This window comes from Streptomyces sp. NPDC028289, assembly GCF_055565975.1.
In genome coordinates this window covers 1-47148 of the sequence record NZ_JBVHTI010000005.1, presented here as the reverse complement: position 1 = coordinate 47148, position 47148 = coordinate 1, and the positions used below count along the sequence as shown (strand labels likewise).

At 71.9% G+C, this 47148-nt stretch carries 31 protein-coding genes, 6 tRNA genes and 1 riboswitch; of the genes, 16 read left to right on the top strand and 21 right to left on the bottom strand.

Going from position 1 to position 47148, the window contains the following annotated elements:
* Window positions 1-105: 105 nt before the first annotated feature.
* The 5 genes from ACZ4UV_RS24920 to ACZ4UV_RS24900 form a co-directional block, all read right to left on the bottom strand.
* Window positions 106-180: transfer RNA gene (locus ACZ4UV_RS24920), tRNA-Asp, on the bottom strand.
* 94 nt (window positions 181-274) lie between these two features.
* A complete protein-coding gene (hrpA, locus tag ACZ4UV_RS24915; protein WP_467840794.1) occupies window positions 275-4219 on the bottom strand; it encodes an ATP-dependent RNA helicase HrpA in 3945 nt (1314 codons plus the stop codon).
* A 245-nt stretch (window positions 4220-4464) separates the two neighbouring features.
* The gene (locus ACZ4UV_RS24910; protein ID WP_451019356.1) at window positions 4465-4758 is read right to left on the bottom strand and encodes a hypothetical protein; all 294 of its coding nucleotides are present in this window, start codon (window positions 4756-4758) and stop codon (window positions 4465-4467) included.
* Window positions 4759-4826: 68 nt separating this feature from the next.
* Window positions 4827-5024 carry a DivIVA domain-containing protein gene (locus tag ACZ4UV_RS24905; RefSeq protein WP_451019357.1) on the bottom strand — a complete coding sequence of 66 codons (198 nt, stop codon included), beginning with the start codon at window positions 5022-5024 and terminating at the stop codon, window positions 4827-4829.
* 18 nt (window positions 5025-5042) lie between these two features.
* Window positions 5043-7925, bottom strand: coding sequence for a PKD domain-containing protein (locus ACZ4UV_RS24900; RefSeq protein WP_467840791.1), 2883 nt, complete (start codon window positions 7923-7925; stop codon window positions 5043-5045).
* Between the two features lie 184 nt (window positions 7926-8109).
* Between ACZ4UV_RS24900 and ACZ4UV_RS24895 the strand changes: the two genes are divergently transcribed.
* Window positions 8110-8592, top strand: coding sequence for a PH domain-containing protein (locus tag ACZ4UV_RS24895; RefSeq protein WP_451019359.1), 483 nt, complete (start codon window positions 8110-8112; stop codon window positions 8590-8592).
* A 38-nt stretch (window positions 8593-8630) separates the two neighbouring features.
* Here ACZ4UV_RS24895 and ACZ4UV_RS24890 read toward each other — a convergent pair.
* The 4 genes from ACZ4UV_RS24890 to ACZ4UV_RS24875 all read right to left on the bottom strand — a co-directional run bounded on the left by ACZ4UV_RS24890 (window position 8631) and on the right by ACZ4UV_RS24875 (window position 10671).
* A tRNA-Phe gene (locus tag ACZ4UV_RS24890) sits at window positions 8631-8704 on the bottom strand.
* Window positions 8705-8728: 24 nt separating this feature from the next.
* Window positions 8729-8803, bottom strand: a tRNA-Asp gene (locus tag ACZ4UV_RS24885).
* A gap of 37 nt (window positions 8804-8840) precedes the next feature.
* Window positions 8841-8913 (bottom strand) — tRNA-Glu (locus ACZ4UV_RS24880).
* A gap of 81 nt (window positions 8914-8994) precedes the next feature.
* A complete protein-coding gene (locus ACZ4UV_RS24875) occupies window positions 8995-10671 on the bottom strand; it encodes a metallophosphoesterase family protein (RefSeq protein WP_451019360.1) in 1677 nt (558 codons plus the stop codon).
* 105 nt (window positions 10672-10776) lie between these two features.
* Between ACZ4UV_RS24875 and ACZ4UV_RS24870 the strand changes: the two genes are divergently transcribed.
* The 6 genes from ACZ4UV_RS24870 (at window position 10777) to ACZ4UV_RS24845 (ending at window position 18595) form a co-directional block, all read left to right on the top strand.
* Complete coding sequence (locus ACZ4UV_RS24870) at window positions 10777-11130, top strand: metallopeptidase family protein (RefSeq protein WP_351485499.1); 354 nt, start codon at window positions 10777-10779, stop codon at window positions 11128-11130.
* Between the two features lie 85 nt (window positions 11131-11215).
* On the top strand, window positions 11216-11740 hold the full coding sequence (locus tag ACZ4UV_RS24865; RefSeq protein ID WP_451019361.1) for a hypothetical protein: 525 nt from the start codon (window positions 11216-11218) through the stop codon (window positions 11738-11740).
* Window positions 11741-12269: 529 nt separating this feature from the next.
* Window positions 12270-14465 (top strand): DEAD/DEAH box helicase, encoded by a 2196-nt coding sequence (locus ACZ4UV_RS24860; RefSeq protein ID WP_390043571.1) that lies wholly within the window; start codon window positions 12270-12272, stop codon window positions 14463-14465.
* A 184-nt stretch (window positions 14466-14649) separates the two neighbouring features.
* Window positions 14650-16773, top strand: a complete 2124-nt coding sequence (locus ACZ4UV_RS24855) for an FG-GAP repeat domain-containing protein (protein ID WP_451019362.1) — start codon at window positions 14650-14652, stop codon at window positions 16771-16773.
* Window positions 16774-16886: 113 nt separating this feature from the next.
* Window positions 16887-18413, top strand: coding sequence for an amino acid permease (locus ACZ4UV_RS24850; RefSeq protein ID WP_451019363.1), 1527 nt, complete (start codon window positions 16887-16889; stop codon window positions 18411-18413).
* Between the two features lie 109 nt (window positions 18414-18522).
* A tRNA-Lys gene (locus tag ACZ4UV_RS24845) sits at window positions 18523-18595 on the top strand.
* Window positions 18596-18678: 83 nt separating this feature from the next.
* On the opposite strand, the gene ACZ4UV_RS24840 is transcribed toward ACZ4UV_RS24845, so the two are convergent.
* The 5 genes from ACZ4UV_RS24840 to ACZ4UV_RS24820 form a co-directional block, all read right to left on the bottom strand.
* Window positions 18679-19242, bottom strand: a complete 564-nt coding sequence (locus tag ACZ4UV_RS24840; RefSeq protein ID WP_451019364.1) for a hypothetical protein — start codon at window positions 19240-19242, stop codon at window positions 18679-18681.
* Between the two features lie 600 nt (window positions 19243-19842).
* Window positions 19843-20190 (bottom strand): hypothetical protein, encoded by a 348-nt coding sequence (locus tag ACZ4UV_RS24835; protein WP_467840788.1) that lies wholly within the window; start codon window positions 20188-20190, stop codon window positions 19843-19845.
* 32 nt (window positions 20191-20222) lie between these two features.
* Complete coding sequence (locus ACZ4UV_RS24830) at window positions 20223-20570, bottom strand: O-methyltransferase (protein ID WP_451019366.1); 348 nt, start codon at window positions 20568-20570, stop codon at window positions 20223-20225.
* Between the two features lie 74 nt (window positions 20571-20644).
* Window positions 20645-21286 carry a GTP cyclohydrolase II gene (locus tag ACZ4UV_RS24825; RefSeq protein WP_390043523.1) on the bottom strand — a complete coding sequence of 214 codons (642 nt, stop codon included), beginning with the start codon at window positions 21284-21286 and terminating at the stop codon, window positions 20645-20647.
* A gap of 152 nt (window positions 21287-21438) precedes the next feature.
* Window positions 21439-21963, bottom strand: a complete 525-nt coding sequence (locus tag ACZ4UV_RS24820) for a MarR family winged helix-turn-helix transcriptional regulator (protein ID WP_390043521.1) — start codon at window positions 21961-21963, stop codon at window positions 21439-21441.
* A gap of 139 nt (window positions 21964-22102) precedes the next feature.
* Between ACZ4UV_RS24820 and ACZ4UV_RS24815 the strand changes: the two genes are divergently transcribed.
* The 4 genes from ACZ4UV_RS24815 (at window position 22103) to ACZ4UV_RS24800 (ending at window position 26110) form a co-directional block, all read left to right on the top strand.
* Window positions 22103-23233, top strand: a complete 1131-nt coding sequence (locus ACZ4UV_RS24815) for a dihydrofolate reductase family protein (RefSeq protein WP_467840784.1) — start codon at window positions 22103-22105, stop codon at window positions 23231-23233.
* 138 nt (window positions 23234-23371) lie between these two features.
* A tRNA-Met gene (locus tag ACZ4UV_RS24810) sits at window positions 23372-23445 on the top strand.
* A gap of 325 nt (window positions 23446-23770) precedes the next feature.
* Window positions 23771-23929: riboswitch (cyclic di-AMP (ydaO/yuaA leader) on the top strand.
* Window positions 23930-23938: 9 nt separating this feature from the next.
* Window positions 23939-24973, top strand: a complete 1035-nt coding sequence (locus ACZ4UV_RS24805) for a M23 family metallopeptidase (RefSeq protein ID WP_451023210.1) — start codon at window positions 23939-23941, stop codon at window positions 24971-24973.
* Window positions 24974-25147: 174 nt separating this feature from the next.
* Window positions 25148-26110 (top strand): aldo/keto reductase, encoded by a 963-nt coding sequence (locus ACZ4UV_RS24800; RefSeq protein ID WP_467840780.1) that lies wholly within the window; start codon window positions 25148-25150, stop codon window positions 26108-26110.
* A 295-nt stretch (window positions 26111-26405) separates the two neighbouring features.
* Here the strand turns inward: ACZ4UV_RS24800 and ACZ4UV_RS24795 are convergent, their stop codons facing one another.
* The 4 genes from ACZ4UV_RS24795 to ACZ4UV_RS24780 all read right to left on the bottom strand — a co-directional run bounded on the left by ACZ4UV_RS24795 (window position 26406) and on the right by ACZ4UV_RS24780 (window position 31523).
* A complete protein-coding gene (locus ACZ4UV_RS24795; RefSeq protein WP_467840777.1) occupies window positions 26406-27749 on the bottom strand; it encodes a PrsW family intramembrane metalloprotease in 1344 nt (447 codons plus the stop codon).
* Between the two features lie 10 nt (window positions 27750-27759).
* Window positions 27760-28656: a tRNA (guanosine(46)-N7)-methyltransferase TrmB gene (gene trmB, locus ACZ4UV_RS24790; protein WP_451023044.1), complete on the bottom strand. Its 897-nt coding sequence runs from the start codon at window positions 28654-28656 to the stop codon at window positions 27760-27762.
* 41 nt (window positions 28657-28697) lie between these two features.
* Window positions 28698-29918, bottom strand: a complete 1221-nt coding sequence (lhgO, locus tag ACZ4UV_RS24785) for an L-2-hydroxyglutarate oxidase (protein ID WP_390043973.1) — start codon at window positions 29916-29918, stop codon at window positions 28698-28700.
* A gap of 180 nt (window positions 29919-30098) precedes the next feature.
* The gene (locus ACZ4UV_RS24780) at window positions 30099-31523 is read right to left on the bottom strand and encodes an MFS transporter (RefSeq protein ID WP_467840774.1); all 1425 of its coding nucleotides are present in this window, start codon (window positions 31521-31523) and stop codon (window positions 30099-30101) included.
* Window positions 31524-32271: 748 nt separating this feature from the next.
* Between ACZ4UV_RS24780 and ACZ4UV_RS24775 the strand changes: the two genes are divergently transcribed.
* Complete coding sequence (locus ACZ4UV_RS24775; RefSeq protein WP_390043505.1) at window positions 32272-34350, top strand: asparagine synthase-related protein; 2079 nt, start codon at window positions 32272-32274, stop codon at window positions 34348-34350.
* 373 nt (window positions 34351-34723) lie between these two features.
* Window positions 34724-38026, top strand: coding sequence for an AfsR/SARP family transcriptional regulator (locus ACZ4UV_RS24770; protein WP_451022999.1), 3303 nt, complete (start codon window positions 34724-34726; stop codon window positions 38024-38026).
* Here the strand turns inward: ACZ4UV_RS24770 and ACZ4UV_RS24765 are convergent.
* The gene (locus ACZ4UV_RS24765) at window positions 38013-39878 is read right to left on the bottom strand and encodes a sigma-70 family RNA polymerase sigma factor (protein ID WP_467840769.1); all 1866 of its coding nucleotides are present in this window, start codon (window positions 39876-39878) and stop codon (window positions 38013-38015) included. The genes ACZ4UV_RS24770 and ACZ4UV_RS24765 overlap by 14 nt on opposite strands.
* A gap of 268 nt (window positions 39879-40146) precedes the next feature.
* Window positions 40147-40929, bottom strand: a complete 783-nt coding sequence (locus ACZ4UV_RS24760) for a TetR/AcrR family transcriptional regulator (protein ID WP_467840766.1) — start codon at window positions 40927-40929, stop codon at window positions 40147-40149.
* A gap of 403 nt (window positions 40930-41332) precedes the next feature.
* On the opposite strand from ACZ4UV_RS24760, the gene ACZ4UV_RS24755 reads away from it, so the two are divergent.
* Both ACZ4UV_RS24755 and ACZ4UV_RS24750 read left to right on the top strand, forming a co-directional pair.
* Complete coding sequence (locus ACZ4UV_RS24755) at window positions 41333-42712, top strand: NAD(P)/FAD-dependent oxidoreductase (RefSeq protein ID WP_467840763.1); 1380 nt, start codon at window positions 41333-41335, stop codon at window positions 42710-42712.
* Between the two features lie 192 nt (window positions 42713-42904).
* Complete coding sequence (locus tag ACZ4UV_RS24750) at window positions 42905-44548, top strand: ATP-binding SpoIIE family protein phosphatase (RefSeq protein WP_390043495.1); 1644 nt, start codon at window positions 42905-42907, stop codon at window positions 44546-44548.
* A gap of 188 nt (window positions 44549-44736) precedes the next feature.
* Here the strand turns inward: ACZ4UV_RS24750 and ACZ4UV_RS24745 are convergent, their stop codons facing one another.
* On the bottom strand, window positions 44737-46023 hold the full coding sequence (locus ACZ4UV_RS24745) for an MFS transporter (protein ID WP_467840759.1): 1287 nt from the start codon (window positions 46021-46023) through the stop codon (window positions 44737-44739).
* Between the two features lie 129 nt (window positions 46024-46152).
* Here ACZ4UV_RS24745 and ACZ4UV_RS24740 point away from each other — a divergent pair, with 129 nt between their 5' ends.
* On the top strand, window positions 46153-46701 hold the full coding sequence (locus tag ACZ4UV_RS24740; RefSeq protein ID WP_351485466.1) for a MarR family winged helix-turn-helix transcriptional regulator: 549 nt from the start codon (window positions 46153-46155) through the stop codon (window positions 46699-46701).
* Window positions 46702-47148 lie beyond the last annotated feature (447 nt).

The window sequence follows — 47148 nt, the reverse complement described above, 5'->3', positions numbered from 1 at the left end:
CCGCGGGCGCGGCCTCCACCTTGACGGGGCGGCGAGAGGTGCCGGTGGCGGTGATATGCGTGAGGCCCGCAACCCCTTGATGGGGATGCGGGCCTCAGCCTCGTGCGGTCCTGACGGGATTTGAACCCGCGGCCTCCACCTTGACAGGGTGGCGAGCACTCCAAACTGCTCCACAGGACCAGGTTTCGCGGCACTTTGTCTTGCGTTGTGCTGCGAGAAGGACTGTACAGGAGGGGGTGGGTCCTGGTCGAACTCACCCAGCGTGGCCGGTCGGTTACGGAGCTGCCGTGTCGATCGCCTTCACGATCCGCTTGTCCGAGACCGGGTACGCCGTGCCCAGCGCATGCGCGAAGTAGCTGACCCGCAGCTCCTCCAGCATCCAGCGGATGTCCAGGACCTGCTGCGGCACCGGCCGGCCCTTCGGGAGCTGCTCCAGGAGCCAGGCGTACTCGTCCTGCATCTCGTGGACCTTCTCCATGCGGGTGGTGTCCCGCTGGACGTTCGTCGGCATCTGCTGGAGGCGACGGTCCGCCGCCACCAGATAGCGCATCAGGTCGGGGAGCCTGCGTATCCCGGCCCACGTCACGAAGCCGGGTTTCACGAGGGCGTCCAGCTGCTTGCGGACGTCCGTCAGGTTCGCCAGCAGCGCGGGGCTGCGTACGCCCTTCAGGCGGCGCTCACAGGCCTGCCAGGCGGCAAGGACCTGCTGCACCTGCCCGACCGTCCGGACCGTCGTGTCGACGATCTCGGCGCGCACCTTGTCGTACAGCTTCCGGTACGACTCCTCGTCCCACGTCGGTCCCCCGAAGTCGGCGATCAGCTTGTCCGCCGCCGCCATCGCGCAGTCGTCGAACAGGGCCTGGATCGTGCCGTGCGGGTTCGCCGACAGCGCGAGCTTCTGGGCGTTGGTCAGCTTCTCCGACGCGAACTTCGCCGGGTTCACCGGGATGTTGCGGAGGATGAGCCGGCGCGTGCCCTTCCACATCGCCTCGGTCTGCTCCTCCTCGGTGTCGAAGAGGCGCACGGAGACCGTGTCGCCGTCGTCGACCAGGGCCGGGTAGGCCTTGACCGGCTGGCCCGCCCGGCGGGTCTCGAAGACGCGGGTGAGGGTGCCGATCGTCCAGTCCGTGAGGCCCTTGCGCTCCAGGGACTCGCCGCCCTGGCGCTCCGCGGTGGCCGCGGCGGCCTGGGAGAGGGCCTGGCGCGCCTTCGGCTTCAGCCGGAGCTTCAGCGTCTCCAGGTCCTTGTCCTCGGCCAGCTTCCGGCGCCGTTCGTCGACGATCCGGAAGGTGATCTTCAGGTGGTCCGGGACCTTCGCCCAGTCGAAGTCCTCGGCCTCGAAGGGCACGCCGACCATCCGCTTCAGCTCGCGCGTCATGGTCGTGGTGAGCGGCTCCTGAAGGGGGACCGCGGTGTCCAGGAAGCGCTTCGCGAAGTTCGGCGCGGGCACGTAGTTGCGGCGGATCGGCTTCGGGAGGGTACGGATCAGCTCCGTGACCACCTCTTCCCTGAGGCCCGGGATCTGCCAGTCGAAGCCCTCGTCCTTCACCTGGTTGAGGACCTGGAGCGGGATGTGGACGGTCACCCCGTCGGCGTCCGCGCCCGGCTCGAACTGGTACGTCACCCGGAACTTCAGCTGGCCCTGCCGCCAGGAATCCGGGTAGTCGGTCTTGGTGACCGCCCCCGCCGACTCCCGGATCAGCATCTCCCGCTCGAAGTCCAGGAACTCCGGCTGCTCGTGCCGCTTTCGCTTCCACCAGGAGTCGAAGTGGGCTCCGGAGACGACGTGCTCGGGCACCCGCTGGTCGTAGAAGTCGAAGAGCGTGTCGTCGTCGACGACGATGTCCCGGCGCCGGGCGCGGTGTTCGAGCTCCTCGACCTCGCTCAGCAGCCTGCGGTTGTCGGCGAAGAACTTGTGGTGGGTCCGCCAGTCGCCCTCGACCAGTGCGTTGCGGATGAAAAGCTCGCGGCTGACCTCGGGGTCGATCCGGCCGTAGTTCACCTTCCGGTCGGCGACGATCGGCACGCCGTAGAGCGTGACCTTCTCGAACGCCATCACGGCCGCCTGGTCCTTCTCCCAGTGCGGCTCGCTGTACGTCCGCTTCAGGAGGTGCCCGGCGAGCGGCTCGACCCACTCCGGCTCGATCTTCGCGTTGACCCGGGCCCAGAGTCTGCTGGTCTCCACCAGTTCGGCCGACATCACGAACCGAGGGGTCTTCTTGAACAGCGCGGAGCCCGGGAAGAGCGCGAACTTGGCGCTGCGCGCCCCCAGGTACTCGTTCTTCGCGCCGTCCTTCACGTCCTTCATGCCGATGTGCGAGAGCAGGCCGGCGAGGAGGGAGACGTGCACGCGGTCGCCGGGGGCGTCCTCCTCGTTGAGGTGGATGCCCATCTGCTTGGCGACCGTGCGCAGCTGCGTGTAGATGTCCTGCCACTCGCGGATGCGCAGGAAGTTGAGGTACTCCTGCTTGCACATGCGCCGGAAGGAGCTGGAGCCGCGCTCCTTCTGCTGCTCCCTGACGTACTTCCACAGGTTGAGGAAGGCGAGGAAGTCGCTGGTCTCGTCGCGGAACCGGGCGTGCTGCTGGTCGGCCTGGGTCTGCTTCTCGGCCGGGCGTTCGCGCGGGTCCTGGATCGAGAGCGCGGCGGCGATGACCATGACCTCGCGGACACAGCCGTTCTTGTCGGCCTCCAGGACCATCCGGGCGAGCCGCGGGTCGACGGGCAGCTGGGCGAGCTTGCGGCCGGTGTCGGTGAGTCGCCTGCGGGGATCCTTCTCGGCCGGGTCGATCGCGCCCAGCTCCTGGAGCAGCTGCACGCCGTCCCGGATGTTGCGGTGGTCCGGGGGGTCGATGAAGGGGAACTTCTCGATGTCGCCGAGGCCGGCCGCCGTCATCTGCAGGATGACGCTCGCCAGGTTCGTACGGAGGATCTCCGCGTCCGTGAACTCCGGCCGGGAGACGAAGTCGTCCTCGCTGTACAGCCGGATGCAGATGCCGTCGGACGTACGGCCGCAGCGGCCCTTGCGCTGGTTCGCGCTGGCCTGGCTGATCGCCTCGATCGGCAGCCGCTGCACCTTGGTGCGGTGGCTGTAGCGGGAGATCCGGGCGAAGCCGGGGTCGATGACGTACTTGATGCCCGGGACGGTGAGCGAGGTCTCGGCGACGTTGGTCGCCAGAACGATCCTGCGACCGGTGTGCGGCTGGAAGACCCGGTGCTGCTCGGCGTGCGAGAGCCGGGCGTAGAGGGGGAGGACCTCGGTGAACCGGTAGTTCTTCCTGGTGAGCGCGTCGGCGGTGTCCCGGATCTCCCGTTCGCCCGAGAGGAAGACGAGGATGTCCCCCTGCCCCTCGCCCTGAAGCTCCTCCACGGCGTCGCAGATGGCGGTGATCTGGTCCCGGTCGGCGTCCTCGGCGTCCTCCTCGAGGAGTGGCCGGTATCGCACCTCGACCGGGTACGTCCGGCCGCTCACCTCGATGATCGGGGCGTCGCCGAAGTGCCGGGAGAACCGCTCGGGGTCGATGGTGGCGGAGGTGATGACGACCTTGAGGTCGGGCCGGCGCGGCAGCAGCTGGGCGAGGTAGCCGAGCAGGAAGTCGATGTTGAGGGACCGCTCGTGGGCCTCGTCGATGATGATCGTGTCGTAGGCGCGCAGCTCGCGGTCGGTCTGGATCTCGGCGAGCAGGATGCCGTCCGTCATCAGCTTGACGAAGGTGGCGTCGGGGTTCACCTGGTCGGTGAAGCGGACCTTCCAGCCGACGGCCTCCCCGAGCGGCGTCCGCAGCTCCTCCGCCACCCGCTCGGCGACGGTACGGGCGGCGATCCGGCGGGGCTGGGTGTGCCCGATCATGCCGCGCACGCCGCGCCCGAGCTCCAGACAGATCTTGGGGATCTGGGTGGTCTTCCCGGAGCCGGTCTCGCCGGCGACGATCACGACCTGGTGATCGCGTATCGCCTCGGCGATCTCGGCCTTCTTCTGGCTGACGGGCAGCTGCTCGGGGTACGAGACGGCGGGCACGACGGCGCGCCGGCCGGCCATCCGTTCCTCGGCCCTGGCCACTTCTGCCTCGATCTCTGCGAGGACGGCGGCCCGGGCCTCCGGCTTACGGATCTTGCGCGCACCTTCCAGCCTGCGCCCGAGCCGGTGCGCGTCGCGCAGTGAGAGCTCGGTCAGGCGGGGGGCGAGGGGGCCGAGGGCGGGGGCGGGATGCGTAGACATACGCGGTCCAGGATCTCACCTCGGGGAAATTCATGGCGAACGCATTTGCCTCCGGCGGTTCGGCCGGGGCGTGGGGGCGGGCGTGGTGGTTCGGGTGCGGGCCGGATGGGGCTGGTCGCGCAGTTCCCCGCGCCCCTAAAGGGGCGCTCCAGTCGGCGTTCGTTTCCAGCCGCGGGCAGTCGTGCCGCTGGGGCGGCACGGGTGGGCGCGGGCGGCACCTTGCCGGCGCCGGTGAGTGAAGCCCCCTACGGGGTTCGCTGGGTGGGAGGGGTGGGGGTTTCGGCGGGGGGTGTGGAGGCGGCTGCTGCGAGGGACTTCGCCGTGTTCGATACGGCCTTGATCCCCAGGTACGCCGTGGTCATGCTGCTCACCGCAGTGAAGGCGGCGGTGAGGACGCCGATGATCACCGACTCGTTGCCGTTGAGCCGCCAGACGCCGAAGACCGCGACCGCGGCGATCGCGAGGTTGCTGACGACGACGGCGAGGAGGCCGTAGCGGGCACGGTCCTTCTCCAGCTGTATGTCCTGATCCCGGCTCATCTTCCCCACCCTGGTGACGTGTTGACCCGCCAGAACCTAGCGGCGGCGGGCCGCGCCGCCAAGGAGGTTCAGGTGTGTCCGCCGGCTGCCCTCAACTCGGCCAGCCGGGCATCGACCTGGGCCCGGTCGTAGCCGCGGCGCACGATGTCGAAGGCGGGCGGCGCGTCCGGGGCCGTGCCCGGGACCAGGAGTGCGAGGTAGGCGTCGACCTGGGCGCGGTCGTAGCCTCGCCGGACGATCTCGAAGCCGTGGACCTCGGGTGCCATCGTGTCCCCTCTCTCCGGTCAGCTCGCCGGGAAGACGTCGTAGTCGCCCAGCAGGTCCGCGTACACGTCCACCGAGGTGGTGCCGGCGTTGTAGAGGTCGATCTCGCCGTCGGTGCCGACCTTGACCAGCGCGCGGTCGGCCGCGGTGTGTCCCTTGGTGAAGCTCAGCGAGTAGACGCCGGGGCGCGAGGTGCCGTCGGGGTAGGCGACGAGGTAGCCGCTGCCGGACGGGGACGGCACCGTGAGGTTCAGGTCGGCGGCGGTGACCCCGGTCGCGGGGACGCCGTGGGCGCCGGTGACCTTGAGCTTGAGGGTGGCGTGGGCGGCGAGCCTGGCGACCTTGCCGGTGCCGGTGCCGGTGCGGGTGTTGAGGATGCGGGCGGGGGTGGCGGACAGGAACTCCGAGCCGCCCGTCGGGGCGCCGCCGTACCAGCCGGCGAGGTCGGCGACGAGCTGCGCCGACCCCTTGCCGGCGTTGTGCAGCACGACCTTGCCGTCCTTCAGGGGGAGCACGATCTGGGCGGTGGCGGTCTGCCCGGTGGTCCAGTACGGGCCGGTCACGCCGGAGCCGGTGGTGCCGTGCGTGGAGACGGTCAGGCTGCCGGACGACTTGGTGCTGGTCGCGGTGACGTTCAGGACCACCGCGTGCGCCCCCGCCGGGACACCGTGGGGGCCACCGACCGACAGCGTGATCGAGTGGTTGCCGGCGACCGGGCCGGTGATGTCCCCGGTGTGGTTGCGGGTGTCGAGCAGACGGACCGGGGAGGCCGGGTGGTAGGTGTCGGCGTACTGGGCATGCGCCTGGAGGCCGAGCGTGGCGACGTTGACCGTGACCGTGCCGGAGCTGCCGTTGTAGATGTCGACCGAACCGGTCGGGGTGACCTTGACCGTGGTCTCGTCGAGCGTGGTCCGGCCGGGCTCGAAGTCGATGGTGGAGGTGCCGGGGCGGGTGCTGCCGGCGGTGTAGAGGGTGAGCGCTCCGCTCGCCTTGGCGCCGGTGGTGACGATCTGGAGCTGGGCGGCGTCGACCCCGTCGGAGCCGGCGCGCAGGGTGGCGGCCGAGAGCTTCAGGACGCCGTGGGCGGCGATCGTCTTCTCGGTGTCGTACTGCGGGGTCATCGCAACGAAGGCGTCGGCAGCGTGGAAGGTCGTCTGCGCGGTGGTGGTGCGCCCGAACAGGTCGGTCTGCGTCAGGGTGGCGGTGTAGGTGCCGGGGGCGGAGTACTGGTGCCGGACCTGTTGTGTGCCGGTGGGCTGGGCGAGGCTCTCGTCGCTGCCGTCACCGAAAGCCAGGGTCAGGTCGTGAATCTCCCACGGAGCGGACGACTGCGGAACGGTGAACAGCGCGAGCCCCCCTTCGACCTGCCCGGAGGAGTCGCTGTCCGCGCCACTGGACAGCGATACGCTCGGTGCCGCGGCTGTCCCCGCCACGACCTGCGTGAACTGATGGGCCGAGGTGACCCCGTCGGAGTCCGTCACGGTGGTCCTTGCCTGGTACGAACCCGCGGCGGCGTAGACGTGGCTGATCGGGTCGCCTGCGGGGGCGGTGCCCGGGGCGGTGCCGTCGCCGAAGTCGACGGAGTACGTGAGTGGCTCGCCCCAGCGGCTGATGAAGTCATCGGTCCGCACCGAGGTGCTCAGCGGCGCCAGTCCCGTCCTCGGTGACAGGCCGCCGCCGTCGGTCGGAATGGCGATGGTGTCCTGGCGCTCGAAGGCGCCCCGGTCGCGGTGAGCCGCCGGGCCGGGACCCGCGTTGTCCACCAGCGGGTCGTCGACGCCTGGGGCGCCCGCGGCATCGGTGGTGAGTTCGCCGGGAGCTTCGGAGTCCGCCGAGTCGATGAGCGGGGAGCGCTCGGGTGGTGCCTCAAGCCTCGCGCCGAGACCGTCGATGTCGTGCGCGCCCTGTCCGGTCGCGTCGTGGAGCGCGGCGGCCGTGGCGAAGGAGGTGCCCGCCCAGAGGTATTCGGTACGCCGGGGGGTCGTGCCCCCCACGGTGTCCGCCGCCACGTTGTAGTCGTCGGTGACCTGTCCCGCCGAGTCGTCCGACACCGTGTACAGAGGGGTGGTGGGCGCCGGGCACGTGCTGCTCTGGAGCAGCTTCGGGGCGGCGACCACGTTGTTCTCCACCGCGCCGGAACTCCCGCCGGCCAGCGATATTCCGGGGGCGCACGGCGAAGTAAGCGAGTTGCTCGTGACAGTCATGCCGGCTGTTCCCGTCGCCGTGATCCCGCCCAGCCGCGGGTTGTCGATCACGTTGGTCGTCACGGTGACCCGGGCCGCGCCCTGCGCCGTCCGTACGCCGTACGCGTATCCGCTGCCGATCGAGTTCCGTTCCACGGTCACGTCGGAGGACGTGCCGTCCACGGTGATCGCGGTTCCCGTACCGCCGTCGCTCGCCGCGGACGAGCGTGCGAAGGTCAGCCTGTCGAGGGTGATGTGGTCGGATCCCGCCGACACCAGCGCATCGGTGGCGTCGTACCGGAAGAGCAGCGACTGGATCCGGACGTCGTGGACGCCCCTGAGGGTCAGCGTCGGCGCGGAGCCGGGTGTGGCGAGCTCTGCCCACGTGGTGCTTCCGCTGGGCGCCCCCATGAAGGTGATCGGCGCGTCGCTGGTCCCAGACCGCGTGAGAGTCACCGCTTCACTGTATGGGTGGGCGTCCGGCGACATGATCCGAACCATGTCTCCCGGCTCCGCCACGTCCGCTGCGGCCTGCACGGTGCAGAAGGGCAGGCTCTGCGTCCCCGTCCCCGTGTCGCTGCACGCGACGTCATGGTTCACGTACAGCGTTCCGTCGGGCCCGGGGGTCGCCGCCGCCGTGCCGCTCCCCCAGCCGCTCATCACCCCCGCCACGACGATCATGGCGAGTGACAGTCCGATGGCGGGACGGGATCTGTGCACGGGGTCTCCACGGAGCGTTCGCGGGTGCGGTCACGAGAACGCCGGTGGAAGCAGGTCGGCTCAGCGTTGTCATGCGGTCGTCATGATCGCAGTCCGACTCCAAAGGAACGCCATACTCCGCCCTGGTCTTGCTCAAAACGCGGCCCGGCGGAGTGGGTTGGCGGGCCACTGCCAGACTGCACGGATGAACGAGACGGTCTTTCGGTATACGCGCAGGCAGCGCTTGGCGATGTGGGCGTTCGCGTTGGGGATGGCGGTGTGGGCCGGGGCGGTGAGCGTGCGCGCCGCCAGGTACCTGGCCGACGGCCAGACCGGTTCTGCCGTGGGCCTGTGGCTCGTGCTGGGACTGATACCGACCGTGCTGTTCGTGCCGCTGGCGGGGATGCCGACGGGCTGGACGCGCATCGACGGGGAGGGCTTGCGCACCCGGGGGATGACCGGGCGCCGACGCGTGGCCTGGAGGGACATCGAGAGCATCCACGCGCTGGAGGGCCGTGGGCGCAACGGGAGCATCACCCAGATCGGAGTCACCCGGACCGGCGGCACGTCGTTTCTGCTGCCCATCCCCTTCTCCTCGGGAAGGATCGCCGAGGATCCCGATTTCTACGACAAGCTGGAGCTGATCCGCCGGGAGTGGAAGAAGCACACCGCAGCGGGCGCGGCATGAGAGCAGCCCCTCCGGAATCCCGGAGGGGCTGTCTGTTGTGGCTGGGGCCGGGGTCGAACCGGCGACCTATCGCTTTTCAGGCGATCGCTCGTACCAACTGAGCTACCCAGCCACGAGGTTTCACGTGAAACCTCAGCGGTCCTGACGGGATTTGAACCCGCGGCCTCCACCTTGACAGGGTGGCGAGCACTCCAAACTGCTCCACAGGACCAAGCTGTGTGTGCAACAGTGTCGCACACGATCTTGCGTGCCCCCAACGGGATTCGAACCCGTGCTACCGCCTTGAAAGGGCGGCGTCCTAGGCCGCTAGACGATGAGGGCTATCGGCCCGCCTGGGCGCTTCGTCAGCGCGTCGGGGACGTGAGAAGCATATGGGATGGCGGGGAGTATCGCCAAAACGGTTTACGGCGCCGAGGGCGAGGGTGTGCTGGTCGTGCCTCCTGAGGGTGACGGGCTCTGCGAGGGGGACGGGGCCGCGCCCGGTTGGTTGTCCTCCGGGAGGTGACGGCTGACCTCGGCCGTCGTCTCGCCCAGGCCGCCCAGCTTGATCTCGTCCCAGGCCTGGAGCCGGCGGCTGTCCCGGTCGAAGTAGAGGATCGAGGCCTCGATCGGATCCGGGTACTTGCCCTCGACGGCCCGTAGGCCGCTGCCGCCGGTGGAGCCCTCCACGCGGAGCCGGGTGCCGTGCGCGAGGAGCTCGGTCTGCTCGTGGTGGAGGTGGCCCGCCAGGACCAGGGGCACCTCGCCGTCCGTCATCCGGGCCGCCGACGGTTCGTGGGCGATCGCGACGTCCACCGGGGTGTCGGCCGCCCGCTGCTCCCGCAGGGCCGTGGCGAGGCGGTCGCCGGCCAGTTCCTCGGCCGCGTCGCCGCCGGGGACGGTGGAGCGGTCGGGGGTGAACTGGGGGTCGCCGATCCCGGCGAAGCGCAGCCCGGCGATCGTCTCGGCGCGGCCGTCGTCCAGGACGTGCACGTTCTTCATGCGGGAGAGGTAGCGCTGGGTGGTGCGGGAGTCGTGGTTGCCCCGGACCCAGACGTACGGCACGCCCAGGTCGGCGATGGGGTCCAGGAAGCCGTTCTCCGCCGCGGTGCCGTGGTCCATGGTGTCGCCGGAGTCGACGATCACGTTCACCTTGTACTGCTTCACCAGCGAGGCGATGATCTTCCAGCTCGCCGGGTTCAGGTGGATGTCGGAGACGTGCAGGACGCGCAGGGTGGCCGGGTCCGGGGAGTAGGCGGGGAGCGTGGACGTGACGTCGTACAACTTCGTCACGTTCGTCACCAGGCGGGCCAGTTCCTTCTGGTAGACGTCGAATTCGGTGACGATGCTGCGCGCGTTGCCGACCAGTGCCGGGGCGGAGGAGAGCAGGCCGGAGAACCTCGGCTCCAGGACCGACTCGGGGTTCCAGGTGGCGAACGCGGTCGCGCCGGACGAGGCGAGCAGGGCGAGGGCGAGGCCGCCGGCGGTCAGGGCGCGGCGCGGGCGGCGGTAGACCGCGAGGCCGAGGGCGGTGGCGCCGGCGACGACGGCCACGCCGGAGCGTAGGGCCAGGTCGAGGGTGCCGTGCTCGACGTCGTGGGCGACCTCGTCCTGGAGTCCGGAGAGGCGTTCGGGGTGGTCGACCAGTGCCTGGGCGCGGACCGGGTCGAGCTGGTCGACGTTGACGTCGAGGCGGACGGGACCGCTGTGGGTGTCCAGGTAGAGGGCGCCCAGCGGGGAGACGTTGATCTTCGTGCCGCCGGTGAGGGACGGGCGCAGCGTCATCGTCGTGTCCATCGGGCCGACCTGGGCACGGACGTTCCCGACGATCAGCAGGCCGAGCCAGGCGCCGACGAGGACGACGGCGGTCAGGCCGAGGACGCGGCTCCAGGCGGGCGGCCGGTGTGCCTCGGGGGCCAGTTCCAGGACGGGCAGCGGGGCCCGGGCTCCGGTCCGGCCCGTCCGGACTCCGGCCCGGCGTGCGGCCGCCCGGAGACGGGCTCGGGTGCCGGTGCGGGTTCCTGTGCGGTCTCTGGTTCGGGTCTCGGTCTGGGCTCGGGTTCGGGTCTGGGCTCGGGTTCGGGTGCGGACGCGGGCCATTGGTGCCGTATGCCCAGGCTTGGGGGCTCATATGCGGGGGCTCGTGGCTCGCATGTCCGGGGTTCACGACTCTCGTACGGCCGTTCCGTACCGGACAATGGGCCTGTGCTGGAGATGACGCGCGAGGAGTTCGAGGAACTGGTCGCCGAGGCGCTCGACCGGATCCCGCCGGAGCTGACCCGGCTGATGGACAACGTGGCGGTGTTCGTCGAGGACGAGCCCGACGATCCGTCGGACCCCGAGCTGCTCGGGCTCTACGAGGGGACTCCGCTCACCGACCGCGGGGAGTGGTACGCGGGTGTGCTGCCGGACCGGATCACCGTCTACCGCGGGCCGACGCTGCGGATGTGCGCGTCGCGCGAGGAGGTCGTCGCGGAGACCGAGGTGACGGTGGTGCACGAGATCGCCCACCACTTCGGCATCGACGACACGCGCCTGCACGCGCTGGGGTACGGCTGACGGGTGCCGTGCCGGTTGCGTGTCCTCTTGCGGGCGGCGGGAGTTGGGCAGGTTGACTCTTTCTCCGCCCCCGGAGGTGGCCGCCGTGCGCCCCTTGAACGTACCCGTCCGTCTGGCCGTCACGGTGATGGCGGTCGCGGCCGCCGCAGGCTGCGTGAACGTGGGCGACGACGCGGGCAAGGCCAGGCCGTCGCACTCCGCGGGGCACCGGGACGGTGACGTGACCGACGGCGGGTCCGGGGTGTCCGGCGAGGGCGGTGCGGGGTACGGCGGCGCGGTGGCCGACGGGAAGCGCGGGCACGGGGAGAAGGCGAAGCCGGGGGAGTCGTCGTCGGCGTCCGCCAAGCCGTCGAAGGGGGCGAGCGCGGCGCCTGCCGGACCGGCGAAGCCGGGCAGGAGTGTGGTGCCGGGGGTGCCGGCCGGACCGACGGGGGACCCGACGACACCCGCGCCGCCGGCGGCCTCGCCCACCCCGCCGCCGGACTCCCCCACCCCGCCGCCTCCGGCGACGGACCCGCCGTCGGCAGAGCCGTCCTCGTCGGCACACGAGGACACGGGGACCCAGCTGGTCCAGCGGGAGCCGGCACCGGTGGCGGGGACACCGGCGTAGGGGCGCGGGGTGGTTCCGGCACCGCCGGGACGCGCCGCGGGGGCTGAGCGCCGTTGCGGCGGAAAAAAATTTCGGGGGCGGACGCACGTCCCAGGCGACGGGCGAGTCCCGGGCGGGGGACCAGAGTCTCGGGCGGCGGGCCGGTTCAGGGTGGCTGGAGAAGGCGGTCTCGGGCGAGGGAAGAAGATGGGTGGGGTCGGGTGTTGGGGGGTCTGTAGGGCTGCGCGTCCGGTCTATCCGACCCGGTGTACGTGATCTGTGCGATCCGTGCGCCGAAGGATCGGCGTGAGCGTCGATGGGGTTGTGGTGAACCTGCTGTGAGCTGCGAGGTTGTGGCTCGGTTTGCCTTCGTGGGTGTTGGGTGCGTATGGTGGTAGATCGTTTGATCCCATTTGCCCGGCGCCACCGCAGAGCGCGCCGTGTGGCGCGTACTCTCCCTTGCCGTGGCGGACCGCATTGAGGCGGTCGTGAGCGAATCACGGAGTTGACGGGCGCGTGCCGACGAGACTCCGGAAGGTTTCGCATTCGCATGTCCGTGTCCAGTAATGATCAGATCGTCGTGCCCGAGAACGTCCAGGACGACGAGCTGGTGACCCAGGTCTCCGAGGAGACCGCTGACACCACCGACACCACCCCCCAGACCACCTTCGCCGACCTCGGCCTCCCCGAGGGCGTCGTGCGCAAGCTCGCGCAGAACGGCGTGACGACCCCCTTCCCGATCCAGGCCGCGACCATCCCGGACGCCCTGGTCGGCAAGGACATCCTCGGCCGTGGCCGCACCGGCTCCGGCAAGACCCTCTCCTTCGGTCTGCCCACCCTGGCCACGCTGGCCGGCGGCCGCACCGAGAAGAAGCGGCCGCGTGCCGTCATCCTCACCCCGACGCGCGAGCTGGCGATGCAGGTCGCCGACGCGCTCCAGCCCTACGGCGACGTCCTCGGCCTGAAGATGAAGGTCGTCTGCGGCGGTACGTCCATGGGCAACCAGATCTACGCCCTGGAGCGCGGCGTCGACATCCTCGTCGCCACCCCGGGCCGCCTGCGCGACATCATCAACCGCGGCGCCTGCTCCCTGGAGGACGTGCAGATCGCCGTCCTCGACGAGGCCGACCAGATGTCCGACCTGGGCTTCCTGCCCGAGGTCACCGAGCTGCTCGACCAGGTCCCGGCAGGCGGCCAGCGCATGCTCTTCTCCGCCACCATGGAGAACGAGATCCAGACCCTCGTCGAGCGCTACCTGAACAACCCCGTCTCCCACGAGGTGGACGCGGCCCAGGGCGCGGTCACGACCATGTCCCACCACATCCTCATCGTGAAGCCCAAGGACAAGGCGCCGGTCACCGCGGCCATCGCCTCCCGCAAGGGCCGCACGATCATCTTCGTCCGCACCCAGCTGGGCGCCGACCGCGTCGCCGAGCAGCTGCGCGACTCCGGGGTGAAGGCCGACGCGCTGCACGGCGGCATGACCCAGGGCGCCCGTACCCGGACCCTGGCGGACTTCAAGGACGGTTACGTCAACGTCCTCGTCGCCACCGACGTCGCCGCCCGCGGCATCCACGTCGACGGCATCGACCTGGTCCTCAACGTCGACCCGGCCGGCGACCACAAGGACTACCTGCACCGGGCCGGCCGTACCGCCCGCGCGGGCCGTACCGGCACGGTCGTCTCCCTCTCCCTCCCGCACCAGCGCCGCCAGATCTTCCGCCTCATGGAGGACGCGGGCGTCGACGCCGGGCGTCACATCATCAACTCCGGTACGGCCTTCGAGCCCGAGGTCGCCGAGATCACCGGCGCCCGTTCGATGACCGAGGTCCAGTCCGAGTCCGCGGCCAACGCGGCGCAGCAGGCCGAGCGCGAGGTCGCCCAGCTCACCAAGGAGCTGGAGCGGGCGCAGCGCCGGGCCGCCGAGCTGCGCGACGAGGCCGACCGCCTGGTCGCCCGGGTCGCCCGCGAGCGCGGCGAGGACCCGGAGGCGGCGGTGGCCGAGGCGCAGGCCCAGGCCGAGGCCGCGGTGGTCGAGGAGGCCGTCGTGGCGGCCGAGCCGACGGTTCCGGCGGCGCGCGAGACCGAGCGCCGGGACAACCGGGAGCGCGGCTTCGAGAAGCGTTCCTTCGACCGGGACCGCGACCGCGGCGACCGCCCGTTCAACCGGGACCGCGACCGTGGCTTCGAGCGTCGTGACGACCGCCGTGACGACCGTGGCGGCCGCCCCTTCGAGCGCCGCGAAAACCGCGAGCGCGGTTTCGAACGCCGTGAGGACCGTCGCCCCTTCGACCGCGACGACCGTGGCGACCGTGGTGGCCGTTCCTTCGACCGTGACCGCACCGACCGTCCGTTCAACCGCGACCGCCGCGACGACCGCCCAGGCTTCCGCCGCGACGAGCGTCGTGACGACCGGGGCGACCGCGGCGACCGTGGCGACCGCGGCGGGTTCCGCCGTGACGACCGCGGTGGCCGTTCCTTCGACCGGGACCGTGACGACCGTGGCGGCCGCTCCTTCGAGCGCCGTGACGACCGCGGTGGCTTCCGCCGTGACGACCGTCCGTCCGGTCACCGTGGCAGCGACCGTCCGTTCAACCGCGACCGCCGCGACGACCGCCCGGGCTTCCGCAGCGGCGGCCACAGCGGCCACGACCGCCCGTTCGGCCGTCGTGACGACCACCGGGGCTCGTCCTCCGGCTCCTTCGGCCGCCGCGACGACAAGCCGCGCTGGAAGCGCAACGGCTGACACCGAGTGAGCTGAGGAAGGGCCCGTACGACGACCTGTCGTACGGGCCCTTCCGCGTTCCCGGACCCGCCGCCGGCCCGCTGCCGATCCGGCAACGGGCCTCCGTTCACGGGCAATTCACTATCGATGTCTGTGTGCCGGTTGTTAACATCCTTTGACTTTTTTGAACTTCTTGGGGGGTTCCTTGAGCCGGCATGCCCGGATCGCACTCACTCTCGTCGGCCTGGCCGCCCTCGGCGCCGGTTCGCTGACCACCGCGGGCACGGCCGCCGCGGACACCACCCCGACGCCGATCACGACGGACGGCGTCTACGGCATCGATTACGCGGGTGGCTTCCTGACCACCGTGGAGAACGCGCCGAGCTTTGACCAGTGGGTGATCGGCAGACAGATCTCGGCCGACGGCTCCACGGTGCTGGAGAAGACGACCCGGGGATTCGCCGGTACGGACGCGGTCGGCAGCCATCTCCAGCGGGTGCCGTGCGACGAGGGTGCACAGGGCTGCGTGCCGATGCGTACCTTCGGCAACACCTACGTCGGCGACTTCATGGACGACGGCACCGGCAGGCAGATGGCCCAGATCTACCTGACCGAGGACTCGATGGACGGCGGGCCCGACCCGGTCGTCACCGGCGGCCGTTTCGTCGACGCCACCGGCCGCTTCTACATCTACCAGGCGTCCTCCACCGGCAAGCAGTACGTAGACGCGGTGCCCGCGTACCAAACCCAGAACGTCCGGCTGACCCGCTCCATCACCGCCGCCTCCGTGTGGGGTTCGACGCTGTGGACGCCGGGCGCCGGCAACGGCGTCGTCACCGGATACGACCTGAAGACGAGGAAGACGGTCGCGACCGTCTCCACCGGCGCGCCCTGCACGGTCAAGGAGCTCCAGGTCGTCGGCCGCTGGATCTACTGGAACTGCGGCCCGACGGGCGCCGCGGGCGTCTACGACCGTACGGCGAAGAAGAACATCAAGGTGCCCTCCGGCCCGGTGCTCGTCGGCGACGGCTACCTCGTCCAGCACGACCGGACCGCCGGCAAGCTGATGCTGACGGACTTCCACAGCGGTACCGCGGCCGCGGCGCGCGCGATCGCCGACCTGCCCGCCGGGCAGACCGCCGACCAGCGGCGGCTGACCTGGTCCGTGGACAAGTTCGGCGGCGACATCGCGTACGTCGGCCCGGACGACGTGATCCGGATCGTGGCGAGCGGGGTGCCGACGCAGCCCCTGGCGGGGATCGAGTCGGAGGTGGCCGACTGGGACGAGGACGCCCGGGAAGGCGCCACCGGCAACACCATCTGGGGCAGCGTCTGGCAGCTCAGCAAGCCCGCGAACTGGACCTTCACGGTGAAGGACACCCACGGGCACGCCGACCGCACCATCAAGGGCAGCGGTACGTCGGTCAACATCGGCTGGGACGGGACGAACGACGCGGGCGGCTATCCGCTCAACGGCCCGAAGACCTGGACGCTGACCGCCACCGCCGTCGAGGGTTCCGGCACGTACACGACGAGCGGGAAGTTCGGCTACACCGGCGGCACGCAGGGCTTCCACGACCAGAGCGGGTACTACTACGGCGACCTGGCCACCCTCAGCTCCTCCGGCGGCCTCACGCTGCACTCCACCACGGGCAACGGCAGGTTCAGCGGGAAGTGGGCGGCCTTCGGCTGGGCGGCGGGCACGGTCGCCGTGCCCTTCGGGGACATGACCGGCGACCGGTGCGCCGAGATGCTGGTGCGGATGCCGAACGGGGAGCTGCGCCGATACACCGGCAAGTGCGGGGGCTCGTACCAGCCGTCCGACAAGCACATCTCCCTCGGGACCGGCTGGAACGCGTACAACGTCCTCACCGCCCCCGGCGACCTCACCGGTGACGGCCGTACCGACCTGCTGGCCCGCAAAGCCTCCACCGGGGACGTCTACCTGTTCGCCGACGCCGGCAACGGCAAGCTCAAGGCCGGCGTCAAGATCCGCACCTGGTCGGCGTACACGAAGATCGTCGGCGCCGGTGACCTGAACGGCGACGGCTTCGGGGACGTGCTGGCGGTCGACAAGGCCGGGACGCTGTGGCGCTACGACGGCACCGGGGCGGGCCAGGTCAAGGAGCGGGTGAAGGTCGCCGCGCACTGGAACGCCTCGTACAACGCGGTCGTGGGCGTCGGCGACATCACCGGGGACGGCAGGAACGACCTGGTGATGCGGGACACCGCGGGCAACCTGTACCGGCAGACGGGCACCGGCAAGGGGGCGTTCGCGGCCCGCGTGAAGATCGCGACGGGCTGGCAGGGCTACAAGGCGCTCTTCTAAGGCCTGTTCAGGCTCCTGTCCGGGCTTCTGGGGTCTGTTTCATGGCCGTTCCAGACTGTTTTCGGCCAAGCTGTGACGCATGTCACGCCCCCGGTGAGGGAATCGCTGGGGGCATGACAGATGACGCGACAGCCAAGTCGCCCTCGGGCGCCCTCTCCGACGAGGAACGGCTGGCACAGCTCGGCTACACCCAGGTCCTGGCCCGCCGTATGTCGGCCTTCTCGAACTACGCGGTCTCCTTCACGATCATCTCGGTCCTCTCCGGCTGTCTCACCCTCTACCTCTTCGGCATGATCACCGGCGGTCCGGCCGTGATCACCTGGGGCTGGGTGGCCGTGGGCCTGATGACCCTCTTCGTAGGCCTCTCGATGGCCGAGATCTGTTCGGCCTACCCCACCTCCGCCGGCCTCTACTTCTGGGCCCACCGGCTGGCCCCGCCCCGCAGCGCGGCGGCCTGGGCGTGGTTCACCGGCTGGTTCAACGTGCTGGGCCAGGTGGCGGTGACCGCGGGCATCGACTTCGGCGCCGCGTCCTTCCTCGGCGCGTACCTGAACCTGCAGTTCGACTTCAAGGTCACGCCGGGCCGGACGATCCTCCTCTTCGCGGGCATCCTCGTCCTGCACGGCCTCCTCAACACCTTCGGCGTCCGCATGGTCGCGATCCTCAACAGCGTCAGCGTGTGGTGGCACGTGCTGGGTGTCGCGGTCATCGTCGGCGCGCTGACCTTCGTCCCCGACCACCACCAGTCGGCCTCCTTCGTCTTCACGAAGTTCGTGAACGAGACCGGCTGGAGCAGCGGCCCGTACGTCGTCCTCCTGGGCCTGCTGATGGCGCAGTACACCTTCACCGGGTACGACGCCTCGGCGCACATGACCGAGGAGACGCACGACGCGGCGACGGCGGGCCCGAAGGGCATCGTCCGCTCCATCTGGACGTCGTGGATAGCGGGCTTCGTCCTCCTCCTCGGCTTCACGTTCGCGATCCAGTCGTACGACAAGGAGCTGACGTCCCCGACCGGCGCACCCCCGGCCCAGATCCTCCTGGACGCGCTCGGCGCCACCACCGGCAAGCTCCTGCTCCTCGTCGTCATCGGTGCCCAGCTCTTCTGCGGCATGGCGTCGGTCACCGCCAACAGCCGCATGATCTACGCCTTCTCCCGCGACGGCGCCCTGCCGTTCTCCCGCGTCTGGCACACGGTCAGCCCGCGCACCCGCACCCCGGTGGCGGCGGTCTGGCTCGCCGCGCTCTCCGCTCTCGCCCTGGGCCTCCCCTACCTGATCAACTACACGGCCTACGCCGCCGTGACCTCGATCGCGGTGATCGGCCTGTACGTGGCGTACGTGATCCCGACGCTGCTGCGGGTGCGCAAGGGAGACGCGTTCGAGCGAGGCCCCTGGCACCTGGGCCGCTGGTCGCTGGTCATCGGCGTGATCTCGGTGACGTGGGTCGTCGTCATCACCGTCCTGTTCATGCTCCCGCAGGTCTCCCCGGTCACCTGGAAGTCCTTCAACTACGCCCCGGTCGCCGTCCTGGCCGTCCTCGGCTTCGCCGCGATCTGGTGGCAGGCCTCCGCCCGCCACTGGTTCCTCAACCCGGACAGAGCGCGTTCGGAGGACTCCGCCAAACTGGTCGATCTCTGACCCACCGGACCACGCCCGTCCCACTTCTGCCACACGACGCGGCCACGACCCCGATACCCGATCGGCCAGACGCCTCCGTCCGGCTATGCTCGGGTAGGCAACATCGCCTGGGCCGTTAGCTCAATTGGCAGAGCAGTGGACTTTTAATCCATTGGTTGTGGGTTCGAGTCCCACACGGCCTACGGACGCGGGGGAGGGCAAACCCCTTCTGACCTGCATCGCAGCGCTCGGGTTGGCTTCGGCCGGCTCGGGCGCTGCGGCGTTGTCACCGCCAGCCGCCGGTGAAGTCGCTGCTCAGTTGGGAGTGGCAGACGGTGTAGCCGCCCGAGGCGTGCGCGTTCTTCGTCTTCCCGTCGACGGTGACCGAGCATGTGATGTCCCCGGACCCCTGAAGCTGTGCCATCACGCTGACGTACAGGGCGTCCTTCTTCAGCGGCAGCGTCGCCTCGAACCTGCCGTTCTTGAAGGTGCCCTTGCGGGTGTCGGTGTCGGAGCCGTACGTGATGTCGAGGCCGCCGAGGACGCCGGCCGGGGCGGAGCCCCACACCTTGAAGACGACGGTCTCCGCGACCGCGTCGTCCTTCGGGTCGCCGTCGGCCTTCTCGGCGCTGCTCCTGCCCGCGGCGGCGGTGCCGGTCTTCGTGGCCGACGGCGTCGCAGCGGCCTTGACGCCTCCGGAGCCGCCGACCGCCGCGCCGACCGCGGCGATCACCACGAACAGGCCGATCAGGCCGAGACAGCCCAGGCCCACGATCTTGCCTGGGCCGGGCTTCTTCTTCGGCGGCTGCCACTGGAACGGCGGGGTGCCGTAGGGCTGCTGGTCGTTCATGGGTCCCCCTGGGTGTCTTGTCACTGGATGCGAGGTGTGTGACTTGTGGGGGGTGCTGTGCGGTTGCCGTCACGCGGTGGGATTCACCAGAACGTGGGTACGGGGCCGAGCGTCGGCCGTGCGCCGACCCCGGCGGAACGGTCAATGCCCGGTGATGCGGCGGTCTGTGCGGCCCTCGCATTGATCAAAGCCGGTGCAAACGTTCGGCGCGTCCGCGGACCGGCGCCGTCCCGTCGGTGCCCGCCCTTCCCAACCTGGCCTGATCTCCCCTCAGTTCCAGCGAACACATGACTGGATCTCACGGGTCGGACGCGTCGAACGCCGGCGCCTTCAGTGGCCGGGGGGAGAAAACGCGTTCATGGGACGCAGACATCCGCTGGTGGCGTCCGCAGGTCTGGCGGTGCTGCTCGTCGGCTGCCTGGGGTCGGGGGCCGCGCACGCGGGCCCCGACGCCGGTGCGGCGCTGTACGCCGACGACGCGGCCGCCGGCTGCAGCGACACCGGTCCCGGTTCGGCGGCGGAGCCCTTCTGCCAGATCCAGCCGGCCGCGGACGCCGCGGCTCCCGGGGACACGGTCCGGATCGCCGGGAACGACGCGGCCTACGCGCCGGTGACCATCCGGTCCAAGGGCACCGCGGACGCGCCCGTCAGGTTCGTCGCCGCGGCCGGCGACGGCTCGCCCACGTCACCGTCCGGGGCAAGGGCGTCGCGGCGGTCACGTTCGACGGTGCCCAGTACGTCGACATGGCCGCGGTCCGGGTCGGAGGGGCCAGGACGACCGCCCTGGCCGTCACGGGCTCGCAGCACATCACCTACCGCGACGCCTACAACGGGGAGCACCTCCACCCCGGTCAGCACCCCGTCGCCCACCTCGTGCAGGTCGACGGCGAACTCCGCTGCCGAGGAGAGCAGTTCGCGGCACTCGGCCACCTGGTCCCGGTGGCTCACCGCGTTGTCGACGGCGAGGATGCCGTACGGCTTCAGGACGCGTCGGGGGTGTCGGCGAGGATCTCGGCGCCGTCGCCGTGGCGGACGTCCGCGTACTCCCGGACTCCCGCCCGCTCCAGGTTGGCCGGCGCCGCGGTGGCGCGGTCGGCGTCGACGTCCACGGTCGTCAGGCGGCCGCCGGTGTCGCGGAGGGCGTCGGCGAACCAGATCGCCGAGTAGCCGCTGGAGGTGCCGATCTCCAGGACGGACGTGGCGCGCCGGGACCGGATCAGCGTCGAGGTCAGCCGGGCCGCGTCCGGGGCATGTTGCGGAGCCTCGGCAGCCGGTCGGCCGGCGGGCCGACGTGTGCCGCCCTTCCTGGTGGAGGCCGTCGAGTACACGCGCCGGCTGGTCGTCCATGGAGGCTCCCCTCGTCGGTGTGCCCGTAGTTGCCGGCACACCGCGTCCGCGGCGCTCAGCCCGCGTTGAGCTCCGTCAGCTCGGCCAGGGGCAGCGTGTGCTGGGTGTGCAGGACCTTCGCGCGCAGGTAGCGGACGTTGTGGGCGGTGCTGAAGACGCCGGTCGGGACGCGGTCGCGGACGGTGACGCCGAGGCCGCGCAACTGCTCCGCCTTGTCGGGGTTGTTGGAGAGCAGGTCCAGGTCGGTGATGCCGAGGGCGGCCAGCATCTGGGCGGCGGCGGTGTAGTCGCGGGCGTCCTCGGGCAGGCCGAGGGCGGCGTTCGCCTCGTAGGTGTCGAGGCCCTGGTCCTGGAGGGCGTAGGCGTCGAGCTTGTTGTAGAGCCCGATGCCGCGGCCCTCCTGGCGCAGGTAGAGCAGGACGCCGCCGCGCTCGGCGATGCGCTCGACGGCCTCGCGCAGCTGGGGCCCGCAGTCGCAGCGGGCCGAGCCGAAGACGTCGCCCGTCAGGCACTCGGAGTGCAGGCGCACCAGCGGGAGGGTGCCGGGGGCGGGCTCGCCCAGGACGACGGCGACGTGCTCCTGGCCGTCGGTCAGGCCATGGAACGTGACGAGTTCGGCGTTGACGCTGTAGCCGTCGTTGAAGCGCAGCGGGACCCGGACGCGGGCGCGCTGGGTGGCGGCGGGGAAGTCGGTCATCGGGCTCTCCAGTGTCCGGGTGCAGGACGGCGGTCCCGGTACGGGACGTCGCGGGCGTCTGCTTCAGATTTGAAGCAGATCCACGGCTGGAACCCTACCTCATGCTTTAAATTTGAAGCAACAGATTTCCGTACGGTTTCGGGAAATCGAGTTCACGATCCGGAACAGGGGGACGACCGCCGCCGCCACGGCAGCTCGTCCGGCGTCGGCCGCGGGGTCGACTCGTCGCCCTCCAGCGCCCGCGCGATCACGGAGCTGATCTCCTCCAGCTGCTCCACCTGCTCGGCGGAGAGGTGGTCGAAGACCGCCGCCCGTACCGTCTCCACGTGGCCCGGCGCCGTGCGCTCCAGCACCGCCATGCCCTCGTCCGTCAGGATGGCGAAGCTGCTCCGCTTGTCCCACTGGCAGTCCTCGCGGCGGATCAGCCCGTCCTTCTCCAGCCGGGTCACGGCGTACGTCAGCCGGCTCCGCGTGATCTTCGACTTCTCGGCGAGATCGGTCATGCGCAGCTTGCGCTCCGGCGCCTCGGAGAGGTTGGCCAGGATGCCGTAGTACAGGTGCGGCATGCCGGCGTCCTGCTGGAGCTGCCGGTCGATCGCGTCCTCCAGGAGGTGCGTCGCCGCCATGTAGGCGCGCCAGGCGCGCTGCTCCTTCGGAGTGAGCCAGCGAGTCGTCATGCGACCAGTGTAGGTTTGTTTCAAACTTTAACCAAGCGTCCGTGTCAGAGCGGTCGGTCCGATCCCGGTCAGCCGGTTCGCCGCCCGACCGGTCAGGCAGCCAGTCAGCCAGCCCGCCCGCCGAGAGTGAGCGCGTCCGATGCCGTACCCCTACGTCCTGCTGTCCGCCGCCGTCTCCCTCGACGGCTTCCTCGACGACACCGGCCCCGACCGGCTCCTGCTCTCCTCCCCCGCCGACTTCGACCGCGTCGACGAGGTACGGGCCTCCGTCGACGCCATCCTGATCGGCGCCGGCACCATCCGCGCGGACAACCCGCGGCTTCTGGTCAACTCCCCGGAGCGGCGCGCGGCCCGGACCGCCGCCGGCCGGCCCGAGTACCCCCTCAAGGTCACGGTCACGGCGACCGGCGACCTCGACCCGGACGCGAAGTTCTGGCACACCGGCGGCGAGAAGATCGTCTACACGACGGACGAGGGGGTACGGCGGGCCCGTGCCCTCGGGATCGCCGCCGACGTCGTCTCCCTCGGCGCCGACCTCGACTGGCGGCTGCTCCTGGAGCACCTGCACGACGTACGGGGCGTACGGCGCCTGATGGTCGAAGGCGGCGGCACCGTCCACACCCAGCTCCTCCAGCAGGGCCTGGCCGACGAGCTCCAGCTGGTCCTGGCCCCCCTCTTCGTCGGCGACCCGAAGGCGCCGCGGTTGTTCGGTCCCGGCGGGTACCAGGCCGGGCGGCTGCGGCTCCTGGAGACCCGCCGGATCGAGGACGTCGTCCTCATGCGCTACGAGCCCACGGCCCCCGGCACGGGCGGGTCGGTGTCCGCCGCGGACCGGCACTGGCTGCGGCTCGCCTGCGAACTGGCGGCCGAGTGCCCGCCCTCCCGGACCGCGTTCAGTGTGGGCGCGGTCGTCGTCGCGGCCGACGGCACGGAGCTGGCCCGCGGCCACTCCCGGGAGGCCGGCGACCCCGTGGTCCACGCGGAGGAGGCGGCCCTGGCGAAGATCCCCGCGGACGACCCCCGGCTGGCCGCGGCCACGGTCTACACCAGCCTCGAACCCTGCACCCACCGCGCCTCCCGCCCGCACCCCTGCGCCGAGCTGATCCTCCGGGCCGGGGTACGACGGGTGGTGACGGCGTGGCGCGAACCGGACACGTTCGTGGCGGCGGCCGACGGGACGGGGGCGCTGCGGGAGGCGGGGGTGGAGGTGCTGGTGCTCGGGGAGTACGAGGGGGAGGCGAAGGCGCCCAACGCGCATCTGCTCGGCTGAGCGGGTTGGGGCGCGGTTTGCGGGTGCGGGTGCGTGGGGGTTGCCCGCGGTCAGGGACCTCCCCGCAGCCCCGTCGGCCTCGTGAGACTTAACCCGTGTGACTTCCCCTCTTCGGATGGCGTATGCTGGTGTCACCGACGCGGGGTGGAGCAGCTCGGTAGCTCGCTGGGCTCATAACCCAGAGGTCGCAGGTTCAAATCCTGTCCCCGCTACTGAAACCCAGGGCCGGAATCCGAGATTCAAGGATTCCGGCCCTGAGTCGTATCCAGATCCTGAGACGGCCCTGAGCGGGGCGCGGTCACGTTCGGTGTCCGGACGACCGCCCTGTGCATAACAACTGAGTCACCATCAAAACCTGTGTGACTCCTGAGCTGAGCGGCGCGCACCGTCGACTCGACCGTTTTTGACCGGTCGTGGCAGGTAAGTCCAAGCTTTGAAAGCTTAATGATCAAGGCGAACAGCTTGGAATCTGATAGCCGGGTCTATTAACGTTCGATAACGCAGCGCGGTCGTCCCAGCCGTCACCCGAGACGGCTCCGTGCGCACGCGCCGAATCCCGCAAGGGAACCGGGGAACCACCACCTTGGGGTGAATCGCACGGCTACCGCCGGGTACGAAACGGCCGGTATACGCGCGTAGGAGACCTTCCCGCTCCGAACCCGTCAGCTAACCCGGTAGGCGGCGGAAGGAAAGGAGTGCGCCCGCGTGGCGTCCAACCCGCCTGCTCCGACAGCCCCGTTCGTGCCCAGCCAGCGTCAGCCCGACACCTTCGGCTACGGCGGCTACCGCATCGACGAGGGCCCCTTCGAGGAGTGGAACCCCACCGAGGAGTCCCTCTCCGCGGTACGCGGCCGGCACCGGGTCGCCAAGCAGAAGGGCGGCGGGCTCGCCCGCAGCTCCACGGTTCTCGGCGTCGGCGTCATAGCCGCCGTCGGCGCGGGCGGCATGGCCAGCGCCAACACCGGCAAGCCGCCGGTCTCCATCTCGCTGCCCGACCTCCCGTCCTCCGTCAGCTCGCTGCTCGGCGAGGACGGCGGCCACCAGGCCACCCGGACCGCGCTCAGCAGCGTCACGACGACCGCCACCGACGCGGACTCCTCCTCGTCCGACGCCGGTGAGGCGCTGCGCAGCCGGATCATCGCCCAGGCCGCGCAGCAGCAGAACCAGCTCGACACCAAGGCCAGCGCCAAGGCCGTCGCCGCCGCCGACCAGGCGGTCGCCGCAGCCGAGGCCAAGGCGGAGAAGGCGGCCGCCGCCAAGGCCGCCGACGCCAAGGAGAAGGCCGAGGCCTCCGCGAAGGAGAAGGCCGAGCAGGCCCGCCTCGCCGCGCTGGCCAAGCAGTACACGCTGCCCGTCGTCTCGTACACGATCACCGGCACCTTCGGCCAGGCCGGCTCCATGTGGTCCTCCGGCTACCACACCGGCCTCGACTTCGCCGCGCCCACCGGCACGCTGATCAAGGCCGTGCACAGCGGCACGGTCACCGAGGCGGGCTGGGCCGGCTCCTACGGCTACCGGACGATCATCACCCTCGACGACGGCACCGAGCTGTGGTTCTGCCACCAGTCCTCGATCGGCGTCAAGGTCGGCCAGAAGGTCGCCACCGGCGACGTCATCGGCCGCGTGGGCGCCACCGGAAACGTCACCGGCCCGCACCTCCACCTGGAGGTCCACCCGAACGGCCAGGCCACCGCCATCGACCCGATGACCTGGCTGCGGGGCAAGGGCCTCAACCCCTGAACCTGGCTCCGGCCAGAACCCGGACCTCACCGACCGGCCCCCGGCGGCCCTGACGACAACCCCCGGCGTCAGGGCCGCCGGGCTGCCCGCCACGCCTCGCGGAGGCGGTCGCCTTTACAAGAACTTCGTGTTGCGTCGGCATGGGGTGCCCGGCGACGCGTGTTGAAGTCAGGCATGAGTGCTTCTTCCGCTTCCCCCTCCCTCCGCAAGCTCGGCGCCTCCGACCTGGAGGTCTTCCCGCTCGCCCTCGGCGGCAACGTCTTCGGCTGGACCGCCGACGAGGCCACCTCCTTCGCCGTCCTCGACGCGTACGCCGCCGCGGGCGGCAACTTCGTCGACACCGCCGACTCGTACACGGCGTGGATCGAGGGCAACAAGGGCGGCGAGTCCGAGACGATCATCGGCAAGTGGGTCAAGGCGCGCGGCAACCGCGACGACGTCGTCATCGCGACGAAGGTCAGCCAGCACCCCGAGTACCCGGGCCTGTCCGCCGCCAACATCAAGGCCGCCGCCGACGCGTCCCTGCGCCGTCTCGGCACCGACCACATCGATCTGTACTACACGCACTTCGACAAGCCCGAGATCCCGGTCGAGGAGATCATCGGCGCGCTGGACGAGCTGGTGCGGGCGGGCAAGGTCCGGCACATCGCCGCGTCCAACATCACGCCGGAGCGGCTCCAGGAGTCCCTGGACTTCTCCGACCGCGAGGGCCTCGCCCGGTACGTCGCCCTCCAGCCCCACTACAACCTGGTCTCCCGCGACACCTACGAGGGCCCCCTCCAGGACCTGGCCTCCCGCACCGGCCTCGCGGCCGTCCCCTACTTCTCGCTGGCCGCCGGCTTCCTCACCGGCAAGTACCGCCCCGGTACGACGGTCGACAGCGCGCGAGCCGGCCGAGCCGCCCAGTACGCCGAGTCGGAGCGCGGCCAGAAGGTCCTGGCGGCCCTGGACGAGATCGCAGCGGCCCACGAGGCCCCGATCCCCACGGTCGCCCTGGCCTGGCTGGCTGCCCAGCCCACCATCACGGCCCCGATCGCCTCGGCCCGCACACTGGAGCAACTCCCGCCCCTGCTGGCCGTGGCGGACCTGAACCTGACGGACGAGGAACTGACGAAGCTGACAACGGCTTCCGCCTGACGGCCGCCTGCCCCCGGCTCCTCCGGTCCACCCTTCCGCCGCAACGGTGCTCGGCCACGACGGTCGAAGTCGGCGGGGCCGGGCAGGCCGGTACCCGCCGTCGGAACGCCGGCCCGTCGCGGAGCACAGCGCCGTCGTGGGCCGGTCGCGCAGTTCCTCCCCCCAGCCTTCGGCCGGGGGTACCCCCAGCGCCCCCCAGGGGGTTGCAGTCCGGTTCGTATGCGTGTCCGCCGCAACGGCGCTCAGCCGGCACGGCGCATCCCGGCGGTGCCGAGCCGGCCGCGACCCCGAAGCGCTAACTCCGGTACGGGTTGTAGGCGGGATACGGCATCGCCGCCCCGTAGGCCGACGGCACGTAACCGGTGTACCCCGGCCATGCGCCCGGCGCGGCCGTCCGCGCCGCGTACTCCAGGGCCGGCCGCACCAGCTCCCGTCGGCTCCACAGCTCCGTGAGGAGCTCCCGCTCCCGCGCCATGAAGTCGGCCCCGGCCCGACCCCGCTGCCCCCGGCGCCGCAGCAGCGCCAGCGCCGTCGCGTACCCCTCGTACTCGGTGACCGCCCGCCCCGCCGCCTTCCCGAAGTGGTACGCGGCGTACTCCCGGGCCATCTGCCGCGCCCGCATCGACCCGAGCACGAACGGCTCCGCCGCCCCCAGCCACCCCGCGTAGACGTACGCCGGCAGCTCCTCCCGTACCGTTCGCAGCTCACGCTGCCGCGTCCAGACGGCCAGCCAGGTCAGCAGCCCGAACGCCGGCACCATGAACATGCCGTACACGGCGAAGAACCCGTACTGCCCGAACGTCGAGGACCCGTTCCAGAACGCGTGCATGGTCATCGCGAGCAGCAGCCCGGCCACCGGCACCAGCACGCGCCGCGCCCGCTGCCGCTCCCCGGAGAGCGCGGCGATGCCGAAGCCGATGCCGGTGAGGACGGTGAAGAGCGGATGCGCGAACGGGGACAGCACGACGCGCACGAAGAACGTCGCGGCGGTGACGGAGGCGATCCCGCTGTCCCCGGTCAGCTGGTCGGTCCCGAAGGCCGTACCGAGGTAGAGGATGTTCTCGGTGAACGCGAACCCGGTGGCGGTGACCCCGGCTATCACCACCCCGTCGACGATCCCGGTGAAGTCCCGTCGGCGGAAGAGGAACACGAGGAGCACGGCCGCCGCCTTCGCCGACTCCTCGACGACCGGCGCTATCACGGTCGCCCCGAGCGTGTCCGCGCCGCTCGGGTCCGCGGTCGCCGTCGCGATCCATCTCGTCGCGAAACTGTTGGCGACGATGGCTATCAGCGCGGCCGCGCAGGCGCCCCAGGCGAAGGCGAACAGCACGTTCCGCCAGGGGCCGGGCTGCACCCGGTCCAGCCACCGGAACGCGCCCACGAGCAGCGGTACGGGCAGCACGGCGAGCCCCAGACCCACCAGGAACCCCTCCGTCCCCGTCTGCTCCCGCACCAGCGCGAGGATCACCAGGCCGGAGAGGGCGAGCAGCGTGCCCAGCGCCCCGTACCGCACCCAGCGCCGCTGCCACCAGCGGGGATGCCGCAGGCCGCCGCCGACGGCGTCCGGCGGATACGACGGCTGCGGTGGCTGTGACGGGTACTGCGGGTACGGCGAGTACGGCGGCGGAGAGGTGGCCACGGCATCGACCCTAACGAGGTGACTCCTGACGGTGCTGCTCGCTCTGCGGCACCCGGTGCTGTACGCGACGGAAGAGCAGATCGTTCACCACATGTCCCTTGTCCAGTCCCTGACCCTCGAAACGGGTCAGCGGCCGGTGCGCCGGACGTGGCGCGAAACCGCCGTCGTCCTGCGTGTTCTCGAACTCCGGGTGGGCGTCGAGCACTTCGAGCATCTGCTCGGCGTACGGCTCCCAGTCGGTCGCGCAGTGCACGATCGCCCCGGGCCGCAGCCGGGTCGCGGCGAGATCCAGGAACTCCGGCTGGATCAGCCGCCGCTTGTGGTGCCGCTTCTTCGGCCACGGGTCCGGGAAGTACACACGCAGCCCGTCCAGCGAGTCCGGCGTCAGCATCTCCCGGAGCAGGATGATCGCGTCGCCGTTCCCGACGCGGACGTTGGACAGCCCGTTCTGGTCGGCGAGGTTGAGCAGGTTCCCCTGGCCAGGTGTGTGCACGTCGACGGCGAGGATGTTGACGCCGGGCTCCTCGGCGGCCATCTGCGCGGTCGCCTCGCCCATCCCGAACCCGATCTCCAGCACCACCGGGGCGTCGTTGCCGAACAGCTCGCCGAGGTCGATGACCCGCTGCCCGTCGATGTCCAGGCCCCACTTGGGCCAGAGCCGCTGCAGCGCGTCGGCCTGCCCGGCGGTGACCCGGCTGCGGCGCGGCTGGAAGCTGCGGATCCGCCGCTCGAAGTGCGACCCGGCCGGATCGGCCTTGGGCCCGTCCGGGAACCGCGGCTCCCCCTTGGCCCGGGTGTGCCGGACGGACATCCCCGGGGCGTGGTCGGGGTGCGCACCGGGGACGTGCTCGGCGGGGCCGGTCTCGGCGGGCCGGGGGGCTTCGGGGGCATTGCGGGAGTCAGACACAGTGCGTCGATTTTACGGCCCCCGCCAGGCGGCCGACGGGGTCACACCGAGCCCAGCGTCTCCAGCGCCCTGCGGGCCACCTCCCGCCCGATCGGCAGCGAGGCGGTCGCCGCGGGCGAGGGTGCGTTCAGCACGTGGACCGCGCGCGGCCCCTCCTTGATCAGGAAGTCGTCGACGAGCGTCCCGTCCCGCAGCACGGCCTGCGCCCGCACCCCCGCGGCCGCCCGCACCAGGTCCCCCTCCTCCGCGGCGGGCAGCAGCCGCCGTACGGCCTTCGTGAACGCCTTCTTCGACACCGACCGGAGCAGCTCCCCGCCCCCGTACCGCCAGTGCCGCCGCGCCAGCGCCCAGGCCCCCGGCCAGGCCAGCGTCCCGGCGATCTCCCGCGGCCGTACGACGTCCCACCCGTACCCCTCCCGGGCCAGCGCCGGCACCGCGTTGGGCCCGATGTGCACGCCTCCGTCGATCCCGCGGGTGAGATGCACCCCGAGGAACGGGAACGCCGGGTCCGGCACCGGGTACACCAGCCCGCGCACCAGCTCCGGCCGCGCCAGCTCGTAGTACTCCCCGCGGAACGGCACGATCCGCATCCCCGGCTCGTCCCCGGTCAGCCGGGCGACCTCGTCGCAGTACAGCCCCGCGCAGTTGACCAGCACGCGCGCGCGTACGACGTCCCCGCGCGAGGTGAGCACGGCCACGCCCCGCTCCGGGCGCCGGTCCACGCGGACCACCCGGGCGCCGTACCGGATCTCCGCCCCCGAGGCCTCTCCGAGCTGCCGGGCGACGCCCACGAAGTCGGCCACCCCGGTCGTCCCGACGTGTATGGCGGCGAGCCCCCGCACCTCGGGCTCGTACTCCCCGATCTGCGCGGCCCCGAGCTCCCGCACCGGTATGCCGTTCTCCCGGCCGCGCTGCACGAGCGCGTGCAGCCGGGGCAGCTCCGCCCGCTCGGTGGCGACGATCAGCTTGCCGGTGACGGCGTGCGCGATGCCGTACTCCGCGCAGAACTTGACCATCTCCGCGCCGCCCTTGACGGCGTACCGCGCCTTCAGCGACCCGGGCCGGTAGTAGACCCCGCTGTGGATGACCCCGCTGTTCCGCCCCGTCTGGTGCCTCGCCGGCCCGGCCTCCTTCTCCAGCACGGTGACCCGGGTCCCGGGCGCGGCACGGGTGACCGCATACGCGGTCGACAGCCCGACGATCCCACCCCCGACCACGAGCACGTCACAGTCGTAAGCAATCCCGGCCCGCACCTGCACCACCTCCCACGCTCGATAGTGCACTGCGCCACTGACATCACTTTGAAACGTGCCCGAGGAGAGCGCCCCGAAAGGGGCGCTGGGGGTACCCCCGGCCGAAGGCTGGGGGAGGAACTGCGTGAGCAACCACAGTCCACCCGCACCCGCCCTGTGGCATGAACCCGGCAGACGCCTAGGCGACTCTCACGCCGGCGCCATGAGTAGCGGCCGTGCCCGCTCCCGCAGCTCCACCACCCTCGGCTCGTCCCCGTACGGCTCCAGCCGGTGCAGCAGATCCTTCACGTACTCCGTCGTCCGCGCGGACGATATCCGCCCGGCCACCTCCACGGCCCGCACCCCCTGCTCGCAGGCCGCGTCGAGGTTGCCCGACTCCAGTTCGGCGACGGCCGAGACCACCAGCCGCAGTCCGTGCGACCGCACGAACTCCTCGGTCGGCTTGGAAAGGGCCTGTTCCGTGAAGCGCCGCACCTGGCGCGGGGCCTTCAGGTCCCGGTAGCACTCGGCCGCGTCCGCGGCGAACCGGTCGTAGCCGTAGAAACCGAGCCAGGAGGGATCGTTGTCCCCCTCCCGCGCCCGCTCCAGCCAGCCCTCCGCCGCCTTCAGCGCGGCCCCCGCCGCCTGCGCGTCACCGGCACGCGCGTGTGCCCGTGCCTCGACCAGCCGGAAGAAGCTCATGGTCCGCGCGGTCGCCAGCCCACGGTTGCGCTCCACGGCGGCCTGCGCGAGGTCGACGCCCTCGTCGCCGAAGCCCCGGTACGTCGCCTGCAGGGACATCGATGCCAGGACATACCCGCCGAGCGGTACGTCGGCCGCCGCGCGGGCGAGCCGCAGCGCCTGGATGTAGTACCGCTGCGCCGCCTCCTGCTGTCCGGTGTCGAAGGCCATCCACCCGGCCAGCCGCGTCAGTTCGGCACTCGCCCCGAACAGCGCCCGCCCGACTTCGTCGGAGTACGCGCCGAGCAGCAGCGGTGCCGCCTCCACCCGTAAACACTCCGGCACCATCGACGACCGCCAGTCGCCCCCGCCGTACTTGGAGTCCCAGCGCCTGGCGTCCTCGGCGGCCTCCCGCAGCTTCTGCACGTCGCTGTGGCCGACTTTGAGCGGTGCGCCCGAACCGTCCGCGGTGTTCGCCTCGCGCGCGACCGAACTGTCGGCGGGGGTTATCAGCCAACGCGAGGCGGGCGTTGCGTATGCGCTCACTGCGAACGAACCGGCCAGCGACTGCCAGATGCCGCCGGAACCGGCCCGGCGGCCGGCGAGGTCGAGGCGGTACAGCTCGGTCGCCGACCGCACCGCCTGTCCGACGTCCCTGGGGAAGGCGAGGCCCACTTCGGGGGCGGGATCCGCGTCTGCCAGGCCGATCTCGTGGAGCGGCACCGGGCGGCCGAGCTTCTGGCCTATCGCGGCGGCGATGAGGTGTGGCGCGGCGCCCTGCGGCACCATGCCCTTCGACACCCAGCGCGCCACCGACGTCTTGTCGTAGCGAAGAGTCAACCCGCGTTGAGCGCCAAGATCGTTGACGCGTCGCGCGAGTCCTGCGTTGCTGATTCCCGCGAGGGCGAGAACGGCGCCGAGCTTTTCGTTCGGCCCGCGTTGCTCCCTGGACATGCGCCACCCCTCGACACAGACGGCTGCCGCGCTGGCATAACCACGCGGCATTCGTAAACCCAGCGTAGTTCGCCGCATCCCAAGCGTTAAGGGGCATTGTTCCGGATGGCGGGATTGTGGTCCGTACGCGAGTGCGGCCCATATACGCACCGTGCACGACCTGTCGCGACGTGCCCCCGCCGTGTGGCCGTGCGCCCGTCCGTGCGCTCTTCTCCGGCCAACTGGGGAGCGGTTCCATGGCTGATGCGTGGGTCGGCCCGCTGTACTGGATCCAGTGGGCTGGGGGACACCGCCACCTTCATCCCCGCGGGTGGCGGACCGGTCCGGGAGGCGATGCCCGCCTCCCGGACTGTGCGCGTTCGGGCACGCACGCGTGCGATGCGCAAAGCATGTACGGAGCGTGCGCAAGTCCGGGCGGCCATCACCGATTTGGCCGAAAATCGACCCCACCTTTTTCGGCGACTCAACGCTCCTACCATGGCAATTGAGGGCGCGAAGGGCGTTTTTGGGGAGCGTACAGGGGGCGCATTCACGTCGCAGTCGCCCGGTGCCGTACGGCGGTCGGCTCCCGCCGCGCCCCTCCCACGGCACGCGCGCGTGCCCCGTCCTGCGGCAACTCCGCGGCAACCACGTGAAATCTTCCAGGGATCAAAGGCGGCCCCACCGCCCCTCCGGACCGCGTCCTTCATGGCAGCATGGGGACCCGGTTCGTACCGTGCATGGTTGTCCACAGCCTGTGGAGGCGTCGATGCGGTGGTTGGTGGGATGGAGCAGCACCATCTCCGGTGCCGCCACGATCGGCTCCGCCGGCGCCATGGGCTACGACGGCGAGACCGTCCACCCCGTCGGCTCCCAGCTCCTGTGGGGTGACCCCGACCCGCTCTGGGCGGTCGGCGACTGGCGCCCCGACGAGGTCCGCGTCATCAAGGCCGACGCACAGAACCGCATCGCCGTCCTCGGCACCTGCGGCGCCACCGACGAGGAACTGCGCCTCGGCCTCTTCACGGCGCGCGGGGGCGCACTCCGGCATCTGACCGCCTGGCCCGGCAGCTACACCGCCGTCGTCCAGGTCGGCCGCCGGGTCACCGTCTGCGGCGACCTCGCGGGCGCCCGCCCGGTCTTCTACAGCCCCTGGGCAGGGGGTACGGCCTACGCCACGGCCGCGCTCCCGCTTGCCGACCTCATCGAGGCCAACCTCGACTACGGCCACCTCGCGGCCCTCCTCGCCGCTCCCGACGTACCGGCCGCCCTGCACGACTCGACCCCGTACGAGGGCGTGCGGCGCATTCCGCCGGGGCATGCGCTGATCCTGCGCACCGGGGCGCGCGAGGTCGCCGGGTACGAGCAGGTCGCCTCGCTCGCGGTCGCGGCACCCTCCGCCGACCCCGACCGTGCGGTGGACGCCGTACGGGACGCGCTCGTAGAGGCGGTACGCGCGCGGCTGTCGGCACCCCGGCACGTCCCGGACATCGACCCTGGTCCGGTACCCGGCATGGGCCCCGCCGAGCGTCGCGCGGCGCGCGGGATGCCGGTCCCGGGCATCGGCGCCGACCTCTCCGGCGGCCCGGCGTCGGGGACGCTGGCCCTGCTGGCCGCGGGCCTGCCCGGCATGCCCGGCACGGTCCTCGGCCACGGCACGGGCGCCGGCGAACGCCTCCTCGCCGTCACCTTCAACGACCTGGCCGTGGGCGGCCGCGAGGCCGAACTGGAACGCGCGGGCACCCTCGCCGCCAACCCGCGCCTGCACCACGTGGTGGTCACCGGCGGCGAGGAGGTGCTGCCGTACGCCGACCTCGACGGTCCCCTCACCGACGAACCGGGCCCGTCCCTGATCTCCGCGGCCCGGCACCGCGCCCGGCTCGCCGCCGGCAGCGCCGACCACTTCACCGGCTACGGTGCCCGCCAGGTCCTCGACGCCCACCCCGCGCGCCTCGCCGACCTGCTGATGGACCGCAAGCGCCGCCACCTCGTCCGCCCGGTCGCCGCGCTCGCCAAGGCCGACGGCTCGGTGATGGTCCCCGCGCGGGTGTACAGCGCGGCCCGCCGCCTGGCGCGTACGCCGTACCGCGCGGGCGTCGAGTCGCTCGCCGAGCGCCTGCTGCGGCGCCGGTTCGACGACCCCGGAGGCGCGGTGGGCGCGTCCCTCGCGGCGCTCACCTGGGCGAGACCGGGTCCGGCGGCGCGCTGGCTGACCGGTGAGGCGCTGGCTGAAGTATCGGTTCTGCTCCAGGGTTCGGCGAACCGCTCCGGCGTCGGCCCCGGGCAGCGCCCCGGAGACTACCGCGCGCGTGCGGTGCTGGCCCGCCACGCGGCCGACATCCGCGTCCTGGAACAGGCGGCCGAGATCCGCTCCCAGCGCCTCCACACGCCCTTCCTCGACAACCAGGTGGTCCGCGCCTGCCGTGACCTCCCCGAAGCGCTGCGCGTCCAGCCGGGCGCCCGGGCCGCGATCCTCCGCACGGTCCTGGAGGGCGCCGGCGTCGCCGACCTCCCGCCGGGCTGGGGCGCCCCCTCCCACGCGTCCTCGGCGGCCGCCACCCGCACGGGGCTGCGCGTGGCGGCCGACGACCTGATCTCCCTCTTCTCGACGCCGCTGCTGGCGCAGGCGGGCCTGGTGGAGGCACGGGTGGTCCGCAAGGCGCTGCGCTCGGCGGCCGCGGGGGAGCCGTTGCCGCTGGACGGCCTGGCCGACCTGGTCTCCCTGGAACTGTGGCTGCGCCGGCTCCTCTCCCGCCGGGGCACGTGCTGGACGGGGACGCCGGCCCGGGCGCGGGCGGTGCCCGCGGGGATCCGGCCGATGCGGGGGGCGTTGGCCTCGGGGGCGTGACCCTCCGGGGGCGGGGGCCGCCGTATCCGGGGGCTGCCGCCCCCAGACCCCCACATCAGGGGGTGCCGCCCTTGTGCTTCGGCTGCGGGCCGGTGGGGGCTGATCGCGCAGTTCCTCCCCCAGCCTTCGGCCGGGGTACCCCCAGCGCCCCTTACGGGGCGCTGCCCAGCCGCGTCCTGCCCAGCCGCACGCGCCCGTGTCAGCCACTCAGCTGCGGGCAGTCGTGCCGCTGGGCGGCACGGGTGGGCGCAGCGGCACCCTGCCAGCGCCGGTAAGCGACACCCCCCGCCCCCAGCACCCACCCCGGGCACCATGAAACTCCCGGCGCTGAAACCCCGTGCCGCTCCCCCCCGGCCCCGGCGACAATGACCCGGTGCGGTACCGAATCCTGGGCGTGACCCAGGCCAGCGACGACCAGGGCGCCCCCATACCCGTCGGCGGCCCCCGCCTCCGCGCGCTGCTCACCGTCCTCGCCCTCCACCCTGCCCGCACCCTCACCCCCGAGACCCTCATCGAGGAGATCTGGGCGACGGACGACGACCCGCCCCAGGACGCCCCGGCCGCCCTTCAGGCCCTCGTCGGCCGCCTTCGCAGGGCCCTCGGCAGGGACAGCATCGCCTCGACCCCCGGCGGCTACCGCCTCGCGGCGGCCGAGGCCGACATCGACCTGTACGTCTTCGAGCGGCAGGTGCGCGAGGGCACCGAGGCCCTGGCCGCCGGCGACCCGGCGACGGGCCACCGGCTCCTCACCGACGCCCTCGCCCTCTGGCGCGGCCCCGCCCTCGCCGACCTCCCCGACCGCACCGCTGCCGCCGCCCGCCCGGAGGCGCTCCGGCTGGAAGCCACCCGCGCCCGCGCCGACGCCGCCCTCCGCCTCGGTCGCGCCGCCGACGCCGTACCGGAGCTGACCGAGCTCACCACGGTCCACCCGTACGACGAGCCGCTGCACGCCCTGCTGATCCGCGCCCTGCGCGACACCGGCCGCCCGGCGGATGCCCTCGCCGCCTACGAGACCGCCCGCCGCACCCTCGCCGAAGGCCTCGGTACCGACCCCGGCCCGGAACTCCAGGCCCTGCACGCGTCGTTGCTCACGCAGGAAGCGACCCCGCTTCAGGCGCCCCCGCCCCGCACCGGCAACCTCCGTCCGCGGCTTACCTCTTTCGTGGGGCGGGAACCCGAGCTTGAAGCCGTTCGTTCCGAATTGCACAGGGCCCGTCTCGTCACCCTCACCGGACCGGGCGGCTCCGGAAAGACCCGTCTCGCCGAGGAGGCCGCCGCCGGGCTCCCGCAGGCGTGGCTCGTCGAGCTCGCCCCGCTCGACCGGCCCGAGGCGGTGCCAGGCGCGGTGGTCAGCGCACTCGGTCTGCGCGAGACCGTGCTCATGACCAACGAGCTGGCGACCGTGCAGACCGACCCCACGGCCCTGCTCGTCGAGTACTGCGCCCCGCGCAGCCAACTCCTGATCCTTGACAACTGCGAACATGTCATCGAAGCGGCGGCCGCCCTCGCCGAGACCCTGCTCACCCACTGCCCGGGCCTCACGGTCCTCGCCACCAGCCGTGAACCCCTGGGCGTCCCAGGCGAGTCGGTGCGCCCGGTCGAACCCCTCGCCCCCGAACAGGCACACCGGCTCTTCGAGGAGCGTGCCGCCGCCGTCCGCCCCGGGACGGGGACGGGGACCGGTGCCGCGCCGAGCGACTCGGCGGCGGTCGACGAGATCTGCCGGCGCCTGGACGGACTGCCCCTCGCGATCGAGCTCGCGGCGGCCCGGCTCCGGCTGCTGACACCCCGCCAGATCGCCGACCGGCTCGACGACCGCTTCCGCCTGCTCACCGCCGGCAGCCGCACGGTCCTGCCCCGACAGCAGACCCTGCGCGCGGTCGTCGACTGGTCCTGGGACCTGCTCGACGAGCGGGAGCGGACGATGCTGCGCGAGGTGTCCGTCTTCGCCGGCGGCTGGGACCTCACGGCTGCGGAGGCCGTCTGCACCGGACCGGCCGCCGACGTCGTCGGCGCGCTCGTCGACAAGTCCCTGGTCGTCGCCACCCCGGACGGCGCGGACGGCACCGGCGGTATGCGCTACCGCATGCTGGAGACCATCCACGAGTACGCCGTCGAGCGCGCCGCCGAGGTCCCCGGGCTGCGCGCGGCGGCCGAGCGGCGGCACGGCGCGTGGGTGTGCGCGCTGGTGGAGGAGGCGGAGCCGAGACTGCGCTCCGGGGAGCAGCTCCCCTGGATCCGCCGCCTGGAGACCGACCTCGACAACATCCGCGCCGCCCTCGACCGGGCGGTCCGCGCGGGCGACGAGGTGCGCGCGGGCCGGATCGCCCTCGCCGTCGGCTGGTTCTGGTGGCTGCGCAACTACCGCCAGGAGGCCACGGCCTCGGTCCGCGCGGTCCTGCGCCTCGGCGTCGCCCGGGACGCCCTGCCCGAGGACGCGGACCCGGACGAACTGCGCGCGCTCGCCGACGCGGCGGACCACGTGGGCGCGCTCCTGGCCGATCCCGGCGCCCAGGCCGGGCACCCGCTGTACGAGCTGCGCATGGACCTCAGGCTGCTCGAGCTGTTCCTGGCGTCCGAGTCCGGCCAGCCGGACCTGGCGGCGGACGAGCGGACTCCGCGGTACGTCGCGCTCGTCCGGGGCGCCTTCGAGGCGGGCGGTCCCCGGGCCGCCCGGATGCCGGGCCTCATCTGGCCGCTCACCGCGTGGACCCTGGGCGGCTCCGCCGTGGACATCACCCCGGACATGTCCGCGGTGGTCGACAACTGCCGGGCGTGCGGCGGTGACTGGGAGGTCGGCGTCAGCCTGATGTACCGCACCCACATCATGGTCGACTCACCCGGCAACCTGCGGGGCGTCGACGAGGACCTGGCCGAGCTGCGCGTCCTCAGCCGGCGGGTGGGGGACCGCTGGATGCGGGCCCAGGTGTGCAGCGCGGCCGGCGAGGCGGACATGGCGCGCGGCCGGTTCGTGGCGGCGGAGGGCGAGTACCGGGAGGCGCTGCGGCTCGCCCAGGAGGTCGGCGCGCACGCGGAGACGCCGTTCCTGCTCGCGCGGCTCGCCGAGATCGCCTTCCGCTCCGGCGACCGGGCGGCCGCCCGGTCCACCCTGGATCAGGCGGGCGAGGCCTCCGACCGGTACGGGGTGGCGGAGTCGAAGGCGTACGTGGCCCTGCTGCGGGCGATCCTGGCCCACTACGACGGGGACCTGGCCCGGGCGCGGGAGTGCTACGAGGCCGCTCGTGCCACGACGGTGGCCGGCGCCGCGCCACCGCAGTTCACGGCCGCGATCCGCTCCGTCGAGGCCATGCTCACGGCCATGGAGCACGGACCCGCGCGGGCCCTGCCGATCGTGGCCGAAGGGCTGCGCGAGGCGGTGGCGTACCGGTGCGCCGAGGTGATCACGGCGGCGCTGGTGGACATCGGCGCCGATCTGCTGGCCCGGCTCGGCGATCTGGCGGGGGCGGTACGGCTGTACGCCGCCGCCGAGCACTGGCGCGCCGAGTGCGTCCGTCCCGAGCCGGAGCGCACCCGCGCCGAGGAGGTCGACGCGGCCGCCCGCGCGTCGCTGACCCCGCAGCGCTACGCCGCCGAGCGCTCGCGCGGCGCCTCCCTCACCGAGGAGGACGCCCTGCGCGAACTGGGCAGAACGCCGACGGCCGCTACCGGCAGGTGAACTTCGACTCGGCCCAGTCGGCGAGCGCCACCGTGTCGAAGGGGTCCTGCGGTTCGACCACCAGGCGCACGTTCCGGTGCCCGGTCAGGTCCACGTGGACGGGCACGGCGGCCTGTCCGCCCTCGACGACCCCGGACCGCCACAGCCGCACCCCGTCCGCGTAGACGGCGAAGGCGACCTCGCCGAGGCCCAGGGTCATGTCGTCGACGCCGGCCATCGCGTCGTAGGCGGTGCACTGCCGGTTGAGGTCGATGGTGACGGAGGACCGGCCGTGCACGGTGACACCGTGCGCGTACTCCTTGCCGGCGACCGTCACGCCGTACCGCTGCCAGACCCAACTGCTGTCGCCGAGCCGCATCTCGGGACGGGTGCCGTCGCCGATGACGTCGAAGCGCAGCTCGCTCCACTGGTAGACGACCGGGGCGGGCGGTGGAGTGGGCGTCGGCGTGGGGGTGGGGGTCGGACCCGGCGGGGTAGGCGTGGGCGGCGGGGTGGGGGTCGGCTTCGGGCTCGGGGCGGGCGTGGGAGCAGGGGGCGGAGTCGGGGTGGGTGTCGGGGTCGGTTCCGGGGCGAGGACGACCGGTTCGGGTGCCGGCTTCCTCTTCGACGGGGTGGGGGTCGGTGCCTCGGGCTGCACGGCCGGCGCGGACGGGGTGGGTCCGGCGGCCTCCTTGACCGGGTGGCCGTCGTTCGTCAGGGCGAGGGCCACCACGGCGATCGCCGCCGCGACCACTCCCGCGGCGATCCCGGCCTTCACCGGCCCCGCGAGCCCCTCCGAGGCGGCGGCACCCCCGGCCCCGCCGCCCGCCCCGCCGGACGAGCCGCTCGCCGCGGCGGCCGCACCCGCGGCCCCCACACCGGCACCCCCGGCGACGATCCCGAGCGCCTTGGCGTACCCGGCGGCCCCGAACCAGCCGATGACCGCGACCGGTACGACGGCCGGGATACCGCTCGCGACCTCTTCGATCTGGGCGGCGGCCAGCCGGCACCTGGCGCACTCCTCCAGGTGCTTGCGCAGCCCCCGCTCGGCCCGGACCCGCAGTTTGCGGCGGGCGTAGCCGCCGAGCTGGTCGGCGTAGCGGGCGCACTCCTCGTCGTCGGTGAGGGAGGCGCTCACATGGGCCTGGAGGTAGGCCTGCTTGAGGCCCTCACGGGCCCGGCTGGCAAGGACCCGGGTGCCGTTGGCGTCCAGCCCGAAGAGGACGGCCACCTCGCTCGGCGACTCGTCCTCGACCTCGGTGTGCCACAGCACGGCCTGCCAGCGCTCCGGCAGCGAGCGGAAGGCCTGCATCGCCATCGACTGCTCGGCCTCGTGCATCGCGCGCACATCCGCGCCGAGGTCCAGGCTGTCGTCGTCGGACACCTCGGAGCCGCGCGCGGACTGCGCCGCGAACAGCGCGAAGTCGTCGACGAGTTGCTCACGCCGGGCGGACTTGGTCCACTGCGCGGCGACCCGCCGTACCGAGGTGAGCAGGTAGGCGCGCACGGCGTACTCGGGCCCGGACCCGCCGCGCACCGCCTGCAGCATGCGGGCGAACACCTCGGCGGTCAGGTCGTCGGCGGTGTGCCCGTCCCGGCAGCAGGTCCGCGCGTAGCGCCGAACCGCGTCCGCGTGCCTGCGGTACAGCTCCGCGTACGCCGAGTCGTCGCCGGTCCGCATCCGCTCGATCAACTGGCTGTCGGGATGCGGGAGTTCCCGGGGCGGCGGCAGGACGCTCCCGTCACGCTGTGCCGGAACGTTCCCCTCCGGCGGTTCACCGGCCGGCGGCACCGCGGCCCGCCCGCCCTGGCTGGGCACCTGCGGCGAGGTCGTCCCCTCACCGACGGACTCGTCCCACCCGTCAACGCCCATCGCGGAACGCCCCCGATGCCTGCCCAACCGACCGAATCACCGGCTCAGACTGCCACACCGCCTTTGCCCAGGCGCGCCACCGACGAGACGGTCACCCGGAAGGGGAAACACCGGGACGACAGCGCCCCGTAAGGGGCGCGGGGCTGTGTCTGATCTGCGGCTGCCGCCGCGTGGGCGCGACCAGCCACAGTCAACCCGCACTCGCCCATGGCCCTCGCACGGCACATGCTCCTGCGCAGACCCCCCGCCCGACCGAGCAAGGCCACCGTCAGGCCCGAGACCGCAACCCCTCCAGCAAGATGTCCAGCAACCGAGCCGAAGCCGCCGCCTGCTGCGCAGCATCCGGCAGGGACGGCGCCGCGGTGGCGATCACCAGCAGGACGTCGGAGACGGAGACGTCCGGCCGCAACTCACCCGCCGCCCGCGCCCGCTCCACCAGCCGCCCCACGACGTCGAGCAGCGCGGCCGCTCCCGCGTCGTCGGCGGCGGCGCCCACCGGCTCACGCCCCTCCGGTACCAGCCGCAACTCCGCGGCCCCCAGCTGCGTCCGCTGCGCCGGCACCCTGGCCTCCTCGGCCCCGGAGCCGGTCACGGCACCGCCGCCGACCTCCTCCGGCACCCCGACCCGCAGCACCTGCGGCGGCAGCAACCGCCCCGCCCCCGACGCCACCGACGTCCGCAGGAAGCGCGCCAGCGCCGACCATGGCTCGTCCTCCTGCCCGAGCGCGGCCCGCGCCTGGTCGGTCAGCCGGGAGGTCTCCTCCTCGGCTATCCGCCGTACCAGCACGTCCTTGCTCGGGAAGCGCCGGTAGACCGTGCCGACCCCGACCCGCGCACGCCGCGCCACGTCCTCCATCGGCGCGCCGTACCCCAGCTCGCCGAAGACCTCGCGCGCCGCACGCAGCACGTGCTCCAGATTGCGCTGTGCGTCCACCCGCAACGGCGTCGTACGCGGCCCGTCACCGCGTCCGTTGCCCGCCGTCGCGCTCACCGTTCCGCCACCGGCCGCAAGAGCGGATGCCGATGACCAATGCGTGTCCTGAATATGCATCTGTGTTCCCCCGGTTAACGACGTCTCCCCCCGGAGACTCTCCCCGTCACTGAAAGCCGGAGCGAGCGGAACTGCGGCCGACCCATGGCCGATCCATGGACCGCGGGCCGGGCGGACCGCCCGTCGCGACCCGTTCGACCACATCCTCTGCACCCCGTCGACACACGAACATAGTTGAGAGGCTGTCAATTCAGAAGGGGGACGTTCCGCACGGTGCGCCCCCCGATCGGAGTACGGGTCGTTTACCTCCCGATTCGGCGCCTTCGCGCTCCCCTGCCCGCCCCCGCTGACCTGGCCCCTTTCGTCCCACCCGGGGCGCACGCCCGGCGCCCCGGAAAGCCGGCCGCCGGTCACACAAATTGCCGGGGCTGTGGACAAACAAGAGTCACGGGTGCGTCATGGGATGGTGAAGGAACGTGCGCGCATTCTCGTTGTCGGCGGCGGCTACGTCGGGATGTACACGGCCCTGCGGCTGCAGCGGAGACTGAAGCGGGAGCTCAGCCGGGGTGACGTCGACATCACTGTCGTCACCCCCGATCCCTACATGACGTACCAGCCGTTCCTTCCCGAAGCGGCCGCGGGTTCGATTTCCCCTCGTCACGTCGTCGTACCCCTGCGGCGCGTTCTGGACCGGTGCCATGTCGTCATCGGCGAGGTGACGGCCGTCGAACACGCCAAGCGCACCGCCGAAGTAGCCACCCTCGCCACCGCCGAGGAGCGAAAAGGCGCCACTTTCCTGGAGTACGACGAACTGGTCCTCGCCCCCGGCTCGGTCGCGCGCACGCTGCCCATCCCCGGTCTCGCCGAGCACGGCATCGGCTTCAAGACCGTCGAGGAGGCCATCGGCCTGCGCAACCATGTCATCGAGCAGATGGACATCGCCTCCTCCACCCGCGACCCGGCGATCCGCGACGCGGCCCTCACCTTCGTCTTCGTGGGCGGCGGCTACGCGGGCGTGGAAGCCCTCGGCGAGCTGGAGGACATGGCCCGCTACGCCGCGCGGTACTACCACAACGTCCAGCCCGAGGACATGAAATGGATCCTCGTCGAGGCCACCGACCGGATCCTCCCCGAGGTCGGCCCCGAACTGGGCCGCTACACCGTCACCGAACTGCGCCGCCGCAACATCCAGGTGCTGCTGGAGACCCGCCTGGAGTCCTGCGCGGACCGCGTCGCCGTCCTCAGCGACGGCCAGCGCTTCCCCACCCGCACCCTCGTCTGGACGGCCGGGGTCAAACCGCACCCCCTGGTCGCCGCCACCGACCTGCCGCGCACCCCGCGCGGGCGGCTGAAATGCACCGCCGCGCTGACCATCGACGGCGTCGACCACGCATGGGCCGCGGGCGACGCCGCCGCCGTCCCCGACGTCACCGCCGCCGAACCCGGCACCGACACCGCCCCCAACGCCCAGCACGCGGTCCGCCAGGCCCGGGTCCTCGGCGACAACATCGTGCACGTACTCCGGGGCGAGCCCCTCGACACGTACGCCCACACATACGCCGGCTCAGTCGCCTCCCTCGGTTTCCACAAGGGCGTCGCCCAGGTCTACGGGCGCAGGCTGAAGGGCTACCCTGCCTGGTTCATGCACCGCGTCTACCACCTGAGCAGGGTGCCCACCGTCAACCGCAAGGCCCGCGTCCTCGCCGAATGGACCCTCTCCGGGCTCTTCAAACGGGAGATCGTCTCGCTCGGATCACTCGAACATCCCCGAGCGGAGTTCGAACTCGCGGCCGGTGGAAAGCCTCCTCACAGTCCCTCCGACGACTCGAACGGGTCGTCTTGACGGAACTCAGGAACTCCACGGACCGCCCCGGCGTCTGACGGATGTCGTCGCCGACGGCCACCCTGCCAGACTGCCCCCCGACCGAGCACAAGGCTCCTCCCCAGCTCCTCCCCAGAACTGCACCGGGGGACTTCCCCCGGCCCCCGGCCGCTCCCCGAGCCGGCCGGAGACGACGACACGAGGCAAGGTTTCGTGAACTTCACGCGCTGGAGCGCCCGGCTCCCCGGAACGCAGCGCCGCGCCGCAGCGCGGACCGAGCACGCGGTCTCCCCGGACCGGCGGGGGGACTCCGTACCCGCGGCCCGCGCCGAACAACTGACCGATAACTCGCCCTGCGTGCCCGCGGTCGACGAACTGCCCGCCCGTGGCGTCCTCGACCACGTCCCGGCCCTGGTCGCCCTCGTCCACGGCCCCGACCACCACATCGCGTACGTCAACGACGCCTATACGACGGCCTTCGGCGTACGACCCCCGGGCGCCCCCGCCCGAGAGGCCCTGCCCGAACTCGCCGAACTCGGCCTCCTCCCCCTCCTCGACCAGGTCCTGCGCAGCGGGAAGCCCCGCACGCTCAAGTCCCGCAAGGCACTCGACGGCCGCACCTACACGTTCACCTGCACCCCGGTCGCCGAGAACGGGGACCGCGACGGCGGCGTTCTCCTCTTCGCCACCGACGTCACCGACCACGCGGAGGCGGCGGAGCGGCTGCGCGCCAGCGAACGCCGCCAGCGCGAGACGGCGGTGACCCTCCAGCGCTCGCTGCTCCCGCAGGAACTCGAACAGCCGGACGACCTCCGTATCGCCGCCACCTACCAGCCCGGCGGCACCGAGGCCGCGGTCGGCGGCGACTGGTACGACGTCATCACCCTCGGCGGCGGCCGCACCGCCCTCGTCATCGGCGACGTCATGGGCCGCGGCGTCCGCGCGGCGGCCGTCATGGGCCAGCTCCGTACGGCGGTCCGCGCCTACGCCCGCCTGGACCTTCCCCCGCACGAGGTCCTCCAGCTCCTCGACGGCCTCGCCACCGAGATCGACCCCAACCAGATCGCCACCTGCGTCTACGCCGTCCACGACCCCAACGAGGGCCGCCTGGTGTACGCCTCCGCCGGCCACCTCCCGATCCTGGTCCGCGACGAGCAGGGCAGCGTGCTGCGCACCGAGGAACCGACCGGACCGCCGCTCGGCACCGGCGGCTGGGTCCACGCGTCCGCCTCGGTACCGCTGGGCCCCGGCTCGACGGCAGTCCTCTATACGGACGGCCTGGTCGAACGCCGTGACGAGGACCTGGACGAGGGCATCGCGGCGCTGGAGCGCGCGCTGGCGGGCGCCACCGGCACCCCCCAGGTCATCTGCGACCGCCTGGTCCGCTCGGCCGGCGTCACGGCCGACCACGACGACGACGTGGCCGTCCTCGTCCTCCAGCATCCGGCCCGTACGGGCCCCGACGGCGACCTGTTCCGCAACGCCGCGCTGGAACTCCTCGGCGGCATCGAGGCGGCGCCGCGCGCCCGTGCGTTCGCCTCCGGCGTGCTGACCAGCTGGCGCTTCCCTGCCGACCTCCACGATCTGGGCGTCCTCGCCACGAGCGAGCTGGTCGCCAACTCGCTCCAGCACGGCACCCCGCCCATGCGGCTGCGGCTCCGCCGCACCGACCGCCGACTGATCATCGAGGTCACGGACGGCGACGACCACCTCCCGCGCCGGAGGCGCGCGGAACCGGGCGACGAGTCGGGCAGAGGCATCGCCATCGTGGCGACGATCGCTTCGGGGTGGGGATCGCGGAGGACGCCCGGGGGCGGGAAGGCGGTGTGGTGCGAGTTCGTACTGCCGAAGGGGTAGAGGGGTCCGGCCGTCGGGCGGGTGCGGGCCGGTGGGGGCTGGTCGCGCAGCTCCTCCCCCAGCCTTCGGCCCCAGCCTTCGGCCGGGGGTACCCCCAGCGCCCCTTACGGGGCGCTCCTGAGCCGTTTCTCTCAAGCGCGCGGGCGGCACCCGGCCAGCGCCGGTAAGCGTCCCCACCCCCGCCCCCACTACGCGGACACGGACTCCGCAGTAGCGCCACCCCGGGCGACGACCCTGCTCCTCGCAGCCAGCCAAGGCCGGTCCTGGACATCCGTCAGCCGCTTTCCGAGCCGTACCGCCAGGACACTGATCCCCAGCGAGAACAGCAGGAACGTGACGACGTACGGCGCGGGCAGCGAGGCCCCCAGCGGCCCGCCCACCGCCGGCCCCACGGCCAGCGCAAGCTGCTTGACCAGTGCGAACGCCGAGTTGTACTGCCCGGCCATCCCCTCCGGCGCCAGGTCGGCCACCAGCGGAGCCACCGTCGGCGACAGCATCGCCTCACCCAGCCCGAACAGCGCGTACGTCGACACGAACGCGGCCGTCGCCATCTCCTGGCTGCCGTGCCCCAGCCCCGCATACCCGGCCGCGACCCACGCGGCGGCCCAGATCAGCCCGACCCCGGCGATCACCCGCGACCGCCTCCGACGCTCGACGAACCTGAGCACGGCGAACTGCGCGACGACGATCATCAGCGTGTTCGCGGCCAGCGCGGTGCCCAGCGCGGACGTGGATATCCCCGCCGCCTCCACGCCGTACGCGCTCAGCCCGGACTCGAACTGCCCGTAGCAGGCGAAGAACAGCACGAAGCCGAGGACGGACAGCTGCACCATCGCCCGGTTCCCGAGCAACTGCTTCCAGCTGCCCTTCGCCGACGACGTGGCCGGCGCGTCCGCGATCCGCGGCGAGTGCGGCAGCCGGACCGTCGACATCACAACGGCCAGCAGCAGGAACATCGCCGCCTCGATCGCGAAGAGCAGGGTGAAGGAGGAGACCCGGGTCGTATCGACGAGGTGGCCGCCTATGAGGCCACCCACGCCCAGGCCCAGGTTCTGCAGGAAGAACTGCGTCGCGAAGGCCCGGGACCGGGTCTCCGCCGTCGAGCAGTCCACGATCATCGTCGCCAGCGCGGGCTGCATCACGGCCTGCCCGGCCCCCAGCAGCGCCGCCGCGGCCAGCACTGCCGGACCGCTCCCCGCCAGCCCCAGGCTCAGCGCACCGACAGCGGCCGTCACCAGGGCGGTGAGGAGGACCGGCAGTGGGCCGCGCCGCACGATCGCCCGGCCGGCGAACGGCAGCACGATCAGCGCGGCCACGGCGAAGACGGCGAGCACGACACCCGCCGTCATGGCACCGAGCCCCCGCACCTGCGCCACGTAGACGTACAGGTAGGGGACGGTGAAACCGAGCCCGAACGCGCTGAGTGCGTTGCCCACGTGGATCCGGCGCATCGCTGCGCCCATCGCCCTGGTCACGTTCACCTCTCTCAGGTCGTCAAGTCGACGGACTGCTGAAGTCCGAAGACTTTGAAGCTAAAGTTCGAAGCTAAAGACTACATCGCGAAGGACTTCAACGCCAAGCGTGTCCGTGCGATACTGCGGACCATGGCCGACACCACCGGCGCCGGCGAGCCGACGCTCGACGAGCAGATCGCCGCCTACCAGCGCGAATTCCAGGACCTCGACCCCCAGGTCGAGAAGATCGTCTCGGCCCTGTCCCGGCTCAACCGCCGCATGAACGTCGCCTACGGCCGCCAGACCGGCGCCCTCGGCATCAGCAACGCGGAGTGGGAGGTCCTCAAGGCCCTCGTCCTCTCCGGGGTCCCCTACCGCATGGGCCCCAGCGAGCTGGCCAAGCGCCTCGGCCTCACCCCGGCCGCGATGACCCACCGCATCGACCGGATGGTCGCCGAGGGGCTCGTCACCCGGGAGAGGGATGAATGCAACCGCGTCCGGGTGATCGTCGAGCTGACCCCCGAAGGGCGCGAGAAGTGGCTGGAGGCCATGCGCCTCGCCTCCGTCTTCGAGGAGGATCTCCTCCAGGACCTCTCCCCGGCGGAGCGTGGGGTGCTCGGCGAGGTCCTCACCCGGCTGCTCCGCCGCGTGGAGCACGCCCAGCCCGACGCCGGCGGCCGGCTCACCGACCTGGACTGATGCCGGCGCGCGCGGGCCGCGGAAAAAATCTTGACAGGGGAGGGTTGACACCCCCCTGTCCGCCCCGTAATGTTCTTCGGGTTGCCGCGGAGCCGTAACGGTTCTGGGACAGCAACTCCGCCGCATGAGCGGCACCCAAACCACCAGCACGATCTCCCGACCGGGTTGATTTCGGCGTGCCCGAATTCAATTCGATTTCGGGTCCCAGTGGTGCCCGGACGGACCAAGCGGCCCGATTGGGAATCGCGGACCGGATCCGCTAAGGTTTGGGACGTCGGAACGGCCCAACAGCCGCGAAGACAACTCCCGCTGACTGGGAATCAGACGCCGAAAGGATCTGATAGAGTCGGAACCGCCGGAAAGGGAAACGCGAGAGCGAGAACCTGGAAAGCACCGAGGAAATCGGATCGAGAAAAGATCTGATAGAGTCGGAAACGCAAGACCGAA

Excerpts from the sequence above, each read along its gene's own strand:
- ACZ4UV_RS24755 (WP_467840763.1), top strand. The coding sequence starts at position 41,333 with ATGGTGAAGGAACGTGCGCGCATTCTCGTTGTCGGCGGCGGCTACGTC.
- ACZ4UV_RS24740 (WP_351485466.1), top strand. The coding sequence starts at position 46,153 with ATGGCCGACACCACCGGCGCCGGCGAGCCGACGCTCGACGAGCAGATC.
- ACZ4UV_RS24905 (WP_451019357.1), bottom strand. The coding sequence starts at position 5,024 with ATGGCACCCGAGGTCCACGGCTTCGAGATCGTCCGGCGAGGCTACGAC.
- ACZ4UV_RS24910 (WP_451019356.1), bottom strand. The coding sequence starts at position 4,758 with ATGAGCCGGGATCAGGACATACAGCTGGAGAAGGACCGTGCCCGCTAC.
- ACZ4UV_RS24780 (WP_467840774.1), bottom strand. The coding sequence starts at position 31,523 with ATGTCCAGGGAGCAACGCGGGCCGAACGAAAAGCTCGGCGCCGTTCTC.
- ACZ4UV_RS24815 (WP_467840784.1), top strand. The coding sequence starts at position 22,103 with ATGCCGTACCCCTACGTCCTGCTGTCCGCCGCCGTCTCCCTCGACGGC.
- ACZ4UV_RS24850 (WP_451019363.1), top strand. The coding sequence starts at position 16,887 with ATGACAGATGACGCGACAGCCAAGTCGCCCTCGGGCGCCCTCTCCGAC.
- ACZ4UV_RS24895 (WP_451019359.1), top strand. The coding sequence starts at position 8,110 with ATGAACGAGACGGTCTTTCGGTATACGCGCAGGCAGCGCTTGGCGATG.
- ACZ4UV_RS24800 (WP_467840780.1), top strand. The coding sequence starts at position 25,148 with ATGAGTGCTTCTTCCGCTTCCCCCTCCCTCCGCAAGCTCGGCGCCTCC.
- ACZ4UV_RS24825 (WP_390043523.1), bottom strand. The coding sequence starts at position 21,286 with ATGACCGACTTCCCCGCCGCCACCCAGCGCGCCCGCGTCCGGGTCCCG.
- ACZ4UV_RS24820 (WP_390043521.1), bottom strand. The coding sequence starts at position 21,963 with ATGACGACTCGCTGGCTCACTCCGAAGGAGCAGCGCGCCTGGCGCGCC.
- ACZ4UV_RS24875 (WP_451019360.1), bottom strand. The coding sequence starts at position 10,671 with ATGGCCCGCGTCCGCACCCGAACCCGAGCCCAGACCCGAACCCGAGCC.
- ACZ4UV_RS24860 (WP_390043571.1), top strand. The coding sequence starts at position 12,270 with ATGTCCGTGTCCAGTAATGATCAGATCGTCGTGCCCGAGAACGTCCAG.
- hrpA (WP_467840794.1), bottom strand. The coding sequence starts at position 4,219 with ATGTCTACGCATCCCGCCCCCGCCCTCGGCCCCCTCGCCCCCCGCCTG.
- ACZ4UV_RS24840 (WP_451019364.1), bottom strand. The coding sequence starts at position 19,242 with ATGAACGACCAGCAGCCCTACGGCACCCCGCCGTTCCAGTGGCAGCCG.
- ACZ4UV_RS24765 (WP_467840769.1), bottom strand. The coding sequence starts at position 39,878 with ATGGGCGTTGACGGGTGGGACGAGTCCGTCGGTGAGGGGACGACCTCG.
- ACZ4UV_RS24760 (WP_467840766.1), bottom strand. The coding sequence starts at position 40,929 with ATGCATATTCAGGACACGCATTGGTCATCGGCATCCGCTCTTGCGGCC.
- ACZ4UV_RS24775 (WP_390043505.1), top strand. The coding sequence starts at position 32,272 with ATGCGGTGGTTGGTGGGATGGAGCAGCACCATCTCCGGTGCCGCCACG.